Annotated in this window: 52 protein-coding genes and 1 riboswitch (2 of these 53 running past the window's edge); of the genes, 26 read left to right on the top strand and 26 right to left on the bottom strand. The window is 63.7% G+C overall.

Annotation, left to right across the window (positions count from 1 at the left end):
* The 4 genes from cobG to PXK07_RS11960 all read right to left on the bottom strand — a co-directional run.
* A protein-coding gene (gene cobG, locus PXK07_RS11945; protein ID WP_274848529.1) for a precorrin-3B synthase crosses the window boundary here: on the bottom strand, nt 1-406 show its 5' end (the start). It extends 755 nt beyond the left edge of the window; only the first 406 of its 1161 coding nucleotides appear in the window; its start codon is at nt 404-406; the stop codon falls past the left edge of the window.
* On the bottom strand, nt 403-3651 hold the full coding sequence (gene cobN / locus PXK07_RS11950) for a cobaltochelatase subunit CobN (RefSeq protein ID WP_274848530.1): 3249 nt from the start codon (nt 3649-3651) through the stop codon (nt 403-405). The genes cobG and cobN overlap by 4 nt, the downstream gene beginning before the upstream one ends.
* A gap of 143 nt (nt 3652-3794) precedes the next feature.
* The gene (cobW, locus tag PXK07_RS11955) at nt 3795-4829 is read right to left on the bottom strand and encodes a cobalamin biosynthesis protein CobW (RefSeq protein WP_274848532.1); all 1035 of its coding nucleotides are present in this window, start codon (nt 4827-4829) and stop codon (nt 3795-3797) included.
* Between the two features lie 3 nt (nt 4830-4832).
* The gene (locus PXK07_RS11960; protein ID WP_274848533.1) at nt 4833-5255 is read right to left on the bottom strand and encodes a DUF1636 domain-containing protein; all 423 of its coding nucleotides are present in this window, start codon (nt 5253-5255) and stop codon (nt 4833-4835) included.
* A 105-nt stretch (nt 5256-5360) separates the two neighbouring features.
* Nucleotides 5361-5576: riboswitch (cobalamin riboswitch) on the bottom strand.
* A gap of 52 nt (nt 5577-5628) precedes the next feature.
* On the opposite strand from PXK07_RS11960, the gene cobO reads away from it, so the two are divergent.
* Nucleotides 5629-6264 carry a cob(I)yrinic acid a,c-diamide adenosyltransferase gene (cobO, locus tag PXK07_RS11965; protein ID WP_274848535.1) on the top strand — a complete coding sequence of 212 codons (636 nt, stop codon included), beginning with the start codon at nt 5629-5631 and terminating at the stop codon, nt 6262-6264.
* 46 nt (nt 6265-6310) lie between these two features.
* Here cobO and glpD read toward each other — a convergent pair whose 3' ends face one another.
* The 10 genes from glpD to hemP form a co-directional block, all read right to left on the bottom strand.
* Nucleotides 6311-7936, bottom strand: a complete 1626-nt coding sequence (gene glpD / locus PXK07_RS11970) for a glycerol-3-phosphate dehydrogenase (RefSeq protein ID WP_274848537.1) — start codon at nt 7934-7936, stop codon at nt 6311-6313.
* Nucleotides 7926-8726 carry a DeoR/GlpR family DNA-binding transcription regulator gene (locus tag PXK07_RS11975; RefSeq protein ID WP_274848538.1) on the bottom strand — a complete coding sequence of 267 codons (801 nt, stop codon included), beginning with the start codon at nt 8724-8726 and terminating at the stop codon, nt 7926-7928. The genes glpD and PXK07_RS11975 overlap by 11 nt, the downstream gene beginning before the upstream one ends.
* A 186-nt stretch (nt 8727-8912) precedes the next feature.
* Entirely contained in the window at nt 8913-9992 is a 1080-nt protein-coding gene (locus PXK07_RS11980) for a DUF1513 domain-containing protein (RefSeq protein ID WP_274848539.1), read from the bottom strand.
* Between the two features lie 17 nt (nt 9993-10009).
* Nucleotides 10010-11062 carry an imelysin family protein gene (locus PXK07_RS11985; RefSeq protein ID WP_274848540.1) on the bottom strand — a complete coding sequence of 351 codons (1053 nt, stop codon included), beginning with the start codon at nt 11060-11062 and terminating at the stop codon, nt 10010-10012.
* Complete coding sequence (locus PXK07_RS11990; protein WP_274848541.1) at nt 11059-12531, bottom strand: di-heme oxidoreductase family protein; 1473 nt, start codon at nt 12529-12531, stop codon at nt 11059-11061. The genes PXK07_RS11985 and PXK07_RS11990 overlap by 4 nt, the downstream gene beginning before the upstream one ends.
* A gap of 55 nt (nt 12532-12586) precedes the next feature.
* Nucleotides 12587-13075, bottom strand: coding sequence for a bacterioferritin (gene bfr / locus PXK07_RS11995; protein WP_274848543.1), 489 nt, complete (start codon nt 13073-13075; stop codon nt 12587-12589).
* On the bottom strand, nt 13023-13316 hold the full coding sequence (locus PXK07_RS12000; protein WP_274848544.1) for a (2Fe-2S)-binding protein: 294 nt from the start codon (nt 13314-13316) through the stop codon (nt 13023-13025). Before PXK07_RS12000 ends, bfr begins: the two co-directional genes overlap by 53 nt.
* A gap of 262 nt (nt 13317-13578) precedes the next feature.
* Nucleotides 13579-14589, bottom strand: coding sequence for a porin (locus tag PXK07_RS12005; RefSeq protein WP_274848546.1), 1011 nt, complete (start codon nt 14587-14589; stop codon nt 13579-13581).
* An 89-nt stretch (nt 14590-14678) separates the two neighbouring features.
* On the bottom strand, nt 14679-15959 hold the full coding sequence (locus PXK07_RS12010) for an imelysin family protein (protein ID WP_274848547.1): 1281 nt from the start codon (nt 15957-15959) through the stop codon (nt 14679-14681).
* Nucleotides 15960-16057: 98 nt separating this feature from the next.
* A complete protein-coding gene (gene hemP / locus PXK07_RS12015) occupies nt 16058-16228 on the bottom strand; it encodes a hemin uptake protein HemP (RefSeq protein WP_274848549.1) in 171 nt (56 codons plus the stop codon).
* A gap of 188 nt (nt 16229-16416) precedes the next feature.
* Here hemP and PXK07_RS12020 point away from each other — a divergent pair, with 188 nt between their 5' ends.
* Nucleotides 16417-16779: a hypothetical protein gene (locus tag PXK07_RS12020; protein ID WP_274848550.1), complete on the top strand. Its 363-nt coding sequence runs from the start codon at nt 16417-16419 to the stop codon at nt 16777-16779.
* A gap of 20 nt (nt 16780-16799) precedes the next feature.
* On the opposite strand, the gene metG is transcribed toward PXK07_RS12020, so the two are convergent.
* Nucleotides 16800-18518 carry a methionine--tRNA ligase gene (metG, locus tag PXK07_RS12025; protein WP_274848552.1) on the bottom strand — a complete coding sequence of 573 codons (1719 nt, stop codon included), beginning with the start codon at nt 18516-18518 and terminating at the stop codon, nt 16800-16802.
* 255 nt (nt 18519-18773) lie between these two features.
* Here metG and PXK07_RS12030 point away from each other — a divergent pair, with 255 nt between their 5' ends.
* Nucleotides 18774-19544, top strand: a complete 771-nt coding sequence (locus PXK07_RS12030; RefSeq protein WP_274848553.1) for an OB-fold-containig protein — start codon at nt 18774-18776, stop codon at nt 19542-19544.
* Between the two features lie 46 nt (nt 19545-19590).
* Nucleotides 19591-21303: a flotillin family protein gene (locus PXK07_RS12035; RefSeq protein ID WP_274848554.1), complete on the top strand. Its 1713-nt coding sequence runs from the start codon at nt 19591-19593 to the stop codon at nt 21301-21303.
* A gap of 61 nt (nt 21304-21364) precedes the next feature.
* On the opposite strand, the gene PXK07_RS12040 is transcribed toward PXK07_RS12035, so the two are convergent.
* From PXK07_RS12040 to PXK07_RS12055, 4 genes are all read right to left on the bottom strand, one after another.
* Complete coding sequence (locus tag PXK07_RS12040) at nt 21365-22588, bottom strand: MFS transporter (RefSeq protein ID WP_274848555.1); 1224 nt, start codon at nt 22586-22588, stop codon at nt 21365-21367.
* A gap of 64 nt (nt 22589-22652) precedes the next feature.
* A complete protein-coding gene (locus PXK07_RS12045; RefSeq protein WP_274848556.1) occupies nt 22653-23516 on the bottom strand; it encodes a hypothetical protein in 864 nt (287 codons plus the stop codon).
* Between the two features lie 104 nt (nt 23517-23620).
* On the bottom strand, nt 23621-24022 hold the full coding sequence (locus PXK07_RS12050; RefSeq protein ID WP_274848558.1) for a rhodanese-like domain-containing protein: 402 nt from the start codon (nt 24020-24022) through the stop codon (nt 23621-23623).
* Between the two features lie 178 nt (nt 24023-24200).
* A complete protein-coding gene (locus tag PXK07_RS12055) occupies nt 24201-24602 on the bottom strand; it encodes a rhodanese-like domain-containing protein (RefSeq protein WP_274848559.1) in 402 nt (133 codons plus the stop codon).
* A gap of 207 nt (nt 24603-24809) precedes the next feature.
* On the opposite strand from PXK07_RS12055, the gene PXK07_RS12060 reads away from it, so the two are divergent.
* A complete protein-coding gene (locus PXK07_RS12060) occupies nt 24810-25853 on the top strand; it encodes an aldo/keto reductase (protein WP_274848560.1) in 1044 nt (347 codons plus the stop codon).
* Between the two features lie 228 nt (nt 25854-26081).
* Here the strand turns inward: PXK07_RS12060 and PXK07_RS12065 are convergent, their stop codons facing one another.
* Nucleotides 26082-27116 (bottom strand): GlxA family transcriptional regulator, encoded by a 1035-nt coding sequence (locus tag PXK07_RS12065; protein WP_274848561.1) that lies wholly within the window; start codon nt 27114-27116, stop codon nt 26082-26084.
* A 135-nt stretch (nt 27117-27251) separates the two neighbouring features.
* Between PXK07_RS12065 and PXK07_RS12070 the strand changes: the two genes are divergently transcribed.
* From PXK07_RS12070 to PXK07_RS12085, 4 genes are read left to right on the top strand one after another with little or no spacing between them, the layout of a single operon-like run.
* Nucleotides 27252-28169, top strand: coding sequence for a 3-keto-5-aminohexanoate cleavage protein (locus PXK07_RS12070; RefSeq protein ID WP_274848563.1), 918 nt, complete (start codon nt 27252-27254; stop codon nt 28167-28169).
* Nucleotides 28166-28546, top strand: a complete 381-nt coding sequence (locus PXK07_RS12075) for a hypothetical protein (RefSeq protein ID WP_274848565.1) — start codon at nt 28166-28168, stop codon at nt 28544-28546. Before PXK07_RS12070 ends, PXK07_RS12075 begins: the two co-directional genes overlap by 4 nt.
* Complete coding sequence (locus tag PXK07_RS12080) at nt 28543-30015, top strand: carnitine 3-dehydrogenase (protein ID WP_274848566.1); 1473 nt, start codon at nt 28543-28545, stop codon at nt 30013-30015. Before PXK07_RS12075 ends, PXK07_RS12080 begins: the two co-directional genes overlap by 4 nt.
* 55 nt (nt 30016-30070) lie before the next feature.
* Complete coding sequence (locus tag PXK07_RS12085) at nt 30071-30778, top strand: SDR family oxidoreductase (RefSeq protein WP_446728377.1); 708 nt, start codon at nt 30071-30073, stop codon at nt 30776-30778.
* On the opposite strand, the gene PXK07_RS12090 is transcribed toward PXK07_RS12085, so the two are convergent.
* Nucleotides 30775-31635 (bottom strand): helix-turn-helix domain-containing protein, encoded by an 861-nt coding sequence (locus tag PXK07_RS12090; protein ID WP_274848568.1) that lies wholly within the window; start codon nt 31633-31635, stop codon nt 30775-30777. The two genes, PXK07_RS12085 and PXK07_RS12090, sit on opposite strands and share 4 nt — an antisense overlap.
* Nucleotides 31636-31782: 147 nt before the next feature.
* On the opposite strand from PXK07_RS12090, the gene PXK07_RS12095 reads away from it, so the two are divergent.
* Genes PXK07_RS12095 through PXK07_RS12105 form a run of 3 tightly spaced genes read left to right on the top strand, consistent with a single transcriptional unit; the run spans nt 31783 to nt 33826 of the window.
* Nucleotides 31783-31989: a DUF2061 domain-containing protein gene (locus PXK07_RS12095; protein ID WP_274848569.1), complete on the top strand. Its 207-nt coding sequence runs from the start codon at nt 31783-31785 to the stop codon at nt 31987-31989.
* The gene (locus PXK07_RS12100; RefSeq protein ID WP_274848570.1) at nt 31982-32905 is read left to right on the top strand and encodes a fatty acid desaturase; all 924 of its coding nucleotides are present in this window, start codon (nt 31982-31984) and stop codon (nt 32903-32905) included. The genes PXK07_RS12095 and PXK07_RS12100 overlap by 8 nt, the downstream gene beginning before the upstream one ends.
* 18 nt (nt 32906-32923) lie before the next feature.
* Nucleotides 32924-33826 carry a DMT family transporter gene (locus PXK07_RS12105; RefSeq protein ID WP_274848571.1) on the top strand — a complete coding sequence of 301 codons (903 nt, stop codon included), beginning with the start codon at nt 32924-32926 and terminating at the stop codon, nt 33824-33826.
* Between the two features lie 10 nt (nt 33827-33836).
* Here the strand turns inward: PXK07_RS12105 and PXK07_RS12110 are convergent, their stop codons facing one another.
* On the bottom strand, nt 33837-34568 hold the full coding sequence (locus tag PXK07_RS12110; RefSeq protein WP_274848572.1) for an NUDIX hydrolase: 732 nt from the start codon (nt 34566-34568) through the stop codon (nt 33837-33839).
* 30 nt (nt 34569-34598) lie between these two features.
* Nucleotides 34599-35018: a DUF983 domain-containing protein gene (locus tag PXK07_RS12115; protein ID WP_274848573.1), complete on the bottom strand. Its 420-nt coding sequence runs from the start codon at nt 35016-35018 to the stop codon at nt 34599-34601.
* 197 nt (nt 35019-35215) lie between these two features.
* Here PXK07_RS12115 and PXK07_RS12120 point away from each other — a divergent pair, with 197 nt between their 5' ends.
* From PXK07_RS12120 to PXK07_RS12135, 4 genes are all read left to right on the top strand, one after another.
* On the top strand, nt 35216-35707 hold the full coding sequence (locus tag PXK07_RS12120) for an EF-hand domain-containing protein (protein WP_274848574.1): 492 nt from the start codon (nt 35216-35218) through the stop codon (nt 35705-35707).
* A 67-nt stretch (nt 35708-35774) separates the two neighbouring features.
* Nucleotides 35775-36356, top strand: coding sequence for an RNA polymerase sigma factor (locus PXK07_RS12125; RefSeq protein ID WP_274848575.1), 582 nt, complete (start codon nt 35775-35777; stop codon nt 36354-36356).
* Complete coding sequence (locus PXK07_RS12130; protein WP_274848576.1) at nt 36349-36753, top strand: hypothetical protein; 405 nt, start codon at nt 36349-36351, stop codon at nt 36751-36753. Before PXK07_RS12125 ends, PXK07_RS12130 begins: the two co-directional genes overlap by 8 nt.
* Nucleotides 36750-37292, top strand: coding sequence for a periplasmic heavy metal sensor (locus PXK07_RS12135; protein ID WP_274848578.1), 543 nt, complete (start codon nt 36750-36752; stop codon nt 37290-37292). The genes PXK07_RS12130 and PXK07_RS12135 overlap by 4 nt, the downstream gene beginning before the upstream one ends.
* Nucleotides 37293-37398: 106 nt before the next feature.
* Here the strand turns inward: PXK07_RS12135 and PXK07_RS12140 are convergent, their stop codons facing one another.
* Complete coding sequence (locus tag PXK07_RS12140) at nt 37399-38796, bottom strand: diguanylate cyclase (RefSeq protein ID WP_274848579.1); 1398 nt, start codon at nt 38794-38796, stop codon at nt 37399-37401.
* Nucleotides 38797-38910: 114 nt separating this feature from the next.
* On the opposite strand from PXK07_RS12140, the gene PXK07_RS12145 reads away from it, so the two are divergent.
* From PXK07_RS12145 to PXK07_RS12160, 4 genes are all read left to right on the top strand, one after another.
* On the top strand, nt 38911-39195 hold the full coding sequence (locus PXK07_RS12145) for a DUF3572 domain-containing protein (protein ID WP_274848580.1): 285 nt from the start codon (nt 38911-38913) through the stop codon (nt 39193-39195).
* A gap of 40 nt (nt 39196-39235) precedes the next feature.
* Nucleotides 39236-39946: an HAD family hydrolase gene (locus PXK07_RS12150; RefSeq protein ID WP_274848581.1), complete on the top strand. Its 711-nt coding sequence runs from the start codon at nt 39236-39238 to the stop codon at nt 39944-39946.
* Between the two features lie 218 nt (nt 39947-40164).
* Nucleotides 40165-41721: a trimethylamine methyltransferase family protein gene (locus PXK07_RS12155; RefSeq protein ID WP_274848582.1), complete on the top strand. Its 1557-nt coding sequence runs from the start codon at nt 40165-40167 to the stop codon at nt 41719-41721.
* Nucleotides 41722-42167: 446 nt separating this feature from the next.
* On the top strand, nt 42168-44054 hold the full coding sequence (locus PXK07_RS12160) for a methyl-accepting chemotaxis protein (RefSeq protein ID WP_274848583.1): 1887 nt from the start codon (nt 42168-42170) through the stop codon (nt 44052-44054).
* A gap of 133 nt (nt 44055-44187) precedes the next feature.
* Here the strand turns inward: PXK07_RS12160 and PXK07_RS12165 are convergent, their stop codons facing one another.
* On the bottom strand, nt 44188-46404 hold the full coding sequence (locus PXK07_RS12165; protein ID WP_274848585.1) for an NADP-dependent isocitrate dehydrogenase: 2217 nt from the start codon (nt 46402-46404) through the stop codon (nt 44188-44190).
* A 440-nt stretch (nt 46405-46844) separates the two neighbouring features.
* Between PXK07_RS12165 and PXK07_RS12170 the strand changes: the two genes are divergently transcribed.
* Together PXK07_RS12170 and PXK07_RS12175 are read left to right on the top strand one after the other, a co-directional pair.
* Entirely contained in the window at nt 46845-48002 is a 1158-nt protein-coding gene (locus PXK07_RS12170) for a metallophosphoesterase family protein (RefSeq protein WP_274848586.1), read from the top strand.
* The gene (locus PXK07_RS12175) at nt 47999-50632 is read left to right on the top strand and encodes an AAA family ATPase (protein WP_274848588.1); all 2634 of its coding nucleotides are present in this window, start codon (nt 47999-48001) and stop codon (nt 50630-50632) included. The genes PXK07_RS12170 and PXK07_RS12175 overlap by 4 nt, the downstream gene beginning before the upstream one ends.
* A gap of 12 nt (nt 50633-50644) precedes the next feature.
* On the opposite strand, the gene PXK07_RS12180 is transcribed toward PXK07_RS12175, so the two are convergent.
* Entirely contained in the window at nt 50645-51154 is a 510-nt protein-coding gene (locus tag PXK07_RS12180) for an SH3 domain-containing protein (RefSeq protein ID WP_274848589.1), read from the bottom strand.
* Between the two features lie 203 nt (nt 51155-51357).
* Here PXK07_RS12180 and PXK07_RS12185 point away from each other — a divergent pair, with 203 nt between their 5' ends.
* From PXK07_RS12185 to PXK07_RS12200, 4 genes are all read left to right on the top strand, one after another.
* On the top strand, nt 51358-52344 hold the full coding sequence (locus tag PXK07_RS12185) for a 2-hydroxyacid dehydrogenase (RefSeq protein ID WP_274848590.1): 987 nt from the start codon (nt 51358-51360) through the stop codon (nt 52342-52344).
* 54 nt (nt 52345-52398) lie between these two features.
* Nucleotides 52399-54189 carry a gamma-glutamyltransferase gene (gene ggt, locus PXK07_RS12190; protein WP_274848591.1) on the top strand — a complete coding sequence of 597 codons (1791 nt, stop codon included), beginning with the start codon at nt 52399-52401 and terminating at the stop codon, nt 54187-54189.
* Between the two features lie 98 nt (nt 54190-54287).
* On the top strand, nt 54288-55691 hold the full coding sequence (locus PXK07_RS12195) for an FAD-binding oxidoreductase (protein WP_274848592.1): 1404 nt from the start codon (nt 54288-54290) through the stop codon (nt 55689-55691).
* Nucleotides 55692-55916: 225 nt separating this feature from the next.
* On the top strand, nt 55917-56916 hold the 5' end (the start) of the coding sequence (locus PXK07_RS12200) for a GcvT family protein (protein WP_274848593.1). The gene runs 1511 nt beyond the window's last position; only the first 1000 of its 2511 coding nucleotides appear in the window; the start codon lies at nt 55917-55919; its stop codon lies off the right edge, out of view.

Below are 56916 nucleotides of genomic sequence, written 5' to 3' on the forward strand. Positions count from 1 at the left end.
CGAAGCCGAATTTTCCGGGCAGTTTCAGATCTGTTGCCCGGGTCAGTGCCTTTTCCAGATCACGGGCAATGCGCGCGCTGCTGTCGCCCCCGCTCCAGAAGGGCGTGAGCATGATATTGCGCCGCGACTCTGCCGCCTCGTCCCGGTCCAGCAGCTTCAGATCGCGCAGGCCGTCAAGCAGGGCCGCGTGGCCTTCCTCCGGGATGCCGCGCATCTGCAGATTGGCGCGGGCCGACAGATCCAAGAGCCCGTTGCCGTGGCTTTCGGAGAGGTCGGCCACGCCGCGCGCCTGTTCGGGGCTGAGTCGTCCCATGGGGGCACGCAGGCGGACCACCAACCCATCGCCCGACATCATCGGGCGCAGGGCACCGGGGCACCACCCGTATGTTTTGGGCGCACCGCTCATGTCACGCCGCTCTCCAGCGCGGCGAGGATCGAGTTGCGGCGGGTGACCCAGAGACCGGCCTCTGCCAGGGCGCGGAAGCGGTCCTGCAGGGCGACAAGGGCCGCCGGGTTTTCGCGCCGCAGAAACTCCACGAGATCTTCACGGCCCAGAGTGGCCTCGAAGTAGAGGTCAAACAAATGCGGAGGAACCGCCTGTGCCAGATGGGCAAAGGCGGCCATGTGATCCAGCGTTGCGGCAATCTCGGCACCGCCGCGAAAGCCATGCCGCATCATCGACGTGGCCCAATCCGGGTTGGCGGCGCGGGCACGGGTGACGCGGGCGATTTCCTCACCAAGCGAGCGTGCCTTGGGCGCATCGGGGCGGGTGGCGTCCAGATGATAGAGGGCAGGCGCCGTCTGGCCGAGCCTTGCCATGGCGGCGGCAAAGCCCGCCTCATGCGCGGCGTAATCTGATGCGATCAGAAGATCGGTTTCCGGCAGATCCTGAAGATGCACAAAACTGTCGGCGCCCTTCAGGCGGTGTTCAAGGGCCTCGCGGGCCTCGGCAATCTCGCCCTTGGCGTCGATGGCATGGGAGGAGGCATTGAGCCAAGCCTCGCCTGCCGCCATGCGGGCATCTTGCGAATAGTCATCCAGATGCGCGCCCATGGAGAGGCCATATTGGCCGGGCTTGGGGCCGAAGACGCGCGGGGTAGCGGCCAGATAGGGGTTGTCGGTGGCAGTCTCTTCCCGCTTGGCCAGGGCGGCGGCAGCGGCTTCGAACATCTGCGCAAGGCCGGGAAAGACGTCGCGAAACAGGCCCGAGACGCGTAAGGTCACATCGATGCGCGGGCGGTTCAGCAGTGAGTGCGGCAGTACCTCGAACCCCGAGACCCGGTCCGATCCTTCGTCCCATTTCGGCGCCAATCCCGCCAGGTGCAGTGCCATGGCGAATTCCTCGCCCGCGGTGCGCATGGTGGCTGACCCCCAGAGATCGATCACCAGCCCCTTGGGCCAGTCGCCGTGGTCCTGAAGATGGCGGCGCAGCAGCTCTTCCGCCAGCTTGACCCCTTGCGCATGCGCCGCCCGCGAGGGCACCGCCCGTGGGTCGGTGGTAAAGAGGTTGCGCCCGGTGGGGATCACGTCCGAGCGCCCGCGAAACGGAGAGCCAGAGGGACCGGGCGCCACCAGCCGCCCCGAGAGCGCGCCCATCACCCCGGCAATTTCCTGCGGGCCGCATTGGCCGGTGCCAAAGACATGCAGGCCCTCGCCGTACTGGCTTTCCTTGATGTCACAGACGAAGGCGTCGATGCGGGTAATCGCCTCGGCAGCGGAACAATCGGGCGTGAGGCCAAGGTCGGCCTCGACGCCGGTGCCCTGCGCCTCGGCGCGGATATCCTCGATCAGCCGGTCGCGGCGGGCGGGATCGAGCCCGTCGGCGGTGGAGTATTCATCAAGCAGGCTTTCGAGCCGCGCCATGCCTGCGGGCAGGGTGGTCTCAGCCAGCGGCGGAGGCAGGTGGCCGATGGTCACGCCGCTGATGCGCCGCTTGGCCTGTGCTGCCTCACCGGGGTCGTTGACGATGAAGGGGTAGATCACTGGAAGGGCACCGGTCAGGGCCTCGGGCCAGCAGGTACCCGAAAGAGCAACCGCCTTGCCGGGCAGCCATTCCAGCGTTCCATGGGCGCCGATATGGACCAGGGCATCCGCCTGCTGCTGAAGCCAGAGATAGAAGGCCACATAAGCATGGCGCGGCGTGCGGTCCAGATCGTGGTAGTCATCGACGCGGGTCCTGACCTCGCCCCGTTCGGGCTGCAGGGTGACGATCGCCTTGCCTGCGGTGAGGGCCTTGAAATGGAAGGCATTGCCGCTGAAATCCGGATCCTCCTCGGGGGCGCCCCAGGCGGACAAAAGATCGTCTTGCAGCTCTTCGGGAAGCGCCCGCAGCGCAGCCTGGTAGTCTTCCAGCGGCAGGGAAAGCCGCTCTACCCCGAGGCGGGCACCAAGGTTTCGTTGGGGCGTCACATCGTAGCCCTGATCGGCCAGCGCGCCCAGCAGTGTCTCGCACGAGGCCAGCGCATCAAGGCCGACGGCATGGGCGATATTGTAGTCGCGGCCCGGATAGGTGGAGAGCACCAGCGCCAGCCGTTTGTCCTGATCCGGCAAGCGTGAAAGGCGCAGCCAGCCGTCGACCCGATCCACGGCGGCGCGGATGCGATCGGGATCGGCGCGATGGGCAAAGCGGGAATACTGAAGGTCCGTGTCCTTCGTGGCCGGGGCCTTGAAGCTGATGACACCAGCCATGACGCGGCCATCCACCTCGGGCAGCACCACATGCATCGCAAGGTCGGCAGGCGAGAGACCGCGGGCGGCCTCGGCCCAGTCCTTGCGCCGGGCGGTGGACAGCGCCACCTGGAACACCGGGCAGCCCGTCACGCTGAGCGGCGAGGGGCGGCCATCGGAGCCTTGCGCCGAAAAGGCGGTGGCGTTGAGGATGGCAGCAGGAGAGAGGCGGGGGAGTGCCTCACGCAGCCAATCCGCTGCCGCTGCGGTCTTGAGGCTGGTGGCAAAGGCGCCGTAAGCGGCATAGCCGCGCTTGCGCAGCTCGGTGAGCAGCGCATCGACTGGCGCAGTGTCTGCGGCCGTCAGGTAGGAGCGGTAGAAGCTGACAAGGACCAATGGTTTGTCGTCTTGCGGCAGCTCTGCGATCACCCCGCGCGCGGGGTCGTAATATCCATATTCCGGTGTGGTCTTGAGACCGGGAACAGGCGCCGCATAAAGCCCCGCCGCCAGCGCGAGCTGCGCCAGGGCGGCCTGGGCGGCGACGGCGCCACCGGCATCACACAGCGCCTGCAGGCGCCGGAGGGTCGAGACCGGCAGGGTCGACAGCTCGTCCAGGCGCGGATCTTCGCGCCCGTCGGCGGGCAGGATGGCCAGGGCAATGCCCTTGCGCCGGGCCACATCCTGCAGGGTGGCAAGCCCGTAGGACCAGTAGCTTTCGCCACCGATGAGGCGCACCAGAATGCCCTTGGCGCCTTGCAGCGTTTTCTCGGTGTAGGTGTCCACCGAAAGGGGGTGTTTCAGCGCCACCAGATTGGCCAGGCGGCAGGAGGGCAGTTTGCCCTTGGCCCGGTGCCAGCCTGCGGCAAAGGCGCCAAGGTCGCTGTCGGAAAAAGACAGGACGATCAGATCCGCCGGATCCTGCCCGACATCAAAGGGTGTATCGGTTTCCTCCAGCCCGTGGCTTTCGCGAAAGACGACATGCATGGGTCAGCTCCGTGCCAAAGCACTAGGGGGCGCGACCGGCCTCGGGGGGGCGTCATGCGCCCTCCCGGGGGGGAGGTCGGGCGTGTCCCGGCCTGTCAGCCGGGACATGTCCCTGTGAATGCCGGAGCTCTCTCGCATAGTGGTCAGGCTCCTAGATCTGCGTGGATGCCCGCGACGTCGATAGCGTCATGTTCGGCGATGACCACCAGCTGGGTCTTGCGCGGCTGGGCGCCCCAGGGCTGATCGTATTGGGCGCGCAGGCGTTCGCCCACGGCCTGCACCAGCATGCGCATCGGCTTTCCCTCTACCGCGACATAGCCCTTCACGCGCAGGATCTTTCGGCTGCGGGCCATGTTGACGATGCGATCCTGCAGGTCCTGGGGATCGGAGACTTCACCCAGTTCAACCACGATGGAGTGAAAATCGTCATGTTCGTGGTCATGGTGCCCGTCGTGGTGGCTGGGGCGGGCATCAAGATCATCCTCGGCGGCGGCGCCGAGCCCCAGAATGACGCGGGGATCGATCACCCCTTCGCTCATCGGCAGGATCGGCAGGCTGCGGGGGGCTTCGGCCTCGATCACGGCGCGGGCCTTGGCCAGGCCGACTTCTCCGGCCAGATCCGCCTTGGAGAGCAGCACGATATCGGCACAGGCAATCTGATCCTCGAAGACCTCCGACAGAGGCGTTTCGTGATCGAGGCTGTCATCCGCCTCGCGCTGGGCCTGCACGGCTTCAAGATCGGGCGCGAACTGGCCTGCGGCGACGGCCTCGGCATCCGCGAGGGCAATCACCCCGTCCACGGTGATGCGGGAGCGGATCGCGGGCCAGTCAAAGGCCTTGAGCAGAGGTTTCGGCAGCGCGAGACCGGAGGTTTCGATGAGGATATGCTCGGGCGTTTCCGGCAGGGCCATCAGCGCCTCGATGGTGGGGATGAAATCATCGGCCACGGTGCAGCAGATGCAGCCGTTGGCCAGTTCCACGATGTTGTTTTCGGGACAGTTCTCATCGGCGCAGGATTTCAGGATGTCGCCATCCACCCCGGCGGTGCCAAATTCATTGACCAGCACCGCCAGACGCTTGCCTTGCGGGTTCTGCATCAGGTGGCGGATCAGCGTGGTCTTGCCCGCGCCCAGAAAGCCGGTGATCACGGTGACGGGGATTTTGCTCAGATCGCTCATCGGTTACTCCTGCGAGGGGCTGTCGTCCGGCAGGGGCGCCGGGGGGATGCGGGCAATGGATTGTTTGCGAAAGACCTGCGGGCGCTCACGCCAGGGCACCAGGCCATCCTCGGTCGCGGCATAGGCGGCAGCGCCTTCAAGGATTTCGGCAAGATGCTGATCGGGGTCCAGATCGCCGTAGATGTAGCTCCAGCGGGTCGCGCCGCCGCTCAGGATCATCGCGCAGCCGCGCTTGCAGGCCGACAGGCATTCGACGCCGCGCACCGAGACACCCTGGGGCAGGTCGGTTCCACTCAGGGCCTGCAGCAGCAGGGCGCCGGGGCGGGGGGCTTCCGGATCGACGCCGTCGCGCCTGCAGGTGGTGCAGACGGTCAAGAGCACCGGTGCCTGTGCCGGGGAGGGGCAGTCTGAAGTATCCTTGGCCATGGTCCGGCGGCTCCTTCGCGGTCCGTTCGACAGACGGGGAAGGGCCAGAAGGGAGCCGCACTGCTGCATCGGCTCTCAACCGGTCGCGGAAACACCCCGTCCGCCCGTTGATCAAATTCGTTGGCAGGTCTCCCGGCTTGCGGATCTCAAGGCCGACACAGATGTGCGGGGCCTTTTCGGTGCTCCGGCCTTCCCGGTTTTACCCAGTGGCATGGAGACCTCTCCGGTCACGGTCGCGGGGGCGGCTGTGCTTGGGCCAGATGGCCGTGTCACATTCCCTCTTCGCCTGCTTGCGCAGGAACCAACAAAATCCCCTTGCGCTATTGGGGGCTTCCTTGTCAAGACATGGGGCCACAGAGCAGGAGGGCACCCGGTGAGCCAAAAGTCCGATAACGGCATTTCCGAAGAGGAAGCGGCACGGCACGCGTCAAAGATGGCCAAGATCAAGGCGGCCCGCGACCGCATGATGGCCACCAAGGAGGGCGAAAAGGGGCTGATCATCGTCCATACCGGCCCCGGAAAAGGCAAATCCAGCTCGGGATTCGGCATGATCATGCGGTGCATCGCCCATCAGATGCCCTGCGCCGTGGTGCAGTTCATCAAGGGGGGCTGGCAGACCGGCGAGCGCACATTGATCGAAGAGCATTTCGGTGATCTCTGCCAGTTCTACGCCATGGGTGAGGGCTTTACCTGGGAGACCCAGGACAAGGCGCGTGATATCGCCGCCGCCCGCGCAGGCTGGGACAAGGCCAAGGAGATGATCCTGGATGAGCGCAATACCATGGTGCTGCTGGATGAGATTAACATCGCGCTGCGCTATGAGTATCTGGACCTCGACGAGGTGCTGACATTCCTGGTCGAGCAGAAGCCGCCGATGACCCATGTGGTGCTGACCGGGCGCAACGCCAAGGATGCGCTGATAGAGATCGCCGATTTGGTCACCGAGATGGGCCAGGTCAAGCATCCCTTCCGCGCCGGGATTAAGGCGCAGAAGGGGGTGGAGTTCTGACAGAACTAAGCTGTTTCAATAGCTTGGTCGCCGCGGCCCCGGATGCCTATGCAAGAGCGGTTCTGTCCCCGCGCGCCGGATCTGCCGCCTGTGCGGGGTCTGTCTGCGGCGCGGTTTTCTCTTTGATGTAGGCGTCCACTGCGGCGCGCTGGGACTCGCCCAGGCGCAGGCCCAGTTTGGTGCGGCGCCAGAGGAAATCCTCGCCGCTTCGGGTCCATTCGTTGGCGATGGACCAGTCCAACTCCCGCGCGGTGATGGTGGCGCCGAAATCCTGCCCCAGGGCGGCGGCCGTCTTGGCATTGCCGAGGATCAGCCGCGCCTCGGTGCCATAGGCACGGATCAGGCGGCGCGCCCAATATGCGGTCAGGAAGGGGTAATCCGCTTTCAGCTGGTCCTGCAGTTTCACAACATCGCCAACCGGGAAATCGCCGCCCGGCAGCGGGATCCCCGCCGTCCAGTTGTGGCCCACGCCCGGCAGGGCTTCGCCGATCTTTTTCAGCGCGGATTCGGCCAGTTTGCGATAGGTGGTGATCTTGCCGCCAAAGACGTTCAGCAGCGGTGCAGCGCCCTTTTCCAGCGTCAGCACATATTCCCGCGTGGCCGCCGTCGCCGAGCTGGCGCCATCATCATAAAGGGGGCGGACGCCGGAATAGGTCCAGACGATATCCGCGCGCTGCAGCGGTTTTTCGAAGTACTGCGAGGCAAAATCGATCAGGTAGTCCTGTTCCTCGGGGGTGCAGCTGGGCGCGGTGCCGGGATCGGGGTGATCGGCGTCGGTGGTGCCGATCAGGGTGAAATCCTCTTCATAGGGAATGGCAAAGATGATCCGCCCGTCGGTGCCCTGGAAGAAGTAGCAGCGATTGTGCTCATAAAGCTTTGGCACCACGATATGGCTGCCGCGCACCAGGCGCACCCCTTCGCGGCTGTTCTGTCCCAGTTTCTGTTTCAGCACATCGGCAACCCAGGGCCCTGCCGCATTGACCAGCATCTTGGCGCGCCGGATGAAGACCTCGCCGGTGGTGTGGTTCTTCAGATGGATGACCCAGTGATCTTCGGCGCGTTCGGCCACCAGAACCTCGGTGCGGGTCATGATCTCGGCGCCGCGGGCCAGGGCATCACGGGCGTTCAGCACCACCAGACGGGTGTCCTCCACCCAGCAATCGGAATATTCAAAAGCGGTTTTGAACTTGTCCTTCAGCGGCAGGCCCGCCGCGTCGCGGGTCAGGTCCAGCTTGGCCGTACCCGGCAGGATGCCGCGCTTGCCCAAGGAATCATAGAGAAACAGGCCCAGCCGGATCAGCCATGCCGGGCGGCGGCCCTTCATCCAGGGCATCACCAAGGTCAGTAGCCGCGAGGTGGGGGTCTCGCTGTCAAAGCGCATATCCCTATGAAACGGCAAGACAAAGCGCATCGGCCAGGAGATATGCGGCATCGCCTTCAACAGGACTTCGCGTTCGATCAGGGCTTCGCGCACCAGGCGCAACTCGAAATACTCAAGATAGCGCAAGCCCCCGTGAAACAGCTTGGTCGAGGCCGAGGAGGTGGCCGAGGCCAGGTCGTTCATTTCCGCAAGGCTCACCGTGAGGCCGCGCCCGGCCGCATCGCGCGCGATGCCGCAACCGTTGATGCCGCCGCCGATGATGAACAGGTCGGTGATCTTGTCATCCGTCATTTTCGTCGCTTTCGTTTTCGTTTTCGCTTTGGCCAGCGATCAGGATGCGGGTTCCCGCCATGCGCGCGGCCTCGGCAAAGGCATCGGGCACCGGGGCGTCGGTGATGACGAGGTCCAGATCCGCCACATCGCAGATCCGCACCGGGGCAGAGCGCTGGAACTTGCCGTGATCGCAGACCAAGACGCGGGTGCGGGCGTTTTTCAGGATTGCGCGGGCCACGGAGACCTCGCGGGCGTCGTGGTCGAGGATGGCACCGTCCTCGTCCATGGCCGAGGCGCCGATCACCGCGAAATCCACCTTGTAGCGGGAGATGAATTCCACCGCGTCTTCGCCCACGATGGCGCCATCGCTTTGCCGCACCGCCCCGCCGACCAGGATCAACTCCCGGCTTTCGCCGCCCATCATCATGTTTATAATATTGATATTGTTCGATATAACCGTAAGGCCGCGATGGCCGGACAGGGCGCGCGCCACCTGTTCTGTGGAGGTGCCGATATTCAGCGTCACCGAGCAGTTTTCCGGGATTACCTCTGCGGCGATGGCGGCCATGGCCTGCTTTCCCTCGGCATTGAGCTTGCGCCGGTCGCCATAGGCACGGTTGGCGGCGGCGCTGATCCGAACCGCGCCACCGTGGATGCGGGACAACGCTCCGCGGGTCGAAAGATCCCGCAGATCCGCGCGCACGGTCTGCGCCGAGACGCCAAAGCGCCTGGCAAGGTCATCGACCTCGACGCGATCCTGTTCGTTCAACAGGTCGACAATTTCACTTTGGCGCGTTGTGGCATCCATGGGCTTTCCTTTCATGGGTGCCACCTAGTGATTCATTTTCGAAATGTCATCACTTTATTTTCGAAAAACTTCGTTTTGATGGTTCCTATGCGTTTTTCCCCATTTTGCCGACGCAAGGGAAAGGCGCCGCCCCAAGGTGTTTTGGAGCGGCGCGGCAAGGATTGGCGTGATCGGAGTGTGGCCGTGTCAGTTGAGCCGGATCAGGTGATTGTCCCAGCGCAGGGCGGCGCTGCGCAACGGTCTGAGCTGGCCCTGGACAAGCTCGACAACCTTTCCGGTGCCGGAACTGGCAATCAGGCCCGCGCGTGATTGCGCCAAGCCACAGACATCCGCCAGCCCGTATTCGCCGTTCATCTCGCCGCTTTCGCAGTCGAACACCTGCATCACGCTGCCCCGCGGCGAGGTCACCGCCACCTGGCGCCCGTCCGGGGTAAAGGCGATCGAGCCGCCATAGCCGTTGAGATTGCGCAGGCGCGGATCATCTTCGGCCATCAGGCGGGGGGACATGCCCGGGCGATGCAGGCCAACGATGGGCACATCCGCGCCCAGATCCCCCTGCCACTGCATGGCAAACCCCACCGTGCCATCCGCCCGAATGGCCAGGTGGCGGATCGAATTCTTGTGCAGCTCCGGTTCCAGTTCGACCTGCTCGGTGATCGCTCCGTCGAAATCCAGATAGCTGAGGTTGGGGCGCATGGTGGGAATGTTCAGCTTGGCCCGGCCACTGTCGGGGTGGGTCTCGATGCCGCCATTGGCCACCACCAGCCCGCTGCCATCTGCCTTGAGCAGCATGTCATGCGGCCCGGTGCCGCCAGAGGCAAAACTGCCAATGCGCCGGTAGTCTGCGCGGGCATCCCAAACACCGATGATGCCCCGCCCGGCCTCATAGTCGTTTTCGGTGGTCATCAGCAGGCTGCCATCGGCGGTAAACACTCCGTGCCCATAGAAATGATGACCTGCCGGAGGTTCCAGCCGCGACAGCTGTTCACCGGTGCGGCAGTCGATCACATCGGCAAAGCGACCGGGGCGGCGGGCAAAGCCGACCGCTTCGGGGCGGTGGGGATGGGCGGTCGCCGCATGGCCGCGGGCGGGCAGCGGGCGGGTGAACAGGATCTCTCCGTCCTCGGCGAGGCCTGCCAGAAGGTGGCGTCCATCGGCAGTTTTGCCGGCCGAAAGATAGGCCGGTGAGCCAAGATCGGCCCAACTGGCCGCAGGCGCCATGCCCGCCGCCAGAAGCCCTGCCAGAAATCCACGTCGTGAAGGCATTGCGGGTACTCCTGTGCTTAGTCGCCGTCGAGCGAATTGAAGCCCGCCTCGACACCCAGCGCCGGGCCAAGCTCCAGCCCGACGGTTTCGCGCAGGTTGCGGATGCTTTGCTGCAGGGCCTCGATACGCAGTCTGGGCCCCGGTTGCGTCACCCCGGCAAAGACCGGATCCTCCAGCCGGTCGGCCTGGGCGCGGACCTTGGTGAAGCTCGTCGCAAGCTGCGCCTGCAGCTCCGGATCCTCCTGGGCCAGGATCAGCGTCAATTCCTCCAGCGCCTGCAGGGACAGCTGGACATGACGCAGGGACCGGCCCGAGCGATAGGCCTCGGCGCGTTTGGGGCGAGGTTTGTCAAAACTGCCCAGCGGACGGCCCAGGCGCATGTCGATCAGGATCTCCAGGCCGGTGTTCACGGCCTTGAAAAGCTCCTGTTTGACTTCGATCTCGCTGCGGTAGCGATCCTGGGGGCTGCGCATCTTGTCGGCATAGTCAGCGATCCAACCCTCCTGGATGGCGCGGCTGGTTGCGGCGATGTCTTGGGCGATGGCGCGGGTCAGCTGGCAGCGGAACGCGGCGCTTTCGGTTTGCTGCATGTCCGCGTCGAACAGAAGAAACTCCAGCGCGTAAAAGCCGCGCGCCGCGATCGAGACGGTGGAATAGGCATCGGGGTCGGCCACAATCGGGTCGTTTGCGCGGATCAGGGCATAAAGCGCCTTGGGGGTCTTGCCACGGCTGTCGGGCCAGAAGGCCAGGGCAAAGGCACGGTTGTCCGTCTCGCTGGGGCCGAAGCGCAGGTGGCTGACGCGGACCCAGGCATCAAAGGCGGCGCCATAGGCCGCGCGCAGCGGTTCCGAGTTCGGATCGCAGTCTTGCGCTGCGCTTTCGCTCAACTGCTCCGATGTGTCCACCAGGGCGCCATATCCGGGCAGGATATGCTGATCGATCGCCTGTGCGACCACGTCGGCGCGCAAGATCGAGGGCGGCAGCAGCAGAGCAGCAGACAGGGCCGCAACGAGCAGGCGGGCCACGGGCATCCGAGGCAGGGAGATCTGGGGCAGGGGGGGACGCATCATAGGCTCTCCAGGAAACGCAAAAGATCGGCCCGGGCATCGGGCGCTAGGGATATCACGCGGTCGCGTGCGGCTTCGGCCTCGCCACCATGCCAGAGGATCGCCTCCAGCAGGGTGCGGGCACGCCCATCGTGCAGGAAGGTGGCGCGGGCAGAGACCTGCTGCGTCAGCCCGATCCCCCAGAGTGGCGGCGTGCGCCATTCCCGCCCTGTGGCGCGCGCCTCGGGGCTGTGATCGGCCAGACCATCGCCCATGTCATGCAGCAGCAGATCGCTATAGGGCCAGATCAGCTGGAAACTGTGCTCGGGGCGGTCGTTCAGGCGATGGGTGACGAATTTCGGTCTGTGACAGCTGGCGCAACCGCTGTCGTGGAAGATCCACTTTCCGCGCAGCACCTGTGGATCCTCAGGCGCGCGGCGGGCAGGCACGGCCAGGTTGCGGGCATAGAAGGTGACCAGATCCATGTTCGGCTGGTCGATCTCGCTGCCGCGCGCATCGCCATCTCCGTGCGGAGCGCTGCGGCAGTCGTGTTGCTGGTCGGTGCAGTCGCCCCAGGCCGCGGGAAAAAGCGGCGTCGAAATCCCGATATCGCCGGAAAAGGCGGCGGCGGATTGTTCGTGCACCGTGGCCATGCCGGCTTTGAGACCAAAGCGCCCCAACATGATCTGCTGAAACTCCCGCGACCAGACCAGATTGGCGCGGCCGGAAATACCGTCGCCGTCCGCGTCCTCGGGGTCGGCAGCGGCGAGGATATCGGCCGTGGGGATGGCCTCCAACAGGCCCAGGCCGATCATCGATGGCGCCAGCCGTGGCGACAGTCTTGCCTGAGGGTGCAGCGGGCCATAGCCCAATTGCGTGGCCTGATAGCTGGGCTTGCGCAGGGTCACGGTGTCACCGCCGTTCAGCGTGACCGGGATCTCCTCGTATTGGATGGCCAGCCGGTATTCCGGAGCGATGCCGGGGGCAGAGAAATCCTGCAACTGGCGGCCATAGGTGGGATCGGGAGCGGTGCCGATATAGTCCCGGATCGCCTGCAGTTCGGAGGGGACCGGCCCCGGCACCGAGATGCGCAGGAACATGGCGGCAGAGCGATATTCCGGTCCCTCTGGCACATGGCCGCGCCCGTCCTTGATATGGCAGCGTTGGCAGGACCGGGCATTATAGAGCGGGCCGAGCCCGTCCGAGGCGCGGGTGGAGGCCGGAGAGAACACCCAGATCTTCTTGAACAGACCATTGCCGAGTTTGAACTCGAGCTCCTGCTCGAAAGAGAGGTTGGCGGAGTGTTGGGAAAAGGCCTCGTCATCGCCGCGGGCGCGCACGGTTGCGGCCCCGGCAGGGCGGTCTTCGTAGGGTTCTGCTGCGGTGAAATCCCTTGGCGGTGCAATGGCCTCCCGGATACGGGCGGTTTCGGCGTCGGTACGGGGGATCACGTCCAGATGCGGATCGCCCAGGGAAAGCGGATCAAGGTCCATCGCCCCGGCAGGGGCGGCGATGCTGGCTGCGAACAGGATCGCAGCCAGACAGAGGTTATTCGTCCGCCTCTTCCATCTTGGTGGCGTTGAGTTGTGCATAGTTTTCGGCGCCGATGCGGTCGTGGAGTTCCAGCTGGGTTTCGAGGAAATCGATATGACCTTCTTCATCGGCCATCAATGCCTCAAACAGCTTCATGGTGACATAGTCGCCCGCCTTATCGCAGGCTTCGCGGGCTTCCTTGTAAAGCGCGCGGGCGCTGATTTCCGCCGCCAGATCGCATTCCAGGGTTTCCTTGGGTGTCTGGCCGATGCGCAGCGGGTCGAGCTTTTGCAGGTTGGGATGACCGCCCAGGAACAGGATCCGCTCGATCAGCTTGTCCGCGTGTTCCATCTCTTCGATGCTTTCTTCGCGGCTTTTCTTGGCCATGCTGCCAAGACCCCAGTCGTCTTGCATCCGGTAATGCAACCAATACTGGCTGACTGCGGTCAGTTCATGGCGCAAGGCTTTGTTGAGATATTCGATGACTGTTGGGTCGCCCTTCATGGCTTATCTCCTGTCTATGTGGCGTGCGTAGATTCTGCAGCTGCGCAGGCACATTCACCTTAGCATTGCCACGCATGGTGTCGAGGAAGAGTGGCATGCAGCCGCCGCAGTCGGCGGCTTTTCCAAGGGCGTGATAGATCTTGCCAGGCGTGATGATGGTCTGTGGATCGCTGGTGCGCATCCAGTCAATGGCGGCATGAATGTCGTGATCGGTGATCTGGGTGCAGTGGCAGACAATCATGCGCGCAGTCCATGCAGGGGGCAGACAGAGAGGCCGGTCAGAGCGGCTTCGGTGGTGGGTGTAAATATCCGACAAAAACAGTCATCAAGCAAGTCAAAATGCTGAGTGTTTCTATCGGAATTTGCGTCGATCACCGGATTTTGAGCGTTCAGCCAGAGGTTTCCGCCATAAAAAAGGGCCGCAGAACCTGCGGCCCAGTTCGGTCTATCTGGATGTCTCCATTCAAAACCGAGGGAAATTCATGGGCTTGTCAGCCACCCAGTCAGCCACCCAGGGGGATGACCACGCTCAGACCCAGAATGGTGTCTTCCACGCCGGTGTCTTCGACCCGGGCCAGGGCGCCGGAAAGGGCGACGCCGCTTTGGAACTCATAGTCCACGCCGATGGAGACCAGATCGGTTTCGCCAGCGGTTTCCAGATCGCGCTGGGCCAGGGTGCCGGAGAAGCTCCAGGGGCCGGTGCCATAGGCGGCATTCAGGGTGACGAAGGTCGCGTCATCGACGCCACCGCCGAAGTTCGAGAAGGAGGCGACCTCTGCAAAGACGTCGACACCGCCTGCGAAGGAATGGCCGATACCAGCCACGATGCCCTGCTCGTCATCCACGTCGCCAACGCTGGCGCTGAGGTGGCGCGCACCGATGTGGAAACGGGTCTCGCCGACGTTGTAGGCCCATTGGATTGCGAAGTTGTCCAGCTCGCCGGTGTTGCCGGCGCCGCCAGCGGAGGCACGATTGCGACCGCGGTCCTCGCCCCAGGAGCGGCTGAGGCCGGTGTCATCTGCATAGAACAGGCCAAAGGACAGGGTGCCTGCGCCCTCCAGTTCCACATCGGCCAGGACACCGATCTGTTCCGCCAACTCATAGTCTTCGGCCAGGCTGCTGCCGAAGAAGCCCGCAGCATCGTCCCAGGCGGTGCCGAAGACCGGGTGCAGTTTACCAATGGTGACGGTGGTCGCCTCGCCGATGCCAAAGCTGAAGCCGATCTCTTCGACATAAAGACCGATGTCTTCGAAGGTACGGTCTGCAACCGGATCGATCACGCTTTCGGCGGTCAGGGTCGAGAAGAACTCAACGCCGTTGCCGAAGGAATAGGTGCCGGTGGCGGTGACAACCAGGTAGGTGTCGCGGATTTCGTTGGCCGCCACATCCGAGGAGACGACCTGTTCATTGCCAAGTTCGATTTCGCCTTCCCAGGAGAATTCGGCATGTGCAGCGGTTGCGCATAGAAGGGCGGGTACGCCCAGGACAGGCGCGAGGGAGGAGTTGATTTTCATAGGTTTTCTTTCTTCAGAACAGCCTGACCGCCAAGGGCGGACAGGCCAGACCACAGGCTTGTGATGTTATGTTATTACGTCACTGTGACTTATTCGAAGACAGCCGAGGGATTGTCAAGGCTGTCGGATCCTTCGAATGCGATGCTGCTCAGTTTCAGGGCTGTAACAGCGCGCTCGATCGAGCGGGTCTGGTCGATCAGCCCGTTGACGCCGCCCATGACCAGCACTTCGCCCGCGGCATTTCCCTGCTCCAGCATCTGGTCATAGGAGAAGCCTGCTTCGGCTGCGGTCTTGATGCGGCCAAGGGCCAGCATGGTGGTGGACAGCTTGCCGCGCAGCTCGGTGTCAAGTTCCGCATCAGCGGCTGCCACCAGATCGGAGAGGGACGGACCGGAGACCAGTTCACCGTTCACGCGCACATATTCGCCAAGGTAGACGTTCTGAACGCCCAAGCCGTCATAGTAATGGCTGTTGTGGGTGTTGTCGGAGAAGCAATCGTGCTCTTCCTCCGGATCGTTCAGCATCAGGCCCAGGCGCATCCGCTCACCGGCCTGTTCGCCGTAGGACAGCGATCCCATGCCGGTCAGCATGGCGACGATGCCTGCGCCTTCATCGGCCATCAGAGTTCCGCGTGCCTCACCGCCTTCGGCCCATTGCGCGCTCATCCATTCCAGGTCGGAGACCAGGAGGTCGGTTGCGGCCTTCAAATAGGCGCCGCGACGGTCGCAGTTGCCGCCGGTGCAGGCGTCGCCCGCGGCGTAGTCGGTCCAGGGACGGTTGCCTGCGCCGTGATCGGTGCCGTTCAGATCCTGACCCCACAGCAGGAATTCGATGGCGTGATAGCCGGTTGCCACATTGGCTTCGATGCCGTCCGCCTCGTGCAGGGTCTCTTCCAGCAGCGCGGGTGTGATGTCGCTGGTGTCGATGGTCTTGCCGGAAAGTTCGAACGAAGGATTGGCGATGACGTTCAGCGCGGCCAGGGCGTTTTCATCCGACGGGCCACCATAGGAGGCGTCCACATAATCGATCAGGCCTTCATCCAGCGGCCAGGCATTCACCTTGCCTTCCCAGTCATCGACGATGGCATTGCCGAACCGGAACACCTCGGACTGCTGATAAGGCACGCGGGCGGCCAGCCAGGCGGCGCGGGCGGCCTGCAGCGCTTCGGCCGAGGGGGAGGCAATCAGGGCCTCGACGGCGCTTTGCAGCTCTTGTGCGGTGGCCAGGCTGTCTTCGTATTTGGCCTGAGCGATATTGGCATAGGTGGTCAGCACGGCGCCCTTTTCGGGTGCTGCGCCCGCGGCCAGGGCTGCGGTGCCGCTCAGGATCATGCCCGCCAGGGCGGTTCCGGAGAGAAACAGAGACTTCATCAGGGAGTATCCTTGCTTGGGTTGGTTGTAGGTCTGAATTGAAAACGGGGTAGAGGGTCCGGCACCTGGCAAGTCTGGCAGCACTGTCGCGCCATGCCCTATTTGGTGAGGATCAGCTTCCCGGCGCGGGTGATGCGCAGGCTGTAGATCTGGCCGTTCAGCAGGATGCGGGCCTGGATGCCGCCCCGTGTCAGGTCTTCAGCGTTGTAGGTCGGGAATACTTCGGTCGTGGCGGTGGTCGCCACCGGTTCTGATGCGATCTGGTTCATAAGGGGTGCCCATTTCTGTAATCCGCCCTGTCGAACTCGGCCCGGTCCAGAAGCCATTCCAGGCAAAAGCCGCTCAATGTGCCGGAGCGCGCAAAGATCCCGGGCAGTATCGGGCTCAGGGCATCCTGAAGCTGTGGCTCACTGGAGCGCTGACGGGGGCTGGCTGCGGGGTTCGACATGATGACGCAATGTTGAGTGTCTCGATTCTCTCGGGCTCACCTGAAATCCGTCAGGCTGGCTGGATTGGGCTATACCTGATTTATTTACTCAGCAAAGTCAATCTGACTTTTTTAGTCGGAATAAGGTTTTCCGTAGAGAATTGTCTGCTCGGTCGCGGAGAAACGCCACATTTCGGCGCAATTGTTCATTGGGTCGCAACAGTGATCGAAGGGGCGGCGGAGCGCGTGCAAGGCTCTGCAATCAAAGGCTATTGTAGCACGGGCGCAGCGGACGCAGGCGCGCGGCGGATCAACAGGCGGCAAGGGGCCCGGATATGTTGGCTGGCCATGAAGGCCAAAAACAGAAAAGGCCGCCCAATGGGCGGCCTTTGAACGGTGTGCATGGTTTTTGATCAGTCGCGGGTGCCGGAAAAACGCGTCTGCCAGTCTTCGCGCTGCTCGTCGGTGATCTTGGCAAACAGCACCTCCGGCACGGTGAAGCCATGGCCTGCGGGCAGGGCGGAAAGGGCTGCCGCCACGTCCGAGGGCCAGCTGTCGTCGCTGCTGTTCAGCGCCTCCATCAGCTTGGCGCTGGCCTGTGGGATGAAGGGTGCGCTCAGCACCGCGTAGAAGCGGATCAGGTTCAGACCCAGGCGAACCTGCGCGGCGGCGCGCTCGGGGTCTTCCTTGAAGACCGACCAGGGCGCGGCCGATTGCAGGTATTCGTTGCCCGCAACCCAGATCGCGCGCAGCTCCTGCGCCGATTTCCGCACCTCCATCGCCTCCATGTGCTGCTCATAGGCGCGCAGGCGCGTGGTCAGCTCTTCGATCAGGGCCGTTTCCTGTTCGCCGTTGGCGCCGCCCGTGGGTACCTCTTCGCCGAATTTGGAGCGACAGAACTTGGTGATGCGGGAGACGAAGTTGCCTAGGACATCGGCCAGATCCTTGTTCACCGACTGCTGGAAGTTCTCCCAGGTGAATTCGGAATCGCTGCTTTCGGGCGCATGGCTCAGCAGCCACCAACGCCAGTAATCGGCGGGCAGGATCTCCAGCGCCTGATCCATGAAGACGCCGCGCCCCTGGCTGGTGGAGAACTGGCCGCCGTCATAGTTCAGGTAGTTGAACGACTTCAGGTGATCGACCAGCTTCCACGGCTCGCCTGATCCCAGGATCGTGGCCGGGAAGGACAGGGTGTGAAAGGGCACGTTGTCCTTGCCCATGAACTGGACGTATTTCACATCCTCGGCGCCCTTGTCGGTGCGCCACCAGCGCTCCCAGTCGGCGTCCGTTTTGCCATGGGCATCGGCCCATTCCTTGGCGCAGGCGATATATTCGATGGGGGCGTCGAACCAGACGTAGAAGACCTTGCCTTCCATGCCGGGCCAGTCTTCCGCGCCCTTCTTGACCGGGATGCCCCAGTCGAGATCGCGGGTGATGCCACGGTCCTGCAGCCCGTCACCATCGTGCAACCATTTCTTGGCAATCGAGGTCGTCAGGACGGGCCAGTCGGCCTTGCTGTCGATCCAGGCGTCCAGCTGATCCTTCATGGCGGACTGGCACAGGTACAGGTGCTTGGTCTCGCGCACTTCCAGATCGGTCGAGCCGGAGATGGCCGAGCGCGGGTTGATCAGGTCGGTGGGGTCCAGCTGCTTGGTGCATTCCTCGCACTGGTCGCCGCGCGCCTTCTCGAAGCCGCAGTTGGGGCAGGTGCCCTCGATATAGCGGTCCGGCAGGAAGCGGCCGTCGGCGTTGGAATAGACCTGCTTTTCCACCACTTCGCGGATCAGCCCGGCCTCGGCCAGCTTGCCTGCGAAATGCTGTGTCAGCGCGTGGTTCTGCGGGCTGGAGGAGCGCCCGAAGTGATCGAAGCTGAGGCAGAATCCCTTGGCGATCCCGGCCTGCACCTCGTGCATCTCGGCGCAGTATTCCGCGACCGGCTTGCCCGCCTTGGCGGCGGCCAGCTCGGCCGGGGTGCCGTGTTCATCTGTGGCGCAGAGGAACATCACCTCATTGCCGCGCCCACGCTGATAGCGCGCGTAAAGGTCGGCAGGCAGCTGGCTGCCCACGAGGTTGCCCAGATGTTTGATCCCGTTGATGTAAGGGATCGCCGAGGTAATCAGAATGCGTTCCATACCATCCATCCACATGTCGCTTTGCCTGACCGTCTAACGCATGGCGGGGGCGGCGGGAACCCCGCCTGTGGCTTTCCTTGGAAAACCGGTCTTTCCATCGCGGGGCGGAGTTTTCTCTTGTATATCAATGATCTCCCGGCCATCTTGCCCTAGGGTTGTACGGGTGCGGGGGTTGAAACGGGCGCAAAGCCTTCCCATATGCATTGTATACTATCGCATACTTATTCGAATCCGAGTTGAGAGGTCCGTATCTAGATGCTGCAATTTCTGCTTGAGGGCGCCTTTGCCCCCTTTACCCTTGCGCTTGCGCTGCTGACCGGCCTGATGGTGCTGGAACTGGTGGCCTTGCTGCTTGGGGGCAGTCTGATCGGCGCTGATGGAGATGCGGATCTGGATGTCGGCGCAGGAGAGGTCGGTGATTTCGATCTTGACCTTGATGGCGCGGATCTTGGCGGGTTTGAGGGCATTGACGCTGCCGACCTGGAGCTGCCGGATGCAGATCTGGATCTGGATCTCGATCTGGAGCTTGGCCCGGATACGCCAGTTGACGCAGGTGTTTCGGCACCGGCGGGCTTGGCTGGTTGGCTGGGGCTGGGCCGCATGCCGATGGTGATCTGGCTCGGGGCTGTGCTGCTGGGCTTTGGCCTGTCGGGCATGGGGTTGCAGGTGGCATTGTCATCTTCCTTCGGCCTGACGGCTCCGGCCTGGATCGCGGTCCTTCCTGCCGCTGCGTTTGCCTTCTGGTTCGCGCGCATCTTTGGCGCTGCCTTTGCCCGCGTCCTGCCCCAGACCGAGACCGAGGTTCTGTCAGAACGCAACCTGGGGCGCCGCCGCGGCGTGGTCACCCAAGGCACCGCCGCCAGGGGCCGCCCGGCCGAAGTGCGCGTCATCGATGGCTACGGCAATGCCCACTACCTGCGCGCCGAACCCCTGACAGAGGGCGAGACCATCGCCCAGGGCACCGAGGTTCTGGTGATCCGGGATCGGCGCAAAGGGAGTTACGTGCTTGTTGCCGTCTCCGAATAAGCTTGACGATAAAATTCTAACTTTTCACCCAAAGGGAGGTTTCTCAATGGAGTTTGAGTTTCTGTTGATTGTTGTAGTTGGTATTCTGGTTTTCTTGGCGCTGTTCGGGCTTGTTCTTGGCCGACTTTACCGGCGCTCCACCCGCGAGATCAGCCTTGTTAAGACAGGGGCTGGCGGCAAACGCGTGATCATGGACGGGGGCACGATCGTGGTGCCGCTGCTGCATGAGGTCAGCCCGGTCAACATGAAGACCCTGCGCCTTGAGGTGAAGCGCGACGGCGAGGCGGCGCTGATCACCCAGGACCGCATGCGCGTCGATGTGGGGGTCGAATTCTATGTCTCGGTCATGGCCACGGCCGAGGGGATCGCCCGCGCGGCCCAGACCCTGGGCAGCCGCACCTTCGATGTGGAGCAGCTGCGCGAGATGATCGAAGGCAAGCTGATCGACGGTCTGCGTGCCGTGGCCGCCCAGATGACCATGGACGGGCTGCATGAGAACCGCGCCGACTTTGTTCAGGAGGTGCAGAATGCGGTCTCCGAGGATCTGTTGAAGAACGGTCTGTCGCTGGAATCCGTCTCTTTGACGGCGCTGGATCAGACCCCGTTTGAGGCGCTGGATGAAAACAACGCCTTTAACGCGGTGGGTATGCGCAGGCTGGCCGAGGTGATCGCGGTTTCAAAGAAGGAACGCGCCCAGATCGATGCGGAGGCGGATGTCGCCGTGCGCCGCGCCGCGATGGAGGCCGAGCGTCAGAAGCTGTTGATCGAACAGGACGAGGAACAGGCCCGGATCGAGCAGAAACAGAAGGTGGAAACCCTGCGCGTGGCACAAGAGGCCGAGATCGCCGCCCGTACCGAGGATAGCGTGCGCGAGACCGAACGCGCCCGGATCGCGCGGGAAGAGGCCATTCGCGCCGCCGATATCGAGCGGGAGCGCAAGATTCGCGAGGCCGAAATCTCGAAAGAGCGCGAGCTGGAAGTGGCCGAACAGGAACGGCAGATCATCATCGCGCAGAAATCCGAAGAGGAAAGCCGCGCCCGTGCCTCGGCCGATCTGGCCCGCGCCGAAGCCACCAAGGCGACCGAAGCGGTGGCAACCGCCCGCCAGGTGGCCGAGGCCGAGCGTCAGAAGCAGATCGTGCTGATCGAAGCCACGCGCGAAGCGGAGCGTCAGGCCACTGGCATTCGACTGGCAGCCCAGGCCGAGAAGGAAGCCGCCGCCGACCGCGCCGAAGCCCGCCGCGAAGAGGCGCAGGCCGAGGCCGACGCGCTCAACATCCGCGCCGAGGCCAAGAAGAATGACATGCTGGCCGAAGCCGAAGGTAAACGCGCCATCGTCGAGGCGGACAATGTCCTTTCGGAGGCACAGATCCGTTTCAAGGTGGATCTGGCCCGGATCGAGGCGATGCCCTCCATCGTCGCCGAAATGGTGAAACCTGCGGAAAAGATCGATTCGATCAAGATCCATCAGGTCGGCGGCATGGGGGCTGGCGCGGGCGGCGCGGGGACTGTTGCGGCCTCTGCGGGCGGCGGAGAAAAGCCCGTCGTCAACCAGGCGCTGGATTCCATCATGGGCATGGCGGTGCAGATGCCCGCGCTCAAGAAACTGGGCGAAGAACTGGGCCTGTCGATGGAGGACGGTGTTGCCGGGATCACCAGCGGTGCCTTGGGGGTCTCTCCTGAAGTCATCGAGGATGCGGGACGGATCGAGCCCCCGGTCCTTGAAGAAGTGGAGGAGGTCGATACCTCCAAGGCATAAGCCGGGGGTGACAGGATGAGGGATGAAAGGGCCGGTTTCCTCCGGCCCTTTTCTTTGGGCTCTAGCGATTCTCGCGCGAGCCTTTGGTCAGGCGCCCGATGGTGAAGGAGGTCCGCGGCGCATAGACGTAATTGGTGCGCTCTTCCGGGGTCGGGCGCGAGCGCATGCGTGACAGGCCGAAAAGGATCAAGGCCAGGTGTCCAAGCGCGATGAAGACGAACAGGGCTTTTGGTCCGAAGCCTTCGATCAGAGTGGAGGCGACATAGGGGGCCGCAATCGCGCCAAGGGCATAAAAGAACATCAAGGCGGCGGCCAGCTCGACCCGTTCTTCCGATGTGGCAAAATCATTGGCATGGGCGGAAGAGACGGAGAAAACCGGAAAGGCGGAGAGGCCGAACAGGCAGGCCATCAGCATGGTGGCTTCGGTGCTGAGGCCAGAGATCATGATGGTCAAGGCGCAGGACAGGATGGCGGCGACCGAGAGCCAGATCAGCACCCAGCGGCGGTCGATTTTGTCCGCAAGCCAGCCCACCGGGTATTGCGCCAGCGCCCCGCCCAGCACGAAAGCGGCAAGGAAAAAGGCGATCTGGTTCAAATGCAGCCCCACTTCGGTGCCGTAGATCGGGCCAACCATGCGGAAAGAGGCGGAGCCGACGGCGGAAACGATGACGCCCACGACCGCCAGCGGCGAACAGCGCCAGGCAAGGCCGGGCCGCAGGCGCGGTGCGGCGGGGGTCGCGGGCTGGCTGTTGCGGGTCAGGGTGAGCGGCAGCAGGGCGGCGCAGCACAGAAGGGCCAAGAGGTTGTAGGAGACATAGGAGGCAGGCGGCAGAACGGCGATCATCAGCTGCGCGGCGAGAGAGGCCGTGAGGTCGGCCAGCCGGTAGCTGCCCATCGCCCGCCCGCGGCTTTCATTGGTGACCTTGGCGTTCATCCAGGCCTCGATCACCGTATAGCAGCCGGCCACCGATAGGCCCGAGGCGATGCGCATGGTGGCCCAGGCCAGGGGGGCCTCGGTCAATGTATGTCCGAGCAATCCCATGGCGCCAAGGGCGGTGCAGACGGCAAAGGCGCGCGAATGTCCCACTGTTCCCATCAATCGGGGTGCCCACCAGCAGCCGATGAAAAAGCCCAGGAAATGCGCCGAGCCAAGAAGGCCGATTTCCTGTTTGTCAAATCCCATCGTGAGGCCCGAGATCGCATCAAGCGGGCCGACACCGCCTGCCGAAAGTTGCAGCAGAATGACGGATAGAAACAGGGCGGCAAAGGATAGGATCAGGCGCATGATGGGGTGACCTTGGCGGCAATGGCGCAGGATGCCTAGCGCTTAGCGCCATTTATGGTCGTATTCAAACCATGAACTGGGTTTCTGTGTCAGAAACCGGGCGCTCCCGCGCGGCGGCGATCCTCTTGCGATGGCCTTCGCCCCTTGGGCCCAGCGCCGGGCTTTGCCCGGCGCTGGGCCCAAGGCTGTCAGGGGGCAGGGGCGCAGCCGCTGCATCCCGCAGGCGCGGGAGCCCTCGCGGCATGTTGTCGGGGGCCGCGCCGACCCTGTGGCGGTCGGCATTCTGTGTCGAAACCTCGACCAAGGGTGCGCGCGGCGCGGGCTGCGTGATCTGCCACTGGCGCGGCGGCTGGGCGCGGGCGCGCAATCGTCCTAGCTGCCAACACCGATGGCCTCCATGATGGGCAGGCTGCATGGACCAGCGGCTTTCGATCCCCTGGGCGCCGCCGTCGCCCGGTGTCAGCAAGAGACCCAGTGGCGGCAACCCGTCCAGGGCCGGGGCAGCACCTGCCGCTGCGGCCAGATGCAGGCGGCGGACCGGGGCGATCGCTGGAGGGGCAGGGAGTTCGGCCACCACAAGCGGCGCGCCGCCGCTGCGCAGGGCCTCTTCCATGACCCATAGGACATCGTCGCCTCGGGACGGGGTAATCCACAGGAACCGGGCCGGATCTGCGAAGTCGCAGATCCCGTCGGGGTTCAGATGGGCGCGCTCCTGCGGGGAGGCGATCCACACCACGGGTCCCTGTGTCACACCAGCGAGCCATAGGGCAAAACTGCACCGCGCCCGCCCGCAGGCTTCATGCGCCCGTCCCCGCAGCAGGGAGATGGATTTCAGCAGGGTCAGGCTGCCCGAGTGCTGCCGTTGGCGGGGCAGGGATAGGGCGTGACCGGCTGCCAGAAGGCGGGAGGCATTGGGATGAATCGACATGAGGCAAGCTAGCATGTTCGCTATTTGTTCTCAATGGTGCTTGAGTGTTGCTTGGGGTGGGCAGCTGCACCTGACCGGCTCTGCTGCCCAGTCCGAAATGCAAATTAGCTGTCGCGGGGCACCACGGGGCCGCCCTCTTCGACCCATTTGGTGAAGCCGCCTTCCAGATGCAGGACCGGGGCCAGCCCCATCTCCGTGGCTGCGCGGGCGCTCAGCGCCGACCGCCAGGCGCTGGCGCAGTAGAAGACATAGGTCTTGTCCTGATTGAAGACCGGTTTGTGGTAGGGGCTTTCGGGGTCGATCCAGAACTCCAGCATGCCACGCGGGCAGGAGAAGGCGCCGGGGATCATGCCGGAGCGTTGCAGCTCACGGATGTCGCGCAGGTCCACGAAGACATAGGCCTCGTCCTGGGCCTTTTCCTTGGCCTCTGCCACGGATATGGTGTCAACCACGGCATTGGCTTCGGCGAGCAGGGCTTTGATGCCCTTGGTGATGGTCTGCGGCATGAGGCTCTCCCGGTATCGGTTTTGCGGGAGGCTCTTCTATTTTTGCGGCTTCGGCAAGGCCACGAAGGGGAAGATGGCGCAGGGCTGGTCGGTTGCAGCAAAAAGCCCCGGCTGTCCAAGGAAGGCCGGGGCGGAAGACCGATGGATCAGGGGCGCTAGGTGCGCCTTGCGGGCGGGTTCACCATTTCACCGGAGAAAGTGCACCGCCGCCTTGCATCCAGGCATCCAGTCCACCCTCCAGGTGGCGCACATCGGGCAGGCCCATGTCGAGTGCTGCCTTGGCCGCCAGGGCCGAACGCCAGCCGTTGTCGCAATAGAAGACGAACAGTTTCTCGCGGCCGAAGACCTCCTTGTAATAGGGGCTTTCGGGGTCGATCCAGAATTCCAGCATGCCACGTGGGCAGGAGAATGCGCCGGGGATGACGCCAGTCCGGTAAAGCTCGCGAATGTCACGCAGATCGACGAATTGGGTGTGACTTTGGCTCAGAAGCGCCTGCGCTTCCTCGATATCGACATGTTGAACCACGGCATTGGATTCGGCGACAAGAACCTTGAAACTCTTTTTGGTAGTGAATGTCATAACGGGCTCCTTCCGTGCTGATGTTGCAGTTGTCGGGGTCCTTAAACGTGTCCTTTCTGTGACTTCGGTCTTGGACTTGGATCTGTGTTAGCGTCATCATCATGGCGGCACGCATGGCGATGCGTAAAGGACACCTTGGCATAGGGTTGCACTCCTTTGGGTCAGGAGTAGGTTCTTTCGGGAAATGACAAACAGGGATTGCGCGATATGAAAATGAACCCTTTGGGCCGTACCGGTATGATGGTCTCCGAATTGTGTCTGGGTACCATGACCTTTGGCACCCAGACCAGTGAGGCCGATGCCCATGCCCAGATCGACATGGCGCTGGCGGCAGGCGTCAATTTTGTCGATACCGCCGAAATGTACCCGGTAAACCCGGTCAGCAAGGAGACGGTGGGCGACAGCGAGGCGATCATCGGCAACTGGAACGAAAAGACCGGGCGACGCAGCGACTACATCCTGGCCACCAAACACTCAGGCGAGGGGCTGGCGGCGGTGCGTGACGGGGAGGCGATCTCGTCAAAGACCATCGCGCCGACGATTGAAGGCTCACTGAAGCGTCTCAAGACCGACTACATCGATCTTTACCAGTTCCACTGGCCCAACCGCGGTAGCTACATGTTCCGCAAGAACTGGAGCTATGACCCTTCCGGGCAGAACCGGGAAGAGACCCTAGCCAATATGGAGGACTGCCTGGAGGCGCTGCAGGCCCAGGTGGACAAGGGCAATATCCGCGCTTTTGGCCTTAGCAACGAAAGCGCCTGGGGCACTGCGCAATGGCTGCGGCTTTCCGAGGAAAAGGGCCATCCACGGGTGGCCTCGATCCAGAACGAGTATTCGCTCCTGTGCCGGATGTATGACACGGATCTGGCCGAACTCAGCGTGAACGAGGATGTGGGGCTGATGGCCTTTTCCCCCCTGGCGACGGGCTTGCTCACCGGCAAGTATCAGAACGGCGCAGTGCCTGAGGCATCGCGCAAGACGTTGAACCCGGACCTGGGCGGGCGCCATTCGCCGCGCGTCTATGATGCTGTGGATGCCTATCTTGCGATCGCGCGCAAACACGGTCTGGATCCGGTGCACATGGCGCTGGCCTGGTGCCGCACGCGTCCCTTCATGGCCTCCGCCATTTTCGGGGCGACCACCGTGCCGCAGCTGGAACATGCGTTGCGCTCGGTTGAGGTCACGCTGACCCCGGAAATCCTGGAAGAGATCGACGCAGCCCACCGGGCGCATCCGATGCCTTACTGACGTGCCGGAACCAGCAGGCGAGTGCTCCCGCGCCCGCAGGTGCATCGGCTGATGCCGATACCCCTTGGCGGCCTTGGGCCAGGCTCGGCGCGTAGGCGCCGAGCCTGGCCCAAGGGGCCGATGTCGCATGACACATGTGACAAGGCTGCGCGGGAGCGCGACGGCTCATGGCTGGAGCTACATTTCGCCGGGCGATACATCCGTCACGCTTGACGGAGCGGATCTGCCTCAATGCGCGATTGGGCGATGGCTTTCACTGCCAGTGCCTTGTGCAGAATAGCTGGCCGACTGCGCGTCATTGCGCGCCATGCGCAGATCGCGGGCCGAGGTGCCATGGGCCAGCCGGAATGCGCGGGCAAAGCTTGACTGCGAGGTAAAGCCCGTTGCCATGGCCACATCCATCAGCGGCAGGTCCGTATCTGTCACCAGGCGGCGCGCCTCGGCCAGACGCAGCTGCAGGTAGTGATCCTGTGGCGTCGTGTTGAGGCGCAGACGGAACTGTTGCTGCAGGCTGCGCGGGCTGGTGCCAAGGGTCTCGGCGATCCGGGCCAGGGGCATCGGCTCGTCCAGGGCCGCCTCCATCAGGGCATTGGCCTTGGCGGTGATCGCATTGTGCTTGTGCCCGCCCAGGCGGCTTTGCGGACGTGGCGCGCTGCTCGGACCATCATAGAGGAACAGCCCGGCCACGCGGGCGGCAAATCCGGCGCCGTGGCGGGCGCTGATGATATGCAGCATCATCTCGATCGCAGGGGTGGCGCCGCCCGAGGTGAGCCGCCCGTCAGAGACGGTGAAGCGATCGCTGCGGCAATCCACATCGGGAAAACGGGCCGAGAAATTCTCCAGATCCTCCCAATGGGTGGTGGCGGGGTGATCGTCCAGCAGCCTTGCCTCGGCCATCAGCCAGGGGCCACCGTCAATGCCCGCAATGGTGGCGCCGGTGGCCGCGATCCGGCGCAGCCCCGCCAGCAGGCTGGGGGTGGCGTGGCGTGCCAGCTGGAATCCTGCGACCACGATCAACAGATCGCAGCCCTCCAACCGCGACAGCGGCGTCGTCGGCACTGTCAGGCCGCTGGTCAGCATCGGCGCCTCGCCGGTTGCGCTGATATAGTCCCAGTCAAAGGCGCAGCGCCCGGCCAGCCGGTTGGCCGCCCGCATCGGATCGACCGCCGCCGCGAAGGAGAGCGTGTTGCATTCGTCCAGCACCAGGACCGCGCATTTCAGCGGGCGATGCTCGGGCTGCAGGATGTTTTTCGCGGATTTCATCAAGTGGGATTCGCTTTGCGTCAACTGTTGGCTCACAGGCTGAGGCACAGTAGAGGTCAAGGCAAACAGGAATCTGGGGGGGAGTCTGGGGATAACCCAAGGCAAAACCCTGTACATCGAGGGGAAAACAAAAACATGCCTCTGACCATGAACCGCGACGTCTTCATCACCTGCGCCGTCACCGGATCGGGCGGCACCCAGGACCGCAGCCCGCATGTGCCCCGCTCGCCTGAGCAGATCGCCGAAAGCGCCATCGCGGCGGCCAAGGCGGGCGCTGCCGTGGTGCACTGCCATGTACGCGATCCCGAAACCGGCGCACCCAGCCGCGATCTGGGGCTTTACCGAGAAGTCACCGACCGGATCCGCGACAGCGACACCGATGTGGTCCTGAACCTGACTGCAGGCATGGGCGGCGATATCGTCTTCGGCGACGTGGAAAACCCGCTGCCGGTCAAGGAGGCCGGGACCGACATGATCGGCGCCACCGCCCGCATGGCCCATGTGGCCGAGTGCCTGCCCGAGATCTGTACGCTCGACTGTGGCACCATGAACTTTGCCGAGGCCGATTACGTGATGACCAACACCCCCGGCATGCTGCGCGCCATGGGGCAGATGATGACGGACCTGGGCGTGAAGCCCGAGATCGAAGCCTTTGACACCGGCCATCTTTGGTTCGCCAAAGAGCTGGTAAAAGAAGGCATCCTGACCAGCCCCGCACTGGTACAGCTCTGCATGGGGGTGCCCTGGGGCGCGCCCAATGATCTCAACACCTTCATGGCGATGGTCAACAACGTGCCGGGTGATTGGGACTGGTCGGCCTTCTCGCTCGGGCGCGATCAGATGGCCTATGTGGCGGCCTCGGTCCTGGCGGGCGGCAATGTGCGCGTCGGCCTTGAGGACAACCTCTGGCTGGAAAAAGGCGTTCTGGCCGAGAACTGGCAGCTGGTGGAACGCGCTGGCACCATCATCGAGAATATGGGCGCCCGGGTGATCGGCGCCGCCGAGGTGCGTGAGCAGCTGGGCCTGGTGAAACGCGCACCGGTGGCGAAGTGATCCGCAAAGCCCTGGCCATAGCCGCTCTGATCGGTGCCCCCTTCGCGGTAAATGCGGAGGACGCCCCCCTCTGGGAGGGCTATTGGGCGCGCAATGCCGCCTGGTGCGCCAAGGCCGGAGAGGTCGGGGAGGGCACCCCCGATTGGTATGGCCTTGACGGGCTGTTCGGATTGGAATGGAGCTGTGACATCAAGGGCGTCGAGGCAGTGGGTGTGGGCAATAGCTGGTCCTTGCAGTTGCAGTGTCTGGATGCCGGATACGCATACAACGATGCGCAGATCTTTCTGGTGACACCGGAGGATCGCCTGCTGGTGATCGGTGAGACCGGTGTCATGGCGAACCTGGTGCGCTGTATGAAATTGGAGAAAACAGAATGAAAACAGCAGCAATCATCGGCGGTGGCGTCATCGGTGGCGGATGGGCCGCGCGGTTCTTGTTGAACGGCTGGAACGTACGGGTCTTTGATCCCGATCCCGAGGCTGAGCGCAAGATTGCCGAGGTTCTGGGTAACGCGCGCCGGTCCCTGCCGGGCCTTGGCAACGTGGCACTGCCCGCCGAAGGCGCGCTGTCTTTCCACCCCACCATTGCGGAGGCGGTGGCGGGCGCATCTTGGGTGCAGGAAAGCGTGCCGGAACGCCTGGATCTGAAGCAGAAGGTCTACGCCGAGCTGCAGGATCACGTGGCGCGCGGCGCGGTGATCGGATCCTCCACCTCGGGCTACAAGCCCTCGCAATTGCAGGACGGTTTCACGAACGCCGCGCAGATCGTTGTCGCGCATCCCTTCAACCCGGTCTACCTGCTGCCGCTGGTCGAGGTGGTCACCACTGAGGCGAACACACCTGAGGTGATCGACAAGGCCAAGGAGATCATCTCTGGCATCGGCATGTATCCCCTGCATCTGAAAAAGGAAATCGACGCCCATGTGGCGGATCGCTTCCTTGAAGCCGTTTGGCGCGAGGCGCTGTGGCTGGTCAAGGACGGCATCGCCACCACCGAGGAAATCGACAACGCGATCCGCTATGGCTTTGGCATCCGCTGGGCGCAGATGGGCCTGTTCGAGACCTACCGGGTGGCGGGCGGCGAAGCGGGCATGAAGCACTTCCTGGCCCAGTTCGGGCCGTGCCTCACCTGGCCCTGGACCAAGCTGATGGATGTGCCCGAATTCAATGACGAGCTTGTCGATCTGATCGCGGGCCAGTCCGATGCGCAGTCGGGCAAGCACTCCATTCGCGAGCTGGAACGGATCCGCGATGACAACCTGGTCGGCATGATGCGGGCGCTGGGCAATACCAACTGGGGGGCGGGCGCGCTTCAGAACGCCCATGACAAGGCGCGCGAAGGCGCCATGGGTCTTGCCAATACCGTGGCAGAGATCAGCGATCCCTCGCAGCCGGTGCTGACGCTCAATCGTGTCGTGCCGCTGGATTGGACCGACTACAACGGCCATATGACCGAAAGCCGCTACCTGGATGCCTTTGCCCAGTCCACCGACCGGCTGATGGCGATCATCGGCTGCGATGCGGACTATATCGCCTCGGGTGGCAGTTTCTTCACTGCCGAGACGCACATTCGCCATATCGACGAGGTGCACGCAGGCCATCCCATTCAGGTGAAGACCCGCGTCATCATGGCCGAGGGCAAGAAGATGCACCTGTGGCATGAGATGTACGAGGGCGAGCGCCTTTTGGCGACCGGGGAGCATATGTTGTTGCATGTGGACCTGAGCACCCGCCGCTCTGCCCCGCCTGCGCCGCATCTGGCCGAAAACCTTGCCACGCTGGCACGCGCCCATGCGGAACTGCCCGCGCCCGAGGGGCTGGGCCGAGCCATCGGCGCACCGCGTTAGGTCCGGCGCTGTGCGGGTTCTGATCACGGCGGGCGCCTCCGGCATCGGGCGGGCCATGGGCGAAGCCTTCGCCGCTGCGGGCGCCGAGGTCTGGGTCACGGATCTGGATGCCTCGGCGCTGGGGAAGCTGCCGCACACATGGCAGACCCACCTGGCCAATGCGGCGGATGAGGTCCAGATGCACGCGGTCTTTGATGAGATCGCCGCAGCGGGCGGGCTGGATGTGCTTTGCGCCAATGCCGGGATCGCCGGGCCAACCGCACAGGTCGAGGACATCAACCTTGAGGACTGGCGCGCTTGCGTCAGCGTCAATCTGGAGGGCGCCTTTCTGGCGGCGAAATACGCGACGCCCCTGATGAAATCGGCGGGGCGGGGGGCGATCATCCTGACCTCATCTACCGCCGGGATCTATGGCTACCCCAACCGCGCGCCCTATTCGGCGGCGAAATGGGCGGTCATCGGGCTGATGAAGACGCTGGCGATGGAGTTGGGGCCGCACGGGATCCGCGCCAATGCGATCTGTCCCGGCGCCGTCGAGGGGCCGCGCATGGAGGGCGTGCTGGAACGCGAAGCGGCGCTCAAGGGCATGAGCCGCGATGCGGTCTATCAGGGCTATGCCGCAGGCACCTCCATGCGCTCCTGGGTTCGGGCCGAGGATGTGGCCAATATGGCGGTGTTCCTTGGCTCAGATGCTGCACGGCTGGTGTCAGGTCAGGTGATTGCGGTGGATGGCCACACCGAGAATCCAGACCCCAAGGTCTAAAGCGGATACTCCTTGTAGGCGCGCAGTTTCTCGGGGAATTGGCGGGCGGTCAGGTCGGCTTCACGCACCAGCCGGTCAAAGTGAGTGGTGAAGGTCTCCACCCGCTCGCGGTCGCGGAAGGCCATGTAGTGGCTGCCTGCATAAAAGACGCACAGGAGCGGGCCAAAGATGGTCAGCGGTGAGGAAAACAACCGTTTGGCATCAAATAGATAGACCCGGAGTCGCGGATAGAGCTGGGTGCAGATCTGTTCGAAATGGTCCAGCTGCTCCAGACGGATCTCCAGCGGCAGGCCTTCGTAATAGCCTGTGGCCTGGGCAAAGCTTTCGAGTTCATAGGTGGGCATGGCGATTTCATAGTCGGACTGCGCCTGCCGCATCCAGGCGAGGCGGTCCTCTGATGCGCCGATGGCCTGGTCGGCCGAGCGGCCCAGGTGCGGCGCATATTCCCATTCCAGAAGCGCGCGGGTCTTCAGCATGTCGGGCAGGGCCGCAGGAACATGGCGGATCTTGTAGCCCGCAGCCTCGCGGTGCCAGTCAAAGATCTGCTCATCCACCAGGGCGCGCGGTGCTGCGCTCACCGCCATGCTGGAGGCCAGAAGTTCGGCTGCATTTTCGGGACGTTCCGACAGGCTCAGGAGCCAATCCGCCGAAACTCCCAGCGCCGAGGCACAGGATCCTACGACATGGGCATTGGGCAGCCGCGCGCCCTGATCGGTCAGAAGCTGCGAAATGGTGGAGCGATCCACGCCGGTCTGGCGGGCTAGGGCGCTTTGGCTGATCCCGCGGGTGCTCATGGCCCGGCTCAGGCGCTCGCGGAACTGTTTGGCGCGCAGGCGCTTGTCGATATCTATCTCCATTGGTGATAAATATCACAGTCGCTGAGATTTGTTAATCATATTCGGAATTCCGCACATCAGAAGGCGCTCGTAATCTGTCCGTGAACGGCTGCCATCCCCATGCGCAGCAACCAAAAAGGGTCAGCATGCCCTTGAAAAGGAGGCGGAATGGAGGCGCGCAGGCGGTCGGTCGTAAAGGCCGTGATATGGAACGCAATCGGCTTTTCGGTGATGACGCTGGTCGGCTTCCTCGCCACTGGTTCAGCCAGCGTCGGAGGCGTGATGGCGCTGGTGAATGCCGCTCTCGGGTTCGTGACCTATCTGATCTACGAGCGGGTCTGGGCAGGTATTTCCTGGGGGCGGGTGCATGTCTGAGATGCCGAAGGTGCCCGCGGAATGCATGCCGCGCGGGGTGGAATGGGGAACGCTTGCGCTGATCCTGGCCTGCTATGGCGCATGGCTGGCGGGCATTGTCTGGTTGCCGGTGATCGGCATCTGGCTCGCGATCATGGTGAGCGGGCTGTTGATCGCCCTTCATTCGTCCTTGTGCCACGAGGCGCTGCATGGGCATCCCTTTCGCATCCGGGCCCTGAATGAGGCGCTGATGGCGCTGCCCTTGAATCTGGTGATCCCCTACGGCCGCTTCCGGGATACCCATCTGGCACACCATCGGGATGAACGGCTGACCGATCCTTTTGACGATCCCGAAAGCAATTACCTGTGTCCCAAGGTCTGGGGCGGGCTGCCCAAATGGCAACAACTGCTGTTGCGGGCAAATAACACGCTGCTGGGGCGGATGCTGCTGGGGCCGTTGATCTCCCAGGTCTGTTTCATGCACGGAGACTGGCGAATGATCCGGGCAGGGGAACGGCAGGTGATCGTCGACTGGCTGTTGCATGTCGCGGGCGTGGTGGTGGTGATCTGGCTGGTCTGGCGGTCCCCCATGCCGCTTTGGGCCTATGCGCTGGCGGTGTACCTCGGCCTTGCTCTGCTCAAAATCCGCACCTTCCTGGAACATCGCGCCCATGAGGATCCCCATGCCCGCACCGTTCTGGTAGAGGATCGCGGCCCGCTGGCGTTTCTGTTCCTGAACAACAACCTGCATATCGTACATCACATGCATCCGGGCGTGCCCTGGCATGCGCTGCCGCGTCTCTATCGCCTCCACAAACCGGCCTACAAAGAGGCGAATGAGGCCTATGTCTATCGCTCCTACCTGCAGGTTTTCTGGCACTATCTGCTGCGAACCAAGGATCCGGTGCCGCATCCGCTCTGGCAAAAGAACGGATAAGCGCCCATAAGCGAAGGCATGTTGACCTGGATTCCCGTCTCCATCGCCGCCGCGAGCTTTCAGACCGTGCGCTTCATGCTGCAAAAGGTATTGAGCAGCGTCACCCTGTCACCGGGCGGGGCGACCTTTGCACGCTTTGCCTATTCGGCGCCGATCATCCTGGCGGCGCTGGCGAGCTATCTGGCGGTGACCGGGCAAAGCCTGCCCGAGCTGAGCGCGCGGTTCTGGGGCTTTGCGGCCATCGGTGGCACCGCGCAGATCCTGGCGACCGTCTGCGTCGTGGCGCTGTTCAAGCAGCGCAATTTTGCCGTGGGCATCACCTTCAAGAAGACCGAAGTCATTCAGACCGCCATCGTCGGGCTTGTGGTGCTGGGGGATGGGATCAGCCCCTGGGGCTGGGCCGCGATCCTGATCGGCCTGTCGGCGGTGATGGTGCTGTCGAAAACCCCTGATGTGCAGGGCGCCTGGTGGCAGCACCTGACCAACAAGGCCTCGCTGCTGGGGCTGGGATCGGGCGTTCTCTTCGCCTTTTCCGCCGTCAGCTACCGCGGCGCGTCTCTGCAACTGGCGGATCTGGATCCGATGTTTCGGGCCGGGATCACCCTGGCGGCGGTGGTGTCGTTGCAGACGCTGTTCATGCTGGTCTGGCTGGCTTTTCGCGAAAAGGGCGAGATCACCCGCGTCTGGCAGGCGCGCCGGGTCGCGGTCTGGGTGGGGCTGACCAGCATGGCAGGCTCGTTTTGCTGGTTCTGGGCCTTTACCCTGCAAAACGCCGCCTACGTAAAGGCGCTGGGCCAGATCGAACTGGTGCTGTCGCTGCTGGCCTCGGTCCTGTTCTTCCGCGAAAAGATCACCGGGCGCGAGATCCTTGGCATGGGGCTCTTGGGCCTGTCGATCCTGGCGCTGGTGCTGGCGCTCTGACTAGGGCGCCTTAGTGGCTGTCCGGCATCGGATAGCCCTTGAGGCGCAGGAACAGGCTGGTTTCATCATCGTTGCGGAAATAGGGCACGCTGCCCGGCGGGCTGGTATCGCGGATGCGGCCGGTGACCTCGGCCAGCACCACCTCGGTGATGAAGGGCAGGTCGAAGGTGCGCACCTCGCTGAGCGGGATCCACTGCAGATGCGACAGCTCGTCCGAGGCCTGCGAGAAATCGTCGAGATCGCCCAGGATCTCATCGGCATCGATCAGGAAGAAACGCGCATCAAACCGGCGCGGCCGACCCGGAGGGGTGAGGGCACGGAACACGAATTGCAGCGCGCGCGCCGAGGGCAGGTGCCCGCTGTCGGCAAAGGCCTGCCAATCATCCGGCACCGCGCCGGACCATTCCCCGGGGGTGCCAAGCAGCAGCCCGGTTTCTTCCCACAATTCGCGGATGGCGGCGGCGGCAAGCGCGTGATGCAGATCCTCGGGCGCCTGTTCGGCCAGCCGGTTGCGGCAGACCTCGGGCAGGGGATCGGCCAGGGGAACGGCGGCATCTGCGGGATCGACCGCACCGCCGGGGAAGACGAACTTGTTGGGCATGAAGGCCGCCTTGGCGCCGCGCTGCCCCATCAGGACCTGCGGGTCTTCGGCCATCCGGTCACGCACGGCGATCACTGTCGCTGCATTGCGGATCGCCGATTTATCCTGGCTGGTGACGCCCTGTACTTCTGCTGTGCTCATCTACCCCTCCCTAAAGGTATTGCGAAGGGATCAGTTCTTGTTGTCGAACCCGTGCATCCGCCGCGCCCATTGATAGGCCACGACGACACCCTTCAGCCTAGGCAGAAGATACAGCGACGAGGCCAGACATCCAATCGAGAAAACCGTAAAGGTGACAAGAGGTTCCGGTCGGTAGGCAAAATAGACCACATGCAGGATCGGTGCCATCAGGTGGCCGACGATCAGAATGGTCAGATAGGCGGGCCCATCGTCGGCGCGATGCCCGGACAGATCCAAGCCGCAGTTGCCGCAGCTGTCGTTCACCTTGAGATAGGAATGCAGAATGTCGCCCTTGCCGCAGTCAGGGCATTTGCGGCGCCAGCCCTTCAACAGTGCGGGCATGGTGGGGCGGTCTGCTTCAATGTCAGAGGCCAGTGCTTCGGGCGTCGGCGCGGCGTGAGACTCGGTCATGGAAAATCCTGTGTTGCGTAGCCATGTTTGCCTGCTTCTTGCCCGAGGAAAAGGGGGCGATACAAGCTCTGCGGCCCGATGCCGCAAGAATTGCGGGGTTTAGCTAATTCACTTTTTTGCGACGGAAAGCCGGGTCCCCTGCGTTTCTTCCATGCATCAAGCAGCACGGGGCTGCTGCGAACAGAAGGAAAGATGATATGAAACACTCGCACTTCATGGCCGCGATCGTTGCTGTTGCCGGTCTTGCCGGGGCATCGGCTGCATTGGCCCAGCCGGGAGCGGGTCATCACGGACCGCGCGTGACCTTCGAAGAGTTGGACGCCGATGGCAATGGCGAGGTGAGCAAGGCCGAAATGGAGGCCCACCGCACCGCCCGCTTTGCCGCGACGGATACCGATGGCGATGGCAAGCTGTCGGCAGAAGAAATCATTGCCGAGGGCCACAAGCGCGCCGAGAAACGCGCCGCCCAGATGATCGAGCGGCACGACAGCGATGGCGATGGCGCCCTGAGCCAGGAAGAGTTGCCCATGCCAGGCAAGCATGGTGATATGTTCTCACGCTTGGACAGCGATGGCAGCGGCGCCATCTCCAAGGCGGAGTTCGAAGAGATGCGCATGCACAAGCGTGGCAAGCATCACAAAGGCCGCGACTGTGGCCAGAAACCGGGCCAGGGAATGGAGCAGAACTGATCTCTCAGGCGTGCTGCAGAAAACCGACATACCGCCGGGCGGGGCTTCCAAGGAAGGTCCGCCCAAGGTGAGCGCGCAGCCTCAGTCGTTGGAAGACGATGCGCTGCTTGCGCGTTTCGTGGCCGGTGACGGGCGTGCGGCGACTCTTTTGACCGACCGGTTGGGGCCGCGTGCCTTTGGGGTGGCGATGCGTGTTCTCGGCAACCGGGCCGAGGCCGAGGATGTGACCCAGGAGGCGATGTTGCGTCTGTGGCGCATGGCGCCCGACTGGCGCCCGGGCGAGGCGCAGGTCTCGACCTGGCTCTATCGGGTGGTGATGAACCTCTGCATCGATCTGAAGCGGCGTCAGCGTGGCGGGCATCTGGATCTGGATGCGGTGCCCGAGCCGCCCGACCCGGCAAAGGGCGCGCCAGAGCAGTTGCAGGAGGCGGCCCGCCAGGATGCGCTGCAGGCCGCATTGATGCATCTGCCGGAGCGGCAGCGTCAGGCGGTCGTGCTGCGTCACCTGGAAGAGCTGGCAAACCCGGAGATTGCCGCGATCATGGATATCAGCGTCGAGGCGGTTGAAAGCCTGACCGCCCGGGGCAAAAGGGCACTGGCCGGGATCCTGGCCAAGCGACGCGAAGAATTGGGGTATGACGATGGCTGAGACCGAAGACGATCTGAAACGGCTGGACAGCCTGTTCGACGATGCCCGGCAGGCCCGCCCGGCCATGCCCGAGGCTTTGACCGCGCGCATCCTTGCCGATGCGGCCAGCTGCCAGGCAGACCACCGGGCCACGCTTCAGGCCCAAGCAAACGGGACACCACCGGATCGCCTTGCCGACGTAGCCTTTGGCCTGTGGCAGCAGTTCCGGCGCGCGGTTGGCGGCTGGCCTGCGATGGGCGGCATGGTTGCGGCCACGGCGGCGGGGCTTTGGATCGGTCTGGCGCCTCCCAGTTTCCTGCCCGACCCGGTTGCACTGGTTCAGGGCACAAGCGAGTCGACGAACCTGCCATATGAAAACTACGATCTGGCGATGCTGCTGGACGAGGAGACGCAATGACCACCGAAGGACAAAACCCGGATCAGGCGCCGAAAACAGCGCCGGACGGCGATGAGCTGAAAACCCGCAGCGGCATGCGGCCCTGGTTGAAGGCGCTGCTGGCGGTCTCTCTCGCGGCGAACCTGGCGGTTGCGGGCCTGGCTGTCGGGGCCGCGGTGCGCTGGCGCGACGGAGATCATCCGGGACGGCGGCCGCCCTCGGTTGGGGCGATGATCTTTCGCGATCTGGACCGCGACACCCGGCGCGCCCTGCACAATCGTGCCGAAGGGGAACACGGCAGCCACATCGCGCGCCGCCGCGCCGAAGGAGACGCCGTCATCGCGATCCTGATGGGTGATCCGTTCCAGGCAGAGGCCTTGGCCACGTTGCTCAGGCAGCAGGCGGAAAGCCGACATGCCTTCTATATCTCGGTCCAGGAGGCCTGGGTTGCGCAGCTTGAGGCCATGGCAGCGGAGGATCGCAAACGCTATGCGCAGAAGATGCAGGAGCGGTTCAAGAGACATGGCGACGACGGCCCGCCCAGACCGCCCGGTCACTGACCCCTCCGGATTTTGATCCCCGTGGTCACAGAACGCCAGGGCAGATGACGGCTTTGTTCAGCCGTCTTTGCCTGGTTAGATCTTGCCTTTGCAATTGGGGGCGGGGTCAGGCGACCGCGGCGCTGGCCGGGGACATGGTCACCTGATTGCGGCCGGCATTCTTGGCGTCATAGAGCGCCTGGTCGGCCTTGGCGATCAGCTCGGTGACCTTGATGCTCTCGGTCGTGCCGCCGCCAATCACCGCGCCGATGCTGATGGTCACCGAAATCGGCTGATCGATGCCCGGCACATGAAAGGGCTTGCTGTTGATGGCATTGCAGAGCTCGACGGCGGCAAGGCCCGCTTCGAACTCGCTGGCGCCGGGCAGGACGATCATGAATTCCTCGCCACCGACACGCGCCAGCAGATCCACCGGGCGCAGCCGCGCCTGCAAGCGTTTGGCGGCCTCGATCAGAACCGCATCGCCTGCGGGGTGGCCATAGCGGTCGTTGATCTGCTTGAAGTGATCCAGATCGGCCAGCATCAGTGCGAACTTGTCGCCGCTTTCAGAGGCGTTGCGGGCGGTGCGGTCCAGAAAGGGCTTGGCATAGCGCCGGTTGTATAGCCCGGTCATCGGATCCTCGACGGCGGCACGCAACCCGTTGCGCACGCTGTCGCGCAGAAGATCGTGACGGTGCTTGTATTGCAGCTGGGTCTCCAGGCGCAGCGCCAGTTCCTCTACATCGAAACCGGTTTGCAGCACGTCATGGGCGCCACGGTCCAGGGCCTCGGCGGCCACATGGGGATCGGCGGGGTTGGGCACCGCGATGACCACCGATCGGCGGGTGGCGGCACGCGCGCGCAGATCCGCGAGCAGGCGCAGACCGGCGCCTGAAGAGACCTCGTTCAGCTCGATGATGAAGACATCGGCGACAGGTTCGCTCATCAGGGGCTGAACGTCGCCGATCTGATGGGTGCGGATCTCATGCGAGACCGTCTGGCCAAGACGCTGTTTCCAGGCGCGGGCGGTCTGAATATCTTCGGCGACCAGCGCAACGCTCGCCTGGATCCCACGGGCCGAGGTGGCGCGATCGCTCAGCGGCAGGACAAAGCCATGCGAGGCATCCCGCTGCATGTTCAGCTCTTCATTGGCGCTGCGGGCGCGCAGCAAGCTGCGGATCCGGGCCTGAAGAATGACATCGTCCAGCGGCTGCGGCAGCACATCGTCGATACCGGCAGAGAGGGCTTCGAGACGGCGTGCGGGATTGTCCGAGCGGCTGACCGCGATCACCGGCACATTTGCCAGGGTGTCGTCGCGCATCAGTGCGCGCTTCACATCGGCGGCGCGGCCATCGGGCAGGGCATTCGCGGTCAGAACCAGATCCGGGCGGCAGCTGCGCGCGATATCCAGCACCCCGGCAACGCCGGCTGCCAGCACGACGTCATAATAGGCCGCCGCAAGCTGCACCTTCATCATGATCCGGTTGGTGGAGACACCGTCTATGACCAGAATGGTTCCCTGCACACATTGCCCTTTCGATGCACGGGTTTCGATGACTGGTAGTTTTCCCAGTCACTGGTTAATAAACTGTTTCGTATTTTTACTAAATTGGCCGCAAGGTGTCAGGAAGGTGTTCCCATGCAGATTTCCGCCGATGAAGCTGAAACCCTCGCGCTGCGGGCCTTGGCCTGGCTGTCCGGAAATGATGAGCTTTTTCCGGTGTTTATGGGCGCAACGGGTGCGTCTGTCGACGATTTGAAGAGCCGGGCGTCGGATCCGGAGTTTCTGGGCTCGGTGCTCGATTTCTTAATGATGGACGATGCCTGGGTGGTGGGTTTCTGCGATGATGCTGGGCTAAAATATGAATCACCCATGCAGGCCCGGATGGCGCTGCCGGGTGGTGCGCAAATCCACTGGACCTGATAGGGATATCCCCGAACGACTGTAACCCTGGATCATGCACATGCCGGTAGATGCTTTTCTGTTCGACAAGGACGGGACCCTTTTCGATTTTGCCGCCACCTGGAACACCTGGGCGGCGGACATGCTGCTGTCCCTGTCGGCGGGCGACGATGACCTGGCGCGGGCGATGGCCGAAACGCTGCGCTTCGATCTGGAGCAATCCGCCTTTCATCCCGACAGTTTCGTGATCGCCGGAACCAATGCCGAGGTTGCCAGCGCCCTGGCGCCGCATGTGCCCCATATGCCCGAGCCGGAGTTGGAACGCTATCTGGCGCAGAATGCAGCAGAGGCGGCCCTGGCCGAGGCGGTGCCCCTAGCCGCCTTCCTTGATGGTCTGTTGGCGCGGGGCAAGGTGCTGGGGGTGATGACCAATGATGCGGAGCTCTCGGCCGTGAGCCAGCTGCAGCGGGCGGGCGTTCTGGACCGTTTCGCCTTTGTGGCCGGGTTCGATAGTGGTCATGGCGCCAAGCCGGATCCGGAGCCGCTGCTGGCCTTTTGCGATCACTGCGGCGTCCGTCCAGACCGCACCGCCATGGTCGGGGACAGCCTGCACGACCTGCAGGCGGGGGCGGCGGCGGGCATGCAGCGGATCGGTGTGCTGACCGGCATGGCCAGCCGCTGCGATCTGGAGCCACATGCGGATGCGGTGCTGCCGGATATCGGCCATATCCCGGACTGGCTGGATCGCAGGGCCGCCCTGACCCAGGCCTGACCATCCCCTTCGAAACCGCTGAGCGGCAGCTGCGAATACCGGCTGCTTGCAAATCTGCGCGCGGAACTGTTCAGTTCTGTCCAGAATTTTTGGTCAGCGCCGTGTGGTTGCGAGAAAACGACAGGCCATGTCGTGAATGGAAAGGTGGCCCAAGGGGATATCGGGCCAGTTGAGGGCGCAACACGGGTGAAGGCCGGTGCAACCGGACGGAGGATATCATGGCACGAGCAGCAGCACGCAGACGCGGCGGGGGCAGGGCAGGCGCGGCGGCCCGGCGTGGCGGTGCGGCCCTCAACCAGATGCCCTGGTCCATCCCGGTCAATATCGACAGGCCCACCGAACCGCTTGATCCCGAGGGGGTTGCCGCCATCCACGATGGCGCCATGCGCATTCTCGAAGAGATCGGTATCGTCTTCCTCAACCCCGAGGCCATCGAGATCTTCAAACAGGCGGGCTGCCGGGTCGAGGGTGATCTGGTGCGGATGGACCGCGACTTCGTGATGGAGATGGTCGGCAAGGCCCCGAACAGCTTTGACATCACCCCGCGCAACCCGGAGCGCAGGATCCCGGTGGGCGGCAATCATATCCTCTTTGGCAATGTCTCCTCGCCGCCGAACTACTGGGATCTGGAGTTGAACAAAAAGGCCTCGGGAACGCGGGAGCAATGCCAGAACCTGTTGAAACTCACCCAGTATTTCAACTGCATCCATTTCGCGGGCGGCTATCCGGTGGAGCCGGTGGATATCCACGCCTCGGTGCGGCATCTGGATGTGCTCTATGACAAGCTGACCCTGACCGACAAGGTGATGCATGCCTATTCCCTTGGCAAGGAACGGGTCGAGGATGTGATGGAGATGGTGCGGATCGCCGGGGGCCTCAGCCACGCGGAATTCGAGAGCCGCCCGCATATGTACACCAATATCAACTCCACCTCGCCCTTGAAGCATGACTTTCCGATGATCGACGGCTGTCTGCGGCTGGTGCGCAAGGGGCAGGCGGTGGTCATCACCCCCTTTACCCTGGCCGGGGCGATGGCGCCGGTGACCATGGCAGGCGCCGTGGCGCAATCACTGGCAGAGGCGCTTTGTGCCGTGGCGCTGTTTCAATATGTGCGCCCGGGCACGCCCTGCGCGATCGGCACCTTTACCTCGAATGTGGACATGAAATCCGGAGCGCCTGCCTTTGGCACGCCCGAATACATGCGCGCAACCCAGATGACCGGCCAGATGGCGCGTTACTACGGCCTGCCGATGCGCGCCTCGGGTGTCTGCGCGGCCAATGTGCCGGACGGGCAGGCCATGTGGGAGACCTCGAACTCGCTCTGGTCCGCGGTGCAGTCCGGGACCAACATGGTCTACCATGCCGCCGGTTGGCTGGAGGGCGGGCTGATCGCCAGCCCGGAGAAATTCATCATGGATTGCGAGGTCCTGCAGCAGATCCAGCGCTACATGCAGCCGCAGATCTGCGCCACCGGCCCCGAGGATATCGCCCTTGAGGCCATCCGCGAGGTGGGCAACGACGGCCATTTCTTCGGCATCCAGCATACCCAGGATCGCTATACAGACGCCTTCTACCAGCCCTTCCTCAGCGACTGGCGCAACTTTGAAGCCTGGGAGGCCGCCGGAGCCGTCTGGACACCGGAACGCGCCCATCGGATCTACAAGGAGATCCTGGGTGATTTCGAAGCCCCTCCCATGGACCCTGCCATCCGCGAGGAACTGGGCGATTTTGTCGCCCGCCGTAAATCCGAAGGCGGCGCGCCGACGGATTTCTGATCGCTGTTTTGATCCCAATTGCAGGCAGATCGCCCCTTTCGGCCCTGATTCGCAGGCCTTGATACCTGTGACCACGTCAACTGTGCCGTTGGCGGCCAAATAGGCCATTCACGCGGATTCAGTCTAGAATGGCAACGCCCGATGGCAGTGCGTGTCTGGCGTGTGTGCGGCAGGATGCAGCGATGGCTCTGCTCAGACTGAACAGGACAAAATCCTTTCTGTTGCAATGATTTGCCTGCCGGTCCGGCCAAAACCCCTGGTCTGGCCAGTGTTGCGAAATGGAAAGAAATCCCGATCTGTTCCGGGGGTAAATGCTACATTTTCATGGGGTTCAGGCAATTTTGGAGGGGTTGAAGGCTAAAAGTCTCACGGTGGATCTAAGGGAAAATTAGGAAAAATCGCCTATCCCTGCATCGGAATGCGCCTCATCGAAGGACCACTTTGACATGCCTACGTTTCTGTATCGGCTACCTGCCCGAATTTATGCCTTGGCCGGCCTCGCCGTCGTGCTTGCCGCGGTATTGACCTTCATCCTGCTGTCTCGTGCAATCGACAACGCATATGAGATGCGTGAGAAGGAACTCGACAGCCTGACGGACTCCATGGTCAGCGTTCTGGCCAGCCTGGAGGCTCAGGTGCAGGCTGGAACCATTACCCTTGAGGAAGCTCAGGCGCGCGGGATTGCAGCGGTTGAGTTGCCGCGCTTTGGCGCCGCAGGTTACTTCTTTGCCTTCAATCGCGACAACTACATGGTAGCCCACCCGGTGGCCAAGCAGTTGCTTGGCGTGGACCAGTCGGAGTTCGAAGATGTGAATGGCGTCTTTGTTTTCCAGGAGTTCCAGCGCGTGATCAATGAACATGGCAAAGGGGCCGTGATCTACCATTTCAACAAGCCGGATTCGGAAATCCCGGAAGCCAAGATGGGCTATATCAAGCTCTTTGAACCTTGGGGCTGGGTCGTTGGCACCGGTGCCTATGTGGCCGATATCGAAGCGGATATCGCCGCAATGCGCAACTCGGCGCTGATTGCCTTGGTCGTTGGCCTGGCGGCGATGGGCGTGGCCGCCTTCTTCATTGCCCGCAGCGTCATCAATCCGGTTGAAAATCTCAAGGATCGCATGCTGTCGATGGCCGAAGGGGACACCGCATCGGACATTCCGGGCACCAAAAGCCGCAATGAAATCGGCGACATGGCCCGGACCTTGGACGTGTTCCGCAACTCGCTGATCCGTCAGAAGGAGTTGGAAACCGCGCAGAAAGAGCGCGATGCCGCCCAGGCGCAGGTGGTTCACACCCTGACCGATCGCCTGTCGGTACTGGCCAGCGGCGATCTGACGGTGCGCATCGACAGCGCCTTCCCGGAGGATTACGAACAGCTGCGGCTCGACTTCAACAAGACGGTCGAGAACCTCAACGGCACCGTCTCGCAGGTGGTCGAGTCCGCCGCCAGCATCCGCAATGGCGCGGCCGAGATCAGCCAGTCCTCGGACGACCTGTCGCATCGCACCGAAAGCCAGGCCGCAACCCTTGAGGAAACCGCCGCCGCCCTCGATGAACTGACAGCAAGCGTGAAATCCGCCGCCGAAGGTGCGCGCAGCGTCGAGAACATCATGGACGAGGCCAAGCAGGAGGCCGAAAACAGCGGCACCGTGGTGCAAAGCGCGGTCTCGGCGATGACCGAGATCGAGCAGTCCTCGACCCATATCGCCCAGATCATCGGCGTGATCGACGACATCGCCTTCCAGACCAACCTCCTGGCCCTGAACGCCGGGGTCGAGGCTGCCCGAGCAGGCGAAGCAGGCCGTGGTTTTGCGGTCGTGGCCTCCGAAGTGCGCGCCCTGGCGCAGCGCTCCTCGGATGCGGCGATGGAGATCAAGACGCTGATCAGCGATTCCTCGCGCCAGGTGGAGCGCGGTGTGGATCTGGTCGGCAAGGCGGGCGAGGCGCTCAATAGCATCGTCGAGCGGGTGAACCATATCTCGAAACTGGTGACCGACATTGCCGAGGGCGCGGTGGAGCAGTCCACCGGCCTGGGCGAGATCAACACCGGCGTGGTGCAGCTGGATCAGGTGACCCAGCAGAACGCGGCGATGGTGGAACAGGCGACGGCAGCGGGTCACATGCTGAACAGCGACGCGACCAAGCTGGCCGAACTGGTGGCCCACTTCAAGATCTCGGGCGGCGGCGGCATCACGCAGCTGAGCGCCCCGAAAGCCGCCCCGAGTGCCCCGACGGCCCATGGCGACGACGACTGGGATTTCAGCGACGTCACCCCGGCCGCCGCAACCGGCACCGACGGAAACGCTGCCCTGGACAAGTGGCAGGATTTCTGATCCGGCGCGAAAGCCCACGGGCAACGGTTCGATAGGGTCGTTGCCCTGCCGCCGATGCGGCGCATTCAACAGGTCAAAAAAGAAACGCCCGGCAGGATCTGCCGGGCGTTTCCTGTTTCAATAGGCGTCCCTATCAGTCGATGATCGCGTTCAGCGTTGCCGATGGGCGCATGACCTTGGCTTTCAGCTCGACGCTGGGGCGATAGTAGCCACCGATCTCTGCCGCCGGTCCTTGGGCTGCAGCCAGTTCGGACAGGATCGCCGCTTCGCCTTCGGCGAGGGCCTTGGCAACAGGGGCGAACTCGGCCGCCAGATCGGCGTCGTCGGACTGCGCCGCCAGGGCTTCGGCCCAGTAGCGGGCGAACCAGTAGTGGCTGTCGCGGTTGTCCGGCTCTCCGACCTTGCGCGAGGGCGAGCGGTTGTTGTCGAGGATGCCTTGGGTCGCGACCTCTGCCGCAGCACCCAGCACGCCTGCCTTGGCGTTGCCCTTGACGTCGGCAAGGAAGCTCAGGCTTTCCCCCAGGGCGCAGAACTCACCCATCGAGTCCCAGCGCAGGTGGTTCTGCTCGACCAGCTGCTGCACGTGTTTCGGGGCCGAACCGCCGGCGCCGGTTTCGAACAAGCCGCCGCCCTGCATCAGTTTCACGATCGACAGCATCTTGGCCGAGGTGCCCAGTTCCAGGATCGGGAACAGGTCGGTCAGGTAGTCGCGCAGCACGTTGCCGGTGATGGCGATGCTGTCCTTGCCTGCGGTGATGGTCTCAAGGCTCTGACGGGTGGCTTCGCGCGGCGCCATGATCAGGAACTTGTCGGCAACGCCAGCGGCTTCGAGCGCCGGTTTGACGTATTTGATCAGCTCGGCGTCATGGGCGCGGTTTGCGTCCAGCCAGAAGATCGCCTCGGAGCCGGTCAGGCGCTGACGGTCCATCGCCAGCTGGATCCAGTTCTCGATCGGGGCCTTCTTCACGGTGCAGGAGCGCCAGATGTCGCCTGCCTCTACCGCGTGGCTGTGCAGCGTCTCGCCATTGGCCAGAACGATGCGGATCTCGCCATCGGCGGGGGCTTCGAACGTGGTCGGGTGAGAGCCGTATTCCTCGGCCTTCTGGGCCATCAGGCCGACGTTGGCGACGGAGCCTGCCTTGGTCACGTCCAACGCGCCATTGGCTTTGAAGAAGTTGATGGTCTCGTCATAGACGGTGGAATAGCAGCGATCGGGGATCACGCAGTTGGTGTCACCTTTGGCTCCGGTTTCATCCCAGCCCTTGCCGCCTGCGCGGATCACGGCCGGCATGGAGGCGTCGATGATCACGTCCGAGGGCACATGCAGGTTGGTGATGCCCTTGTCGCTGTCCACCATATACATGGAAGGACGCTCAAGTGCTGCGATCTCAGCCTTGATCTCGGCGGCGTTCGGCAGCGTCTCGATGGCGGCCAGAACCGCACCAAGGCCCGAGTTTGCAGATCCCCCGGCGGCGACAATCGCCTCGCCGTGCTTGTCCCAGACCGGGCCGAGCCAGGCCTTGACCGCGTGGCCAAAGATGATCGGGTCGGAGACCTTCATCATGGTGGCCTTCATGTGCAGCGAGAACATGGTGCCGTCTGCCTTGGTGTCTTCGATGGCTGCAGCCAGGAAGGAGGCCAGCGCCTTGGCGGACATGAAGGTGGCATCGGCAACGGTGCCTTCTTCCAGCGGCCAGCCGTCCTTCAGCACGGTGACAGCGCCGTCCTTGCCGACGAATTCGATCTTCGCGTCACCGGCTTGTGCGGCGGTGATGGTTGCGGATTTCTCGTTGGCGTAGAAGTCATTGCCCGGCATCGACGAGACCTTGGTCTTGCTGTCGGCGGACCATGCACCCATGGAATGCGGGTTGTTCTGGGCGTAGTTCTTCACCGCCCGTGCCGAACGACGATCGGAGTTGCCTTCGCGCAGGACCGGGTTCACCGCCGAGCCCTTGATGCCGTCATAGCGCGCACGGATCTCTTTTTCCGCGTCACTCTGGGGATCCTCGGGATAGTTCGGGATATCATAGCCTTGGGACTGCAGTTCGGCGATGGCGGCGGTCAGCTGCGGCACCGAAGCCGAGATGTTGGGCAGCTTGATGACATTTGCATCCGGGGTTTTCACCAGTTCACCCAGGGCGGCCAGATCGTCGCTTTGCTTTTGCGCGTCGGTCAGGTTTTCCGGGAAGGTGGCGATGATGCGACCGGCCAGCGAGATATCCTTGGTCCCGACGGTGATACCGGCGGCAGAAGCGAATTTGCGGATGATCGGCAGGAAAGAAGCCGATGCCAGCTCGGGCGCTTCGTCTACGATGGTATACAAAATGTCGGGGTTTGCGTTTTCTGTCATGTTCCACAACCTTTCAGCGATATCGGAAGCTTTGTCGACTTTGGGCGGCGGCCGGGCGCCCCTCGCAAATTGATGATTGCTCCCCGGTGGGGGGCTGCCAATCGAGGGTCTGGCCGTGCATATCGCCCCCCGTGTAAAACAACAGCGCCAAAGGCGCAATTGCCTGCAGGGGTTTTAACGGAATCTGGGTGCCTTCAATGGTGCGAATTCAAGCGAAAATCGGCCGGAACCGCTCAATATCCAGGTGTTTTCGCAAATCCCGCTGTGGTTTCGATCCGCAGAGCAGTCCCGGCTGCCTTTGAAGCGAAGACCGTTGGACGACGCATAGAATCGCGCAGGCCAGGGGCGCGGCGGTCACAGAGCGGCGTTGACCGTCGCTGTCGGCTCTGCCACTCATGGGGCCTTCCTTCATTTCTGGCCAGGCCCGTCCGGAGACACTGATGACTTCCTTGCGCTTTCTGCACAGTTCCGATCTGCATCTGGGAAAGCGGTTTGGGCAATTCGGCGAAGAGACTCGGATGGCCCTTCAACAAGCCCGGCAAGAGGTGCTGTTCAGATTGGCAGAGATGGCCCGGGCGCAGGATGCGGCGCATGTGGTGATCGCGGGGGATATGTTCGACACGGAAACCCCTTCGGAGCGGGTGCAGCGCCAGGCTCTGGCCGCCATGGGGGCGGCGCAGGGGCTGGAGTGGTGGATCATTCCTGGCAACCACGATAGTGCCGCAGCCGAACCTCTGTGGACCGCTTTGCAGGCGCATGCCCCTGAGAACGTGCATCTGTTGCTGCAACCGGAGCCGGTTCAGATGGCGCCTGGTGTGCTGCTGCTACCCGCACCATGCAGTCATCGCTTTGCGGGGCGGGATCTGACCGCCTGGATGGATGATTGCAGCAGTGATCCGGGCAGCCTGCGGATCGGGCTGGCCCATGGCGGGGTGCTGGAGTTCGCCAGCCAGACCACGAATGATGGCTCCGGTGAGACGATCGCCCCTGATCGTGCCAGCCGGGCGGGGCTCGATTATCTCGCCCTGGGGGACTGGCACGGCCGTTTGCAGGTCAATGAGCGGACCCATTACAGCGGCACCCCGGAGGCGGATCGCTTCAAACACGCCGGGCGCGGACAGTGCCTGCTGGTCGAGATTGCAGGCGCGGGGCAGCCGCCGCAGGTGCAGCCGCTGGAGGTCGGCCAGTTTCATTGGCAGGAGGTCACTCTGGATTTGACGCCGAGCACCGATATCGCGGCTGCGATCCAGGATCTTCTGCCAGCGGAGCGGGCCGACTGGCGCTATCACCTCTTGCGGATCCGGGCCGTGGGCTGGGCGACGCCGCCGCAGCGCCTTGCGCTTGGCCAGGAGGTGGCGCGATACGCGCCGGAGTTCTGCCATCTGGATCTGGATCTGTCCGACCTTGGCGATGAACATCAGGTGGAGGATCTGGATCTGATCGGTCGCGGTGGCGCCCTGCGGGTGGCGGCAGAGGATCTGATGCGCGCCTGCGAAGATCCGGCTCTGGCCGAGGCCGAGCGACAGGTGGCCGCCGCCGCGCTCAACCGGTTGTTCGCCTATAGCCAGGACGAGGGCGAGCCGGGAGAGCCCCGATGAAGATCCGTGCGATCCGCCTTGAGAATATCCGCCGCTTTGTCGACCCGGTCGAGATCGCCGGGATCGGTCCCGGTCTCAATGTGCTGTCGGCGCCCAACGAACAGGGCAAGTCCACCGTCTTCGATGCGCTGCATGCGCTGTTCTTCAAGGATGCCAAATCCTGGGACAAGGAGATCCGCGCGCTGGTGCCTCATGCGGGCGGAGACCCACGGATCGAGGTCGAAGTGGACCACGAGGGGGATCGATACAGGATTGCAAAACAGTTCTTCAGAAGCGCCGGCAAGGGCGAGGTGCGCGTCTGGCAGGAGGATCGCCTGCTGCATCAGGCCGATGCCGCTGAAAGCTGGCTGAAGGGGCTGATCAAGCTGCCCAAGGACGGCGGGCCTTCGGGGCTGCTCTGGGTGCGCCAGGGGCTCACTTCTTTTGAAGACGCCAAGACGACGGAGAAGGCCCGCCGCGATCTGCTGTCCTCGGTTTCCGGAGAGGTCGGGATGGTCACCGGCGGGCAGCGCATGGATGCGATCTGCCAGCGGGTGCAGGACAGTCTCGACCAATTGGTGACCAAGCGCGGCGCCCGGAAAGGCGGTGCGCTGGATCTGGCCGAACGGGATGTGCTGGAGTTGTCGGAGCGCCGCGACCGGCTTGCAGCCCAGATGCAGGAGCTGCGTCAGCTGCTCGATCAGCGGCGCGAGCTGCGCGGTGAACTGGCCGCCTTGAACGACCCCGAGGAGCGCGCGGCGCTGGAGGCACGGCTGCAGGCGGCAGAGGCTGCGATGGAGATTGCCAAACACCACCATGAGCAGTTGGCCCAGGCCGCCCATGCGGTGAAACTGGCGGAGACCCTGCAGGAAAACCACCAGCGCAAGCTGCAAAGCCTGGGCGACCGCCTGCAAGAGGTGCAATCGGCCCGCGCCGAGCAGGATCAGGCCAAGGCCACCGTTCAGGATGCGGCCCAGGCCTATCAACGCCACGCAGCCGAGCTGCAGCAGCTGTTTGAGGCGCTCAACCCGGCCCGCACCAAGGCCCGCGAGGCCCGCGCCACATTGGATGCGGTCTTGAAGCGGGCCTCGGTGGCGCAGGCAGAGGGGCTGCGCCGTGATCTGCAGGCCCGCCTGGACAAGGCGCAGCTGCAGGCCGCGGCCATCGAGACCGCGCAACAGGCCGCTGAAACCGGACCGGATGACGCCATGATGCGCCGGATCGAGACCGCGCGCGAAGCCCTTGGCCTGGCGCAGCGGGCACAGGAGGCTGCCGCCACGGCGGTGACCGTCCACTACGAGGCTGGCGGCACGGATGCTGGCGCCCCTCGTGTTCTCTTTGGGGGAGAGGCGGTTGCGGGAGGGCAGCGGCTGCCCTTGCCCAAAGGTGGGAAACTCTTGGTGCCGGGTGTCGCGGCAATAGAGGTGCACCCCGGCCAGATTGGCGGGGCGGATGCGCTGGAACAGGCGCAAGAGGCGCTGTCCGCTGCGTTACAGCGTGCCGGATACGATGAAGTGGATGCGGCGCGCCGGGCGCATCAGGTCCGAGCGGCCGCGCGGCAGCACCGGCAAGAGGCTGAAGCGCTGCTTGCCGCCCTCGCTCCTGAGGGGCTGGCGGCGTTGCGGGCGCAGCTGGCGGCGCTGCCCGAGACGGGTGAAACCGGTCCGGAGGCGGGCCAAGCGGCGCCTTTGCCGGATCAGGCCAGCGCCGAAGCGGCCTGTCAGGCGGCGGAACGCGCCTGTGACCAGCTTGTATCCGATCACGAGGCCCTGCGCGCGGTTGCGGAAGATGCACGCCTTGTCGAAGAAAATGCAAGGGCCAGGGCCGAGGCCGCAGCGCAGCGGCTGGAGCGCGCGGTGGCGGCACTGGGGGTGGATCGGGCCTCTGAGCTGCACGCAGAGCTGCTGGCCCAGTTGCCGCAGTTGCAACGGGCCCTGGCCGAGGCGAAGGCCGCCGAGGAGACCCTGCGCCATGCCGCGCCCGATTTCGCCCAGGCCAAGGCTGTCTTGCAGCGGGCAGGATCGGCGCTGGAGGCTGCCCGTCAGCGGGGGCAGGAGATCGCGCGGGATTTGGCGGTGCTGGACACCCGTATCGCGGCCCATGCAAGCGCGGCCGTGGAAGAGGAACTGGCCGATACCGAAGATCAGCTGGCCCGCGCGCAAAAGCGGCTTCAGGCGGTGGAGTTCGAGGTCTCTGTCCTACGGCGGCTGCTGGCGGCCCTGGAAGGCGCCCGCAAGGAGGCGCAGGATCACTACTTGGGCCCGATCATGGCCGAGCTGCGCCCGCTGTTGCGGATGCTCTGGCCCGAGGCACAGCTCACGGTGGATGCCGATGAAATCCTGCCCAGCGAATTGGAACGTGGCGGCGAGGTGGTCGGCTTTGACAGCCTGTCGGGCGGCGCCCAGGAACAGGTTGCCCTCTTGGTGCGGCTGGCCTTTGCGCGATTGCTGGCACGGGCGGGCACCCCGGCGCCGGTGATCCTGGACGATGCCATCGTCTACACGGATGATGCCCGGATCGAGAAGATCTTCGATGCGCTGACCCTGCAGGCGGATGATCTGCAGATCATCGTCTTCTCCTGCCGCCAAAAGGCCTTTCGCGGCCTTGGCGGCACGCCGCTCAGCATCCGGCCCGTAGCCGACCGGGGCTGATCGCAGGACGGGCTATTCGCGGATCTCGTCGGGCAATACGCCCCATATCTTGGTCTTCGGGGTCCAGCCGCTGTAGCCGCCGGCGGTGATCTCGCACCAGTCGATGATGCAGCTGCCAAGCCGGGCGACGACCCCAAGTTCAAAGGCGGCGGTGACGGGAGATGCAGGATCCGGGCGGGAGTGAACGGTCAGCATGTCTTCCTGCACCAGGACGGTGCGCACGCCGGAAATCAGCGTGTAATGGACCCAGCCGCCTGCATTGTCATGGTCGCTCACCCGCCGCCAGTGGCCGTATTCCGCCGTCACCTTCAAGGGCATGCCGCGCCGTTTGAACACCCAGTCGATCCGGTGCGTCAGCGAGGGGCCGCGCCGCACATTCGCCTCGGAGGCCTTCATCGAGACGAAACGCGGCAGCGGCAGGTTGGTGACAGGGCCGCGCGCGTCACTGGCCTGCAGGCTGGACGCACATGCGAGTATGGCACCAAGGGCCAGCAAGAGTGGACGCAAATTCAAAGCCGTCATCGCTACCGCCTGCTTGTTCATGCTCGATCCGCTGGCCCGCTGGCCATCCATTCATCCGGTCTTATCCCTCGTTGCTCCGGAGGGGAATACCGGAATGCCGCGTCACTTGGACCGGTTGGTGCGGAAGGGTTCTTGTGCCTGCCTGCAACCTGCGTCACGATGCCATGGCGGTGCTGGAACTGAAAAGCCATGGGAGAGCGCAAGTGGTAAGAGAACGTCTGACTGTTGTTGTTACGCGACGGTTGCCGGAACCGGTGGAAACCCGGTTGAGTGAGTTGTTCAATGTGCGGCTGCGCAGTGACGATACGCCCATGACCCGCAGCGAACTGGCCGAGGCGATGCAGGCTGCCGACGTGTTGGTGCCGACGGTCACAGATGCAATCGATGCCGGTCTTCTGGCGCAGGCAGGATCCAGGCTGAAACTGATCGCCAACTACGGTGCCGGTGTCGATCACATCGATGTCTCCACGGCGCGCCAGCGCGGCATTCTGGTCTCCAACACCCCCGGGGTTCTGACCGACGATACGGCGGATATGACCATGGCGCTGATCATGGCGGTGGTGCGGCGGATCCCCGAAGGGCTGGCCCTGATGCAAAAGGGCGAATGGGAAGGCTGGGCGCCCACGGCGATGCTGGGCGGACGGCTGGCCGGGCGGCGCCTTGGCATCCTGGGCATGGGGCGGATCGGTCAGGCGGTTGCCCGCCGGGCCAAGGCATTCGGCATGCAGATCCATTACCACAACCGCCGCCGCCTGCGCCCCGAGATCGAGGAAGAGCTGGAAGCGACCTATTGGGAGAGCCTCGATCAGATGGTGGCGCGCATGGATGTCATCTCGGTCAACTGTCCCTCGACGCCTTCGACCTTTCATCTGATGAACGCGCGGCGCTTGAAGCTGATGAAACCCGATGCGGTGATCATCAACACCTCGCGCGGCGAGGTGATCGACGAACATGCGCTGACCCGGATGCTGCGCGCGGGTGAGATCGCGGGGGCGGGGCTTGACGTCTATGAACACGGCACCGACATCAATCCGCGCCTGCGCGAACTGCCCAATGTGGTGCTGTTGCCGCATATGGGATCGGCCACCATCGAGGGGCGGATCGAGATGGGCGAGAAGGTGCTCTTGAACATCAAGACATTCGAAGACGGGCACCGTCCGCCGGATCAGGTGATCCCCTCCATGTTGTGAGACCTAGACGCGGGCCATTGGCCCGCGTTTGCATTTTTGATCAGGAGATATTCGATGAAGCCGATTGTGATTGCTGTATTCGCCCTTGCTGCCGGAGCTGCGGCGGCGCAGGAGGCCGCCGATGCGGTTGCGCCGGAGAGTGCCACCGCGGGTCGCTTTGAAGCCCTGTCGCCCGAGGTCGCCGCGGCGCTGCGCGCCAAGGAGGCGGGGCAGTCCGTCGATGCCCAGGACTGGATGATTGCCGCCGCCAACCCCCATGCGGTTGCCGCCGGTGCCGAGGTGCTGCGGGCGGGCGGCTCGGCGGCGGATGCCATGGTGGCGGTGCAGGTGGTCCTGGGGCTGGTGGAGCCGCAATCCTCGGGGCTGGGTGGTGGCGCCTTTCTGGTCTGGTATGACGCCGCCAGCGGTGAGATCACCACGCTGGACGGGCGCGAAACAGCCCCTTTGGCGGCGACCCCGCGCCTGTTTCAGGACGAGAATGGCGCGCCGCTGAAATTCTACGATGCGGTGGTTGGCGGGCGTTCGGTGGGCACCCCCGGCACGCCCGCGCTCTTGGAGGCCGCCCATCGCCGCTGGGGGCGGGCCAACTGGCCATCGCTGTTTGAAGCGGGCATCGATCTGGCTGACAATGGATTCCTTGTCTCTCCGCGCCTGGCCGGGCTGATCGAAGGCGATGCCAAGCGGCTGTCGCGCTATCCGGCAACGGCTGACTATTTCCTGCCCGGTGGGGTGCCCTTGCAACCCGGTGACAGGCTGCTGAATCCGGCCTATGCCGAGGTCTTGCGGACCTTGGCGGCCGAGGGGGCAGATGGCTTTTACACAGGGCCAATCGCGGCGGAGATCGTGCGCACGGTGACAGAGGCACAAGGCAACCCGGGTCTGTTGTCCGAAATGGATCTGGCTCTCTATCAGGTGAAGGAACGTCCTGCCGTTTGCGCCGAATATCGCGCCTTCGAGGTCTGCGGTATGGGGCCGCCCTCTTCGGGTGCGCTGACCGTGGGACAGATCCTGGGGATGCTGGGGCAATATGATCTGGCCACTTTGGGTGCCGAAAACCCCGAGGCCTGGCGGCTGATCGGCGATGCCTCGCGGCTCGCCTTTGCCGACCGGGGGCGCTACATGGCCGATAGCGATTACGTGCCTGTGCCCAGCAAAGGCCTGGTAGATCCCGCCTATCTGGCAGAACGGGCCAAGCTGCTGGCGGGCGATGATGCGCTGCCGGAGGTGGCGCCGGGGACGCCGGAATTCGATCATGCGGGCGCGGCTGCGCTTTGGGCGGATGACGCCTCGATCGAGTTTCCCTCGACCTCTCATATCTCCATCGTGGATGGATATGGCAATGTCCTGTCGATGACCACTACCATCGAGAACGGCTTTGGATCGCGCCTGATGACGAACGGCTTCCTGCTGAACAACGAGCTGACGGATTTCTCCTTCCGTAGCCATCGTGACGGGGTGCCGATTGCCAACCGGCTGGAGCCGGGCAAACGGCCACGCTCGTCCATGGCGCCCACGATCGTGATGCAGGGGGACAAGCCGGTGCTGGCTGTTGGCTCGCCCGGGGGCAGTCGGATCATCGGCTATGTGGCCAAGACCATCATCGCCTGGGCCGATTGGGGCATGGACGTGCAACAGGCGGTCGCTTTGCCCCATGCGGTGAACCGCTTCGGTACCTACGATCTGGAAAACGGGAGCGCCGCTGCCGACCTGGCCGAACCGCTGGAGGCGATGGGCTACAAGGTCAACCTGCGCGATCTGACCTCGGGACTGCATGCGATCGAGATCGGGGATACATTGAAAGGCGGTGCCGATCCGCGCCGCGAGGGCATCGCGCTGGGCGAATGAACGCATTGCCCCGCGCCTGCTTGCAAATGGGCGCGGGGGCCGTATAGTGCCCATCGTGTTGACATGACAACACGCATTTGGAGGAGAAGGGACCAGCCATGGTGCAAGCCACATCACTGCCGCGCAACGAGCCGGGGATCAAAGCCGCTATCGGCGTGTTGAAACAGCAGTTCGCAGACCGTTTGCAGACCGGCCAGGCCATTCGCGAACAGCACGGCCATACCACCACCTGGATCGACAACCAGATCCCCGATGCGGTGGTCTTTCCGACCTCCACTGAAGAGGTGTCAGAGGTCGTGAAGATCTGTGCGCAATATGGCGTGCCTGTGATTCCCTTCGGCACCGGCACTTCGCTGGAAGGCCATGTGAACGCGCCTGCGGGCGGTATCTCGGTGGACATGAGCCGGATGGACAAGATCCTCGCCGTCCATGCCGAGGATCTGGATGTGGTGGTGCAGCCCGGTGTGACGCGCGAGCAGCTCAACACCTTCCTGCGCGACCAGGGCCTGTTCTTCCCGATTGATCCCGGTGCCAATGCCTCGCTCGGCGGCATGACGGCGACGCGGGCCTCGGGCACCAATGCGGTGCGCTATGGCACCATGAAGGACAATGTGATCGCGCTTGAGGTGGTGATGGCCGATGGCGAGGTGATCCGCACCGCGCAGCGGGCCAAGAAATCTTCGGCCGGTTATGACCTGACCCGGCTGATGGTCGGCTCCGAAGGCACCCTGGGTCTGATCACCGAGATCACCCTGCGCCTGCAGGGCATCCCCGAGGCGATCCGTTCGGCGCGATGCGCCTTCCGCAGCATCGATGATGCCTGCCGCGCGGTGATGATGACCATTCAATACGGCATTCCGGTCGCCCGCATCGAAATGCTGGACGCGATGAGCGTTCAGGCCGCCAATGCCTATTCCAAGCTGGACCTGCCCGAGGTGCCGCTTCTGCTGCTGGAATTCCACGGCTCCGAGGCGGGCGTGGTCGAACAGGCCGATATGTTCTCCTCCATCGCGGAGGAATTCGGCGGCTTCGATTTCGAGGCGACTTCCACCGCAGAAGAGCGCAACAAGCTGTGGCAGGCGCGCCATGACATGTATTGGGCGGGGCTGGGCCTGCGCCCCGGCGCCAAGGGGCTGTCAACGGATGTCTGCGTGCCGATTTCGCGGCTTGCCGAATGCGTCGGCGCCGCCCGTGACAAGGCCGAGGAGATGGGGTTGCTGGCCCCGATGGTGGGCCATGTGGGCGACGGCAATTTCCACGCGCTTCTGCTCATTGATATGGACAGCGCCGAGGAACGCCAGAAGGCGGATGATTACATCGGCTGGCTCAATGACATGGCGATCTCGATGGAGGGGACCTGCACCGGCGAACACGGTATCGGCCAGGGCAAACGCCCCTATCTGACCAAAGAGCTGGGCGCGGCGACCCGATATATGGCGGCGGTGAAGGCGGCGCTGGACCCGGACAATATCCTCAATCCCGGCAAGATCCTCAGCGATTGATTCTGGCGGGGTGAAACCCCAAGACACTGCGGGGCGGTGCAGGCAAAACCTGCGCCGCCCTGTGCGTTTCTCCTGCCCTTGCCCCCTCATGGGGTCCGCTTTGCCTCCGCCGTGACGCGAAAGGTCGGTTTTGTCGGTTTTTGCGTCGGATGGATTTGGCGTTGCCTGCGTGATTTCCGGCATATGATTGGAAAAGCCTAGTCATTTCTTCCGGAGAAACGGGACATGAAAACCCAAGTCAAAGCACTGGTTGTCGGCGGCGGTGCCGTCGGAACCTCGATCGCCTATCACCTGGCCAAGGCGGGCTGGGACGATGTGATGCTGATCGAGCGGGACGAGCTGACCTCCGGCTCCACCTGGCACGCTGCCGGTCTGCTGCCGCTCTTCAACATGTCCTATGCGACCACCCATATCCACAAATACTCGGTCGATTTCTACAAGACCCTGGAAGAGGAAACCGGGCTCAACGCGGGCTTTGCCGTGGTTGGCAACCTGCGCATGGCGCAGACGCAGGAACGCATGGATGAATACATGCTCTATGCCTCCACCGCCGAGACCTGCGATGTGAAATACGAGTGGCTGACCCCGGATCAGATCAAGGAGCGCTGGCCGCTGATCGAGACCGGCGATCTGAAGGGCGCGATCTACCACACCGAGGATGGCTACATTAACCCCGCCGATGTGACCCAGGCCATGGCCAAGGGCGCGCGTCAGCGCGGCGTCGAGATCGTGCGCAAGGTGCAGGCCGATGCCTTCCACTGGAATGGCACCCATTGGGAAGTGACCTGCACCAAGATGGTCGAGCAGGGCGGCAACCTGGTGCCCTCGGACGAGCAGGTGGTGATCACCGCCGAACATGTCGTGACCGCATCCGGCAACCACGCACAACGCACCGCCAAGATGCTGGGCATCAAGATGCCCGCGATCCCGGTCGAACATACCTTCATCGTGATGGACAAGGATCCCGAACTGGTCAAATGGCGCGCGGCGGGCAACCCCGAACACCCCGTCGTGCGCGATGCCGACAATGAATCCTATGCCCGCGAGGAACGTGGCGGCTGGATCCTGGGCATCTATGAGCATGGCGCGCCGGCACGGTTCGAACACGGCGTGCCGGACAGCTTCCGCGCCGATCTGTTCCCTCTGGATCTGGACCGGATCGCGGATCAGTACATGGCGATGGCCGAACGCGTGCCGTCCTGTGCCGAAAGTGGCCTGAAGGACG

Source organism: Phaeobacter sp. QD34_24, from assembly GCF_028890115.1.
GTDB lineage: Bacteria > Pseudomonadota > Alphaproteobacteria > Rhodobacterales > Rhodobacteraceae > Phycobacter.

Coding starts and splice junctions, on each gene's coding strand:
- PXK07_RS11975 (WP_274848538.1), bottom strand. CDS start 8,726: ATGGATGCCACAACGCGCCAAAGTGAAATTGTCGACCTGTTGAACGAA.
- PXK07_RS12170 (WP_274848586.1), top strand. CDS start 46,845: ATGACTTCCTTGCGCTTTCTGCACAGTTCCGATCTGCATCTGGGAAAG.
- PXK07_RS12005 (WP_274848546.1), bottom strand. CDS start 14,589: ATGAAAATCAACTCCTCCCTCGCGCCTGTCCTGGGCGTACCCGCCCTT.
- PXK07_RS12040 (WP_274848555.1), bottom strand. CDS start 22,588: ATGCGCCTGATCCTATCCTTTGCCGCCCTGTTTCTATCCGTCATTCTG.
- PXK07_RS12130 (WP_274848576.1), top strand. CDS start 36,349: ATGGCTGAGACCGAAGACGATCTGAAACGGCTGGACAGCCTGTTCGAC.
- PXK07_RS12060 (WP_274848560.1), top strand. CDS start 24,810: ATGAAAATGAACCCTTTGGGCCGTACCGGTATGATGGTCTCCGAATTG.
- PXK07_RS12065 (WP_274848561.1), bottom strand. CDS start 27,116: ATGAAATCCGCGAAAAACATCCTGCAGCCCGAGCATCGCCCGCTGAAA.
- PXK07_RS12180 (WP_274848589.1), bottom strand. CDS start 51,154: ATGACGGCTTTGAATTTGCGTCCACTCTTGCTGGCCCTTGGTGCCATA.
- PXK07_RS12055 (WP_274848559.1), bottom strand. CDS start 24,602: ATGACATTCACTACCAAAAAGAGTTTCAAGGTTCTTGTCGCCGAATCC.
- PXK07_RS12095 (WP_274848569.1), top strand. CDS start 31,783: ATGGAGGCGCGCAGGCGGTCGGTCGTAAAGGCCGTGATATGGAACGCA.
- PXK07_RS12150 (WP_274848581.1), top strand. CDS start 39,236: ATGCCGGTAGATGCTTTTCTGTTCGACAAGGACGGGACCCTTTTCGAT.
- PXK07_RS12195 (WP_274848592.1), top strand. CDS start 54,288: ATGGTGCAAGCCACATCACTGCCGCGCAACGAGCCGGGGATCAAAGCC.
- hemP (WP_274848549.1), bottom strand. CDS start 16,228: ATGAACCAGATCGCATCAGAACCGGTGGCGACCACCGCCACGACCGAA.
- PXK07_RS11990 (WP_274848541.1), bottom strand. CDS start 12,531: ATGGACCTTGATCCGCTTTCCCTGGGCGATCCGCATCTGGACGTGATC.
- PXK07_RS12030 (WP_274848553.1), top strand. CDS start 18,774: ATGCTGCAATTTCTGCTTGAGGGCGCCTTTGCCCCCTTTACCCTTGCG.
- PXK07_RS12050 (WP_274848558.1), bottom strand. CDS start 24,022: ATGCCGCAGACCATCACCAAGGGCATCAAAGCCCTGCTCGCCGAAGCC.
- PXK07_RS12020 (WP_274848550.1), top strand. CDS start 16,417: ATGTTGAGTGTCTCGATTCTCTCGGGCTCACCTGAAATCCGTCAGGCT.
- PXK07_RS12135 (WP_274848578.1), top strand. CDS start 36,750: ATGACCACCGAAGGACAAAACCCGGATCAGGCGCCGAAAACAGCGCCG.
- PXK07_RS12100 (WP_274848570.1), top strand. CDS start 31,982: ATGTCTGAGATGCCGAAGGTGCCCGCGGAATGCATGCCGCGCGGGGTG.
- PXK07_RS12160 (WP_274848583.1), top strand. CDS start 42,168: ATGCCTACGTTTCTGTATCGGCTACCTGCCCGAATTTATGCCTTGGCC.
- PXK07_RS12175 (WP_274848588.1), top strand. CDS start 47,999: ATGAAGATCCGTGCGATCCGCCTTGAGAATATCCGCCGCTTTGTCGAC.
- PXK07_RS12000 (WP_274848544.1), bottom strand. CDS start 13,316: ATGATTGTCTGCCACTGCACCCAGATCACCGATCACGACATTCATGCC.
- PXK07_RS12105 (WP_274848571.1), top strand. CDS start 32,924: ATGTTGACCTGGATTCCCGTCTCCATCGCCGCCGCGAGCTTTCAGACC.
- bfr (WP_274848543.1), bottom strand. CDS start 13,075: ATGAAGGGCGACCCAACAGTCATCGAATATCTCAACAAAGCCTTGCGC.
- PXK07_RS12070 (WP_274848563.1), top strand. CDS start 27,252: ATGCCTCTGACCATGAACCGCGACGTCTTCATCACCTGCGCCGTCACC.
- cobW (WP_274848532.1), bottom strand. CDS start 4,829: ATGAGCGATCTGAGCAAAATCCCCGTCACCGTGATCACCGGCTTTCTG.
- PXK07_RS12120 (WP_274848574.1), top strand. CDS start 35,216: ATGAAACACTCGCACTTCATGGCCGCGATCGTTGCTGTTGCCGGTCTT.
- PXK07_RS12110 (WP_274848572.1), bottom strand. CDS start 34,568: ATGAGCACAGCAGAAGTACAGGGCGTCACCAGCCAGGATAAATCGGCG.
- PXK07_RS12090 (WP_274848568.1), bottom strand. CDS start 31,635: ATGGAGATAGATATCGACAAGCGCCTGCGCGCCAAACAGTTCCGCGAG.
- PXK07_RS12165 (WP_274848585.1), bottom strand. CDS start 46,404: ATGACAGAAAACGCAAACCCCGACATTTTGTATACCATCGTAGACGAA.
- metG (WP_274848552.1), bottom strand. CDS start 18,518: ATGGAACGCATTCTGATTACCTCGGCGATCCCTTACATCAACGGGATC.
- PXK07_RS12155 (WP_274848582.1), top strand. CDS start 40,165: ATGGCACGAGCAGCAGCACGCAGACGCGGCGGGGGCAGGGCAGGCGCG.
- PXK07_RS12035 (WP_274848554.1), top strand. CDS start 19,591: ATGGAGTTTGAGTTTCTGTTGATTGTTGTAGTTGGTATTCTGGTTTTC.
- PXK07_RS12145 (WP_274848580.1), top strand. CDS start 38,911: ATGCAGATTTCCGCCGATGAAGCTGAAACCCTCGCGCTGCGGGCCTTG.
- PXK07_RS12010 (WP_274848547.1), bottom strand. CDS start 15,959: ATGAAGTCTCTGTTTCTCTCCGGAACCGCCCTGGCGGGCATGATCCTG.
- PXK07_RS12115 (WP_274848573.1), bottom strand. CDS start 35,018: ATGACCGAGTCTCACGCCGCGCCGACGCCCGAAGCACTGGCCTCTGAC.
- ggt (WP_274848591.1), top strand. CDS start 52,399: ATGAAGCCGATTGTGATTGCTGTATTCGCCCTTGCTGCCGGAGCTGCG.
- PXK07_RS12080 (WP_274848566.1), top strand. CDS start 28,543: ATGAAAACAGCAGCAATCATCGGCGGTGGCGTCATCGGTGGCGGATGG.
- PXK07_RS11960 (WP_274848533.1), bottom strand. CDS start 5,255: ATGGCCAAGGATACTTCAGACTGCCCCTCCCCGGCACAGGCACCGGTG.
- PXK07_RS11980 (WP_274848539.1), bottom strand. CDS start 9,992: ATGCCTTCACGACGTGGATTTCTGGCAGGGCTTCTGGCGGCGGGCATG.
- PXK07_RS12085 (WP_446728377.1), top strand. CDS start 30,071: ATGGGCGAAGCCTTCGCCGCTGCGGGCGCCGAGGTCTGGGTCACGGAT.
- PXK07_RS11985 (WP_274848540.1), bottom strand. CDS start 11,062: ATGATGCGTCCCCCCCTGCCCCAGATCTCCCTGCCTCGGATGCCCGTG.
- glpD (WP_274848537.1), bottom strand. CDS start 7,936: ATGACGGATGACAAGATCACCGACCTGTTCATCATCGGCGGCGGCATC.
- PXK07_RS12045 (WP_274848556.1), bottom strand. CDS start 23,516: ATGTCGATTCATCCCAATGCCTCCCGCCTTCTGGCAGCCGGTCACGCC.
- cobN (WP_274848530.1), bottom strand. CDS start 3,651: ATGCATGTCGTCTTTCGCGAAAGCCACGGGCTGGAGGAAACCGATACA.